Genomic DNA, 57671 nt, shown 5'->3' on the forward strand with positions numbered 1-57671 from the left:
GAAACCACAGGCTCAATAGAGTTTCCAAGTATTTTCATCAGGTGAAAAAATGAAAAGAAAATCGATACTCTCGCGCCAGGCGCAGGAAAGCCTCATCCAGAAGATGTTTCTGGGTGTGGGCATGGTGTCCCTGGGGATTTTGGCCCTCATCATGATATTTTTGTTCATGGAAGGGCTTCCGATTTTCAAAACCGTGTCGGTAAAAGATTTCCTGTTCGGAAAATTCTGGTATCCCACAAGCGACCCGCCCGATTTCGGCATTCTTTCCATGATCGTGGGCTCCGGCGTGGTGACCCTGCTGTCCTCGCTCATGGCAGTGCCGCTGGGGGTCATGACCGCCATCTACCTTGCGGAAATCGCCGGGCCGAAAACGCGGGAAATCGTAAAACCCGTGGTTGAACTTCTGGCCGCCCTTCCCTCGGTGGTCATCGGCTTTTTCGGCATGGTGATCTTCGCGCCATTTTTGCAGGAGACCTTCGACGCGCCAACGGGCTTGAACCTCTTCAACGCGGCCCTCATGCTGGCCTTCATGGCGGTTCCCACCATAACGAGCCTTTCCGAAGACGCAATTTTCCGGGTTCCCCAAGATTTGAAGGAGGCATCCCTGGCCCTTGGTGCGACCCACTGGGAGACCCTCTACCGGGTGACCATTCCGTCCTCTCTTTCGGGCGTGTCAACGGCGGTGATCCTGGGAATGAGCCGGGCAATGGGCGAAACAATGGTGGTTCTCATGGTGGCGGGCGGCGCGGCCATGATTCCCACATCCATCTTCTCTCCGGTCAGGCCCATGCCCTCAACCATTGCGGCGGAAATGGCCGAGGCGGCTTTCCGGGGAATCCATTATCACAGCCTTTTCGCCATCGGCATGGTGCTTTTCGTGTTCACGCTTCTGTTCAACATAGCGGCGGACTTCATCGCCCATCGCTATAAACAGACAGGCACCGCCACCTTATAGCGACCGGATGGAAAACGAAGGAAAAGGCATGGAAGAGGCCTTAGGAATAAAAATCGCCGGGGGTGACAGGGCAATGGACCTGGTTGAACCAAGGGGCGAATCCCGTAGCGGCGGCGGAGGACCGAACCGCGCTCGCGGAAAGCTCCGGCGCAGGGCGAGCCAGGCGGCGGCGTTCACGCTCTTTCGCGGGGCGGCGGCCATGAACGCGGCGGCGCTGTTCATCCTCGTCGGATTTCTCCTCATGAGAGGGGCCAGTGCCATTTCCTGGAGCTTTCTCACCGAAGCCCCCCGCGAGGCCATGACCGCCGGCGGGATACTCCCGTGCATCGTGGGTACAATCGTGCTTTCAATAGGGGCCATGATCGTGGCCTTTCCGCTTGGAGTGGCTTCCGGCATCTACCTTTCGGAATACGCAAGGCCCGGAAAAACGCTCCGCATGGTGCGCCTTGGCATCAACAACCTGGCGGGCGTTCCTTCAGTGGTGTTCGGCCTTTTCGGGCTCGCAGTGTTCGTCACCTGGATGAAATTGGGGGTAAGCATACTTTCCGGGGCGCTCACCCTGGGCATCCTGACCCTTCCGGTCATAATCTCCTCCACCGAAGAAGCCCTTCGCTCTGTTCCGGCAACCTACCGGGAGGCCTCTCTGGCCCTTGGGGGAACCCGCTGGCAGACCACCTTCAGGGTGGTGCTTCCGGCGGCCCTTCCGGGTGTGCTCACGGGCGGAATCCTTGGGCTTGCCAGGGCCGCCGGGGAAACCGCGCCCATAATGTTCACGGCGGCGGTCTTTTACTCGCCCAGCCTGCCCCACGGACTCATGGATCAGGTGATGGCGCTTCCCTATCACATTTACGTTCTGGCCACGGCGGGAACCAACATAGAGGAAACGCGGCACCTCCAGTACGGAACGGCCCTGGTCCTCATCGCCCTGGTTTTCGGAATGAACCTTGTGGCCATTGTTTATCGCTCGTATCTGAGAAAAAAAAGGTAGCACCGGAGGAACGAGTGTCGGACCAGCAAAAAATCGCAATCAATTCCATGAGCTTTTATTACGGAGCTTCCCAGGCCCTTTTCGATATAAACCTGGATGTTGCCGAAAACCGGGTGACCGCTCTCATAGGCCCCTCCGGCTGCGGCAAGAGCACCCTTTTGCGGTGCCTTAACCGCATGAACGACCTGATACCCTCTTCCCGCGTGGAAGGCTCCATACTTCTGGACGGCGAAGACATCAACGCCCCCAAGGTAGACGTGGTGGACCTTCGCCGCCGGGTGGGGATGGTCTTTCAGAAGCCCAACCCCTTTCCCAAGACCATTTTCGAGAACACCGCCTACGGACTTAGGGTGAACGGCGAGCGCGACAAGGCGGCCATAGCAGCCCGGGTGGAGGAAAGCCTTAAACAGTCGGCCCTCTGGGACGAGGTGAAGGACCGCCTGCACCAGTCGGCCCTTGGGCTTTCGGGCGGCCAGCAGCAAAGGCTCTGCATCGCCCGCGCCCTTGCGGTGCAGCCTGAGGTTATTCTGATGGATGAGCCTGCCTCGGCCCTGGACCCCATCGCAACCCATAAAATTGAAGAACTCATCCACGAGTTGAAGACCCTCTATACTATTGTTATCGTAACGCATTCCATGCAGCAGGCGGCGCGGGTTTCAGACACCACGGCCTTCCTTTACATGGGGCGGCTCATAGAGGTGGGGGCGACGCAGCTTCTGTTCACCCGCCCCAAGGAGAAGAAGACCGAAGATTACATTACCGGCCGTTTTGGATAACTGAAAACGCGATCTGCTGTGTTGCGCGTCGTCTCATGCTCGGTCACGTACAAAAGCGTACGCTCCCTCGCCTGAGACTCGCGCGCCTTGCAGCTCATCGTTTTCAGCAATCCAAAATCGCAGTAGTAAACGAGGGATGCACTATTTGAAGGTCTTGCATTTCATCGTTTTCTGACGGCCTGTCCCGTGGTTTGATTTAAGCGGGTAGTTAACGCAGAGACGAAAAAGATAGGCCGTAGGTTGGGTGGTTTAAGCCCAAGGGCAGGTTCACCCAACATCCTTAAATTTTTGGGTGATTTTTAAAAAGGACCACACCATGATCGGACATCTGGAGCGGGAACTGGAAAAACTGAAAAAACAAATCCTCGCACTGGGCGCTCTGGCCGAGAGCAGGGTTGAAGCGGCGGTGAAGGCCGTGGAGGATTTGGACGAAAAGGCCGCCGAGTGGATAATAACTGCCGATCACGAGGTGGACGAAAAGGAGGTGGAGGTGGAGGAGGAGTGCTTAAAGCTCCTTGCCCTCTACCAGCCCGTGGCGGTTGACCTGCGTTTCATCGCGGTGGTGATAAAGATCAACAACGATCTTGAGCGCATAGCCGACGAGGCCGTCAACATGGCCCGCAGGGTTAAGGACATAAGGCGGCTTCCGTCGCCTCCGGCCAACGGGCGCACCACGGCCTTCGACGTGCGCGAAATGGGCGAAAAGACCCTGGTTATGCTGAAAAAAAGCCTGGACGCCCTGGTTCATCTCGATACCGACCTCGCCTACATGGTGCTTTTCCGGGACGACGAGGTGGACGACCTGTATAAAAAGGCCTCGACCGCCCTTCAGGACGCCATAAGCCGGGACCCCGAACAGGTTGGCCTGTGGCTGAACCTTCTGTTCGCGGCCCGCCACCTGGAACGCATAGGCGACCACGCCACCAACATAGCCGAGGAGGTCATCTACCTCGTCCAGGGCCAGACCGTGCGCCACATGGACGTGAAGAGCCTGAAGGGCGTCAAGTAGTTTCATTTGAAAATATGGCTCTGAACTATTCTCAGCTTTTTAATGCAGGCAAAACGAAACCAGAAAAGCCCCGCACTACGTCATTCCGGCGTAGGCCGGAATCCAGTTTTTGTCCTTTGCAGGCTTTTTCTGGACCCCGGCTTCCGCCGGGGTGACGATCCTTGAAACGCTTCGACTTTTCTATAAATGCCCGGCGACTAAGCTGAAAATAGTATAGAGGCACATCTGAAAATGGGTTCGGATAAAAGGGGGAGGCCGGGTCAACCGGTTTCCCCCTTTTGCCGTTTTGGGGTGTTGACCGCAAAAGCGAAAAACCTGTAGGATGGCGGCGGATAAGGCCGGTTTTGTTCAACTTCATTAAAGCGGGTTAACGTGAATATCAACGTATGCTTAAAAATGGTCAGGGATGCCGACGGAAAGCCCGTAATGGACGCCTCCGGCTCCTACGCCCTGGAAGAAGCGCTAAGGCTAAAGGATTGCCTGGGGGCGCACGTAACGGCCTTCTGCCTTGGGCCTGACGAGGCCGGTCCGGTTCTTGTGCGGGCGCTGGCAATGGGGGCGGATGAGGCCCGGCATATCGTGTGCAGAGGCCCGGAGCAGCCTTCGGGCCTTGTTCTCGCAAGCGCCCTGGCGAACGCCCTCCGCATGGAATCCGAAGATAGCAGGGCCTTTGACCTGATTCTGTGCGGGGCGGCCTCCGAGGACAACGGAAGCGGCCGCACCGGCCCCATGCTGGCGGGCATCCTCGATCTGCCGCTGGCGGGCTGCGCTGTTGAACTGGCCCCCTGCCCCGAAAAGGGCGTGGTTACGGTCACCCGCGAGATCGAGTCCGGGCGGAGGCTCGCTCTTGAAATAAGGCTCCCTGCCGTGCTCACCATCCAGACAACCACGCGCCAGCCCCGGTATCCGAGCCTTTCCAACCTTCTTCGGGCCAACCGGGCGACCGTTCCGGCCATTGATTTAAGCCGCCTGCCGGAAGTGCGCCCCACCGAAACCCTTTTGTCGGAAGAAGCCCCTTGCGCGGTTTCACGGGTGGAGATGCTTTCCGGGACCACGGCGGAGAAAGCGGCCCTGCTTTTCAAGATGCTTGCCGACAGGGGGATGATGTGAAAGAGTCTGCGAAAGCGGAATTTCTGATTGTTGCGGCGGCGGGCGCAAAGGGCCTGGAAGAAAGCGCCAAGGACGCCGTGGGCCTGGCCCTGGCCCTGGGGGCGAGGCCCGAAAACGCGATTTTCCTGGTGGCGGGCGAGGAGCCGGACAAGGCGGCGGAAACGGCGTCCGCAAGGTTCGGCCTGCCGGTGCTGGCTTTGAGCGGCGCGGGCCTTGTTCAGGCTCTCTGCGATGTGTTCACGGCGGCCATCGCTTCCGTGGCCTTGCGCGTAAAACCTCGGTTCATACTTTTGTCCCACACCATAAGCAACATGGACGCTGCCCCGCTTCTTTCGATCAAACTGGCAGCAGCATGCATAACCGGCGTAACAAGCGTGGAAGAGGGCGCATCCGGCCCGGTTTTCGTGCGGCCCACGGCAAGCGGAAAGCTACTTCAGCGAATCTCGGTCAACTCCTCCTGCGCCGTGCTAACAGCCCTTCCGGGCGGTTTTCCGGTTCCCGAAGCCCCGCCTTTTGCGCCCGGTGAAATCACCACCGAAAATGTTGAAATCACCGATTCCGGGATGCGGCTTCTTGAAGAACTCGCCCCGGCCCTGGCGGACATGGGCCTTTCGGTGGCGGACGTTGTGGTGGCGGCTGGCCGTGGGATCGGCTGCCCGGAAAATTTAGAGCTGATCGAGCGCCTTGCCGCCCTCTTTCCCCGCTCGGCTGTGGCGGGAAGCCGCCCGGTGTGCGACGCGGGATGGCTTCCGGCAAACCGCCAGGTGGGGGTTACGGGGGCCACGGTGTCGCCCAAACTCTACATCGCCTGCGGGATTTCCGGGGTTTTCCAGCACGTGGCGGGCATGTCCGGGTCGAACCTGATAGTGGCCATAAACAAGGACCCCTGCGCGCCCATATTCTCCGTGGCACACATAGGTGTTGCCGAAGACCTTGCGGCCTTCATACCGGCCTTTCTGGAAGAGGTGGAAAAGGTCCGCCCGGCCTCCTGAAACAGGGGACCGGACGCTTTCACTCACCTGCCCCTGACGGGGGGCTTTTTTCCGCCGCGCATGGCCGACACCGCTTTTTCCAGGGCGTCCCGAAGGGTTCCGGCGTATTCCGGGGCAAGGCGGATCGCGCCCGTTGAAAGAGCCATGCGGTAGGTTTTGAAGGAGCTTCTGTTGAAGGCGTCCAGATTTTCCTCAAGGGCCTTTTTATACACGTTTTCGGTGAGATAGGCGGTCTCAACCGCGAGCACGGCGAATTCGCCGCCGCTAAGCCTCGCAACAACGCTCTGGCCGCCGAAGGTTTTGCGCAAAATGTCGCTTACGGCCACCAGGGCCATGGAGCCTTCCACGTGGCCGTACTGCTCGTTTATGCGGGCCAGTTCCGAAAGGCTCACTGTGAAGACCAGGTTGGCCAGCCTGCGTTTTTTGGCGGCCTCGATCATCTCAGAGGCCAGGGCGAAGAAGCCGCGTTCGTTGGGAAGCCCGGTAAGCTCGTCTGTTACGGCCATTTCCTTCAATTTGCCCAGTTCCACCGAGCAGGTTTCCTTTTCCTGCTTCACCGCGCTTAGGGTGAGGAAGCTTTCCTTGTAGCCCTGGAGCGCCGCGAAAAGCTCGGAGTCGCCCGGCTCGCGGCGGATGACCAGGAGTTTGGTTCGCGGAAGCCTTACTGCGGTGGCCAGGAAATAATGCACCACCCCTGTTGGCTCGATCTTGGTCCACCAGCCGCTTTTGAGCACCACCGGAAAGCCGCTTTCCGCCGCCCACACCCCTGCCGCCTCGTCGATGAAGGCTTCCAGGAAGGGCGACATCTGCCAGGCGTTGAAGGCCGTCTTTTCAAGGGAGCATTCCGGGCAGAAGCCGGTGAACCAATCGGGCGCTGCCCCCACCGGATGGAAGGTCCCCTCCGGCCCCATCGCCAGCACCACCATGCCCAAGGCCCCGAAAAGACTGGATGTTTGCGATTCTTTCATTTGTCCTCACGGCAGCAAAGCCTCTAATACATCATGTTAATTGCCCCCCGCTTTTCAGCGGAAAATAAATGAGCAGATATAGCGGAAACAGGCTGCTGCAGGTAGTCCAACAAGTACAATTTCAACGAGCTGCAGCCTTGGACGAGGATTTTTGACTTTCATCCAAGCAGCTATGCCTAACGACGCCCCTATGCCCGACAATATTCCGGCGAAAAAAAAGCTGATTTGCATTTCAGCCATGTATGGGAGTCCGCTTCGCACTCCAGCAGTCATCATTATGCTATACCGCCAATAGAAATAAAAGGCCGGAATAATATAAGCGGCAAGGCCGAAAACGATGGAAAGCAGGCGAAGCCGTTTCAAATTCCCGTCCCTTTATTTTCTTCCCATTGCCTGCAAGATGGCACCTCTTGTGCTTCGCACCCCGGCAACCAGTTGCCGGGGCCACCCACGAATATGCCCTCTGCGGGCGGGACGCCCGCGCTCCCAGGGTGACGGCACCATGGCCTTCCCGTATTCTCTTTTTCTTTAACTCTCCTTAACCCGTAAGGCTGGGCCAGGAGGGCTGAGGGCGATGAAATGCAAGGAAGGCGAGCGAGCGTACGCTTTTGTACGTGACCGAGCCGGGAGGCGATGCCTGACGCCGCAGCTCGCGCTCTCAGCCCTCCTGGTCCTGGAGGATGAGTTCGACGAGGGTCATAAAGGCCCTTGTGACGCCCACGCCCGTTTTCGCGCTGGTCCTTATTATGCTCCATCCGCTTTTTTCGAGTTCGGCAAGCTCCTTGCGCTCCACGGCCCATTGAAGGGTGAGGTCGGTCTTGGACACGGCGCAGACAAAGGGCTTGGGGCCGATGGCCCGGTCAAGGGCGTCCTTGGTCATTCTGGCGGATTGCAGGGATTCGGCCCTGGTGCAGTCCACCACCAGGATTGCGCCGTCCAGGTTTTTGGCCTTGTCCGGGGTGAATCCGTGGACAGGGTCCGGGCCGGAGAAATCCCAGAGGGTGAGCGCAAGGCTTTTGCCCTCGAAGTTCACGGGCTTTTTTTCCACCATCACGCCCACGGTGGGCAGGTATTCGCCGGAAAAGAGGTTTTCGGTGTAGCGCCTTAGGATGCTGGTCTTGCCCGCGCCCACGTCGCCGAAGATGCCTATGTTTTTTCGGATCGCGGAAGGGATAACCGGGGCCTTTGTGATGAGCCGGGATTTTACGGTGACGGCGGTTTCCGGGCCGGGGGCGGCAAGAGGGCGCGAGTCGGATTCCGGTTCCGGCTCATCGAATTCCGGGCCGATTTTGGAAAGGGAGTCAGCGCCCATAACGTCGCGCAGGAGGGCCTCCTCGGAGGGGATCACGTCTCCGAAAAGCTCTTTCATGTAGCGGGCGAGCCCCCTTGACGAGGGCCGGAAGGCGAGTTCCCAGATTACGTCCTCAATGTCGGCCAGCATCAGTCCGCAGGAGTCGTAGCGAAGGGACATGTCGCGGGCCAGGGCGGTTTTCACCACAAGGCCGAGCTTGGGGTGAAGGCCGGGCACAAGGTCGGACAGGGGGGTGAACTGCGCGTTCCGGGCCTTTTCCAGGATTTCCATGGTTTCGCCCGAATAGAGCCTTTGGCCCGAAAGAAGCTCGTAGAGGATGGCGCCCACGGCGAAGATGTCGGAGCGGTGGTCCACTGCGGCCCCGTAGGCCTGCTCCGGCGACATGTAGGCCAGCTTGCCTTTTATGACGCCGTACTGGGTGGTGTTCACCTGGCTTTTGGCCTTGGCCACGCCGAAATCGATAACCTTCACCTGGCCGTTGTAGGTGATAAAGATGTTCTGGGGGCTGATGTCTCGGTGCACCACACCAAGGGGAGCGCCGGAAAAGTCGGATAGCTCGTGGGCGTATTCCAGGCCGATCAGGACCTGGGAAATCACGAAGAGGACGTTGACGAGGCTCATGGGCAGGGAAATTTCGGAGGCCCGGTCGGTTGCAAGGCGCAGGTTTTTTCCGAAAAGGTACTCCATTGCTATGAAGTAGTCATCGCCCATGCGCCCGAAATCGTAGGTGCGCACTATGTTGTCGTGCTGGAGAAAGGCCGCCAGGCGCGCTTCGGAGATGAAGGCTTCGATGAGGTTTTTTTCGCCCACAAGGTGAGGCAGGATTTTCTTGATGGCGATGATTTTCTCGAAGCCCTCGTCGCCGGTCATCTTGGCCCGGAAAAGCTCGGCCATGCCGCCCACGCCGATGGGGTCCAGGAGAAGGTATTTTCCGAAATTCTTGGGAGTGACGCCGGGCATGGCTCGACCTTTTGGGTGTGGCCCCGAATGGGGAGGCGTGAAAGAATATAATTTTTCTTGGATAGCTTATGGCATATCCGGGCGTCTTGTGCAAGAATGGAGGCATGCCTGAAAAATGCGACCCAAGCTCACCCGTCACCGTAACGGTGGCCGTCTGCACAAGAAACCGAGCCCGAAGTCTGAAAAGGGCCTTGGAATCGGTGCTGAATCAGGCTGCGGACGCGCCGGGGCTGGAAATCCTGGTGGTGGACAACGGGGATGACGGTGAAACCGGCAGGGTGGCGAAATCCCTGGGAGCTCGCGCGGAAGGACTGCGCCTTGTGCGTGAGCCGGAACCCGGGCTTTCGGCGGCCAGGAACCGGGCGTGGCGGGAGGCTTCGGGGCGATGGATCGTTTACATCGACGACGACGCGGAGCTTGTTCCGGGCTATCTCGCGGCCCTTTCGCGCCTTCTGGCCGAGGAGGGAGACCGGGCCGGAGCCGTTGGCGGGCCGATTGCGGTGGGATGGGAAAACAACGCGCCCGGCTGGTACGAGAAGGGCCTGGCCCCCTGGCTGAACAGCCTGAACTTAGGGCCGGCGCGGCGGCGCATCCGCTGGCCCGAAACCCTTTACGGGACCAACATGGCCTTTGACGCAAATGTATTGAAAAGCCTGGGAGGATTCAGGGGCGACCTTGGCCGCAAGGGCGCGGGGCTTATGGACGCCGAGGAGACGGAGCTTTTCATCCGCATGGAAAAGCTTGAGGACCGCCCGGTGATCTATGACCCGGCGCTCAAAGTCATCCACTTCATGACTGAAGAAAGGCTTTCCCCGGGCTTTTTCATCAAAAAGGCCCGCTGGCACGGAAAGAGCCTTGCGGCCCTGGAAAGGCTTCATCCCGATAAAATACGGGGGCTTGGAAACGCGCTATGGGTGCTGGCGTCCTCTTGTTTCCGCGCTGTTACAGGAAGGGGCCGGGGGCCCCTCACCGAGCGGGTTTTAAGGGCGTCCGCCGCAGGGTATCTTTATGGGAGGTTTTTGCGCTGATCCTATGAAAGCCCCATCTCCCTCTCCAGGCGTTCTATTTCCATTTCCGCGATTTTCCGGTCCTGGTCGCTTGTGGAAGGATCGCTCCTTCTTTTGCGGAGGGAGGCCAGAAGCATCTCCGCGCGGTAGTCGGAGCAGGTGTAGCGGGGGGCGTCGCCGGGTTTTGAGGCCTCGTCGTTTTTCGTCGTGTAAGCCATCCTTAAAATCGAATCCTTTCCGTTTCATATCCTTTTCATAAAGAAGATTCCGTTATGGAATCAGCCTGTTGTATCCGGTTTCCGGGTCGTGTTTCACCTTCATGGTCGTTCCGATCAGCTCGGTTTTCTCCCACGAATCAAGGTCAACGTCAGCTCTTTCCGCGCGGGCGAAGGCCCTTCTTCCATCCTTTAGCCTCCCAAGGGCGGTGGCGTGTTCGGCCTCGCCGGTCCTGTCGTGGAGCACCACCAGGGATTCCACCAGAAGATCGCCCTCGGCCTTTTCCACGGCGTCTGGAAGGGCCGAATCGTCGATCATGCCCTGGGCGCAGGCGTTGTCGGGGGCGGTCCAGCCGTCTTTTAGGGGTTCTCCGCCGTAGATTCCAACGGCCCAGCGGGTGTTGTACCAGCCAAGTGAGGTGACAAGGGCGAGGCTTTTCCGGTCGGCCCTTATGCGCTCCGTGGCCTCGGCCACCGCGTGCAGGCTGTAGTTGTTGCCGGGGCCGCCGAAATAGGGGAGGCCGCCTGTGAGGCTTATGGGCCTTGGGTCATCGGGGGACACCCCAAGCTCCAGCATGGCCGCTTCCACGGCCCAGGGAAAGCAGGAGTAGAAATCGAAATGGGCGATGTCGCCGATTCCGCATCCCGCGCCGGAAAAGGCCAGTTTGGCGGCTGCGTCCAGGGCCGGGGCGTCGTGGAGAAGGGGCCTTTTGCTTACCATGCGCACGTTTTGGAGGGCCGCGCCGGAAAGGGGATAGACCAGCCGGTCGGAGGAAATCCCAAGGGAGCGGGCGGTTTCATCGCTCATTAAAAGCACCGCAGCAGCCTGATCCACGAAGATGTTGGCGTTCATGCGAAGGGTGTAGGGGTGGCCCACCATGCGGTTTTTAGGGCCGGGGATGGAAATTTCACCGGCGGAAAGGGCGGCGCGGCTCCACGAGTACGGGTTTTGCGCGGCGATTTCCGAGAGCCTTTCGCAGATGCCGCCCATGTATCTGCGGTGGGTTTCGTGATCGTGGCCAAGGTGCGCCCGCATGGCGTTTTCGAAAAACGCGTAGGCGTAGGAGGGCGCGAAGATGCCGTTTCGCATCTCGTAGTCCGTGAAGGCGGGCGGCTCCGGGTCGAAGGGGTTTTCCTCCTTTTCCGGCCAGCCGAGATCCGCGCCCGAACGCTGAATCTGGCGCTCGGAAAAGGCCGCTTCCGCGCCGCAGATAAGAACCGCCCTCATCCTGCCTTCCCGAATGGCCGTGGCCGCCTTGAAAAGAAGGCCCTGGGGGGTGGTGCCGCCGATGGGCGCGTAGATGGTTTCCACCGGGGCCACCGAAAGCCTCCGGGCGAGGTCGCCGCACGGGTTCCTGTAGCCGTGGCTCATGGTGCGGACCATGAAAATTCCGTCGCACACGCTTTTCGCGTTCGGCCCGGCATCGTCAAAGGCCGCCAGGGAAACCGCAGCCATGAGGCTTAGGGGGTCTTTGGGATCGACGGTATCCGGCCCCTGTATGAGCTGGGCCGCGCCCGCGATGGCGGGAATTATAGATGAAGGCACTGGGGGAACCTCGCGGTTTTATGTTCCGGATTCTGACAGCCCGTGGGGACACAACAATTTTACAGGCTGATGAAAAACGATGAGCCGCAAGGCGCGCAACACAGCGGATCGCGTTTTAGGGCAGCCTGTCATTCCGCCACCTTGTAGCCCGCGTCGGCAAGGGCTTTCCGGGCCTCGGCGCTCCCCGCCGTTTCAAGCCGGAACACCCTTTTCGGCGAATCCGGTTTGGCGTCGGGAAGCCCTATGCTTATGATGTTGCCGCCCGCCCCGGTTATGATGGCGCAGGCGCGGCTCACCGCGTCGGGGCCGGGCCCGGTTTCAACAAGAAGGCGCACGCTCTGGGTGAGAAGGCCCATCATCTCGATGAAGGCCCCAAGTATGTCGATGACGGTGATGACGCCCGCCAGCCGCCCGTTGTCGTCAACAACCGGCATTCCGCCGATTTTTTTCTTGTGGATGAGCCGGGCCGCGTCCTCCACGTCGTCGTTCACGTGGGCGGTGAAGGGGTTTGAAATCATGAGGTCCTTCAAGTCGACGTCCGCAACCAGGCTCGGCAGGAAGCCCTGCTTGAGGTCCGCCAGGGTCAGGAAGCCCACCAGGCGGTTTTCCCGGTCCACCACCGGAAGATGCCTTATCGCGTTGTCCTTCATTATAGCGATGGCGTCGGCTATGGATGCGTTGCGGCGAATGCTTACGGGGTCGCTTGTCATTATCGATTTGACGCGCATTTCATTGCCTCCTTTGGAATTTGACCGGCCATACGCCCCCTTTTACACCGGCGCGAAAAAAAAGAAAAGGCCGGACGGGCCATAAGCCACATCCGGCTTTTTCATGCGCGGAAAGTTTTACGCTGTTCGCTGCGATCAGCTCCAGACGCCTACTTGGCCTTTTTTTTCGGGGGAGGCGGGGTGGAGCCGATCTGGCCCGGCATGTCGGATTTCCTGTAGCCTGCGGGCGGCTCGAAGAGCTTGGGGCTCTGGGTTCCCACCTTTATCTTGCGAAGGATGGTGGATGTGCCGTCGCTGGTCACGGTCTTGATGGGGGCTCCCAGGTCCTCGGCTATCCACACGGTGGAGACGATATCCCTTTTCATCTGGGCCATGAATTTTTTCATCTGGGCGGCCTGGGGCCCCGGCATGGACTCCACCGCCTTCATCTGGTCGGCGATTTCCTTGCCCATGACATCGTCCATTTTAATGGTGAACTGCCACTTGGTGCAGGCCCATCCGTCCACCCTTTCGGTTCCCAGCTTCTTTTTGCCCACCGACTTGTCGAAGTCCTTCAGCATTGCCGGAAGCTCGTTCGGGTCCATGGGCATCACGGTGTAGGTTTTGGAGAGGTGGTCCACCACGTAGACGAGTTTCTTGTCCAGGCGTACGATGGTGGTGTTGTTCCCCTCGTCCCAGCGGGACATGGTCTTGGCCATGAAGACCTTGGCGATCTGGGTTCTGGGCACCATGGAGGTGTCCATGCCGGGCATGACGCCGGGGTTTTTCGTGGGATCAGTGGTTATGACCTCCTCCGCCGAAAATTCCTTTTTGAGCATGTTGGGGCCGAAGGCGAAGACCACTGACGGAATCAAAAGCAGGGCCGCCACAAGGTAAAAAACCGACTTTTGCTTCATGGAAAAAGATCTCCAGTCTTATTGAGCGTTGAAAAGAATGAGTATTGATTCCCGGTTTTATCCGGTCACGAAAACAACCCGCCCGCCAGGGCCGGTCATGAAAAATCAGCACCCGACCAAGGCCGGACACGAAAATTCGCCACCCCGCGAGGGCGATTGAGAACGATGAGCTGCAAGGAAGGCGAGCGGCGCGGGAAGGAATAGTACTTTTCGTACATTCCGACCCGCGCCGTGACGCCTGACACAGCAGATCGCGTTCTCAGACGCCCGCCGCTATTTCTTCTTCCAGGAGCCGGAGGGGTCCTGAATATACCACCCCGCCGGGGCCTTTCCCTGCCATTCCTTGGCGAAAACGTCGTTAACCTTCCCGGCCTGGGCGGGGTCGATGCCGAGCGCTCCGGCGACTTCCTGGTAGAGCTTGGTGCGGGCCTGGTTGTCGCCGTCGATGAGGCGTTTCAGTTCCCCTACCTCCTTGAGGCCCAGGCCTTCGGGGCCCTTAAAGACCAGGAGCCCGTCTTTGCCTATTCCCACCCGGCCCGCGTCGTAATGGGCGGCGAGCTTGGCGTGGTTGGCGGTTATCTGGTCTTTAAGCGCGCGGATGTTGGCGTTGGAAACCGTGGTGGCGTCGTCTGCCCAGGCGCTCTTGGGGGAGATGATGTCAAGAAGGGCGACTACCGCGCGTTTTCCGAGCGATGACGAGGGCTTGGGGGCCTCTGCCGCAGGCTGGGCATCCTTGGCCGGTGTTCCGGCGGCCTTGGTTCCGTAAACCTCGTCGACGATTTCCTCTGCGGCCTTCTGGACCTTGGCCGCCGGAAAATAGATGTTCACCGTCACACAGGCCGCTATGAAGCCCACGGCCATGCTTAAGGCCAGAAATTTGTTCCATTGGGACATGACACATCCTCCTTGAAGTTGGCGCTGATTTTTTTCGGAAACAGCCTATAGTCCGGGCGACACACGGACAGGCGCTTATTCTGCTCCCATCCTGACTTCCGGCCCTTTCCCGTCCCCCCTGACCCGCTGGATTCTCTCCAGCATGTCGGAGAAGCTGATCTTGTTTTCCAGGTTCCTGTTTATCACGTTTATGCCGCGTATCAAAGGTCTTTTGACGAGATATTCCACACCGCCCTCCCGCACCAGGCCCCTCACCGAGAAGGTGTCGTTCCGCAAGGTGCAGGAAAAACCCATGGCCTCGTAGGGGAAGGCCTCGAACACCTTTGTCATGAGGCTGACCCCCATGCCGGTGAGGCCGGAGCCGGACGACACCACCGCGATGGAGTTCACGGCCTCCAGGGTCACCTTCTGGGGCACCCCCTTTTTGCGCACCGACCGCACCGCAAGGTCGAAGGCAACCGGCTGGCCCTGGGCTATGGCCACTTTTGACGCGGTAATGTCCACGTTGCCTAAAATGAGGCCCGCGCCGAGAGCGGTGGTGAAGGGCTTCAAGTCAACTCCGGTTATGTTTACGTCCGCCCCTATGGTGCGGCCCATGCCGAGCGGGTCGGCCACCGAAAGGCCGCTCACCGCGAGCTTTCCGCCGAAGAAGGTGCCGGAAAGACCGCCGCCGATGGCGACCTTCTTGCCGGTGGCGACTATGGGGGCGAGGGTTCCGCCGATTTTTCCCGAAAGGGCCATGCCGGAGGGCAGCTTGGACATGTCAAGCTCGCTCAAAACCGCCGACAGCCGGGCCGAAAAGCCGGACGAAAGGGGCTCCATCACCCTTATGCCCGAAAGGACGATGTCAGAGCCGAAAACCGGCACCCTTATGTCCTCCTTCACCCAGAACCGGTTTTTCATGAGGGCCACGGAAAGATCGTAAGGCCCGGCGTTCACCGGCCCCGCCGTGAGCTTTTTGACGGTCAGCCTGCCCCAGTCGGGCATGGCCTCCGGCTGCTTCGGCCCTTCCGCCCCGAAGCGGTAGGAAAGGGGAAGATCGAGGACAAGCCCGGAAATATTCGCCCCCTTTTCCTGGGAAAGGCCCATGTCCCGCACCGAAAGGCTGCCCGAAACGTCGGTTATCCCGCTTTTGCGGGTGACGGAAAGGGCCATCGCAAGGCCGCCGGAAATCGCCGTTCCGGCCATGTCGGGCCTTGCGGCGGCAAGGGTGTCTTTTATGAAGGCGGTCCAGATGCCGGTCAGGTCCGCCCGGTCAAGGTTCACCCTGCCGGAAAAATCAAGGTCTTTTCCGGCTTTTGAAAGATCGCCCGTAACTTTAAGAAGCCCCAGGTTGCCCACGCCGCCCTTGAAATCAAGGCCCTTTATGCCCTTTGCGCCAACGGGCCGCCCGTACGCCTTGGCGCTTACGGGGAGCTTGGCGAAATCCATGTAAAGGGTCTTATAGAGAAACTCCCCCTTTTTCGCGGCCAGGGAAAGGGTGACCGGCGGGTTTTCGCCAAGGGATGTTTTGGCGTCAAGGGCGACCGTTATGGACTGGCCCATGACGGATCCGTCCGGAGAGGAGAGGGAGAGGTCGGAAAGGGCCGAATCGAGCCTTATAACTCCGTTTTTGGCGATGTCGCCCGAAATTCCCACGGCTCCGGTCAACGCCCAGTCCCTGACGGGAAAATCGGTGAAGGCCGGGGCCAGGGCTGCGAGTTTTTCAAGGGTAAGGCCCTTTGCGGAAAATTTTCCCGATGGTTTTCCGTCAAGGATTTCCAGATGTCCGGAAATTTCCCCGAGGCTGCCGGATTCAAGATGGAGATTCCGGGCTGTCAGGTTTTTGCCGGAAATTGCGAGGTCTCCGCCCGCGCTGGCCCTGCCTATGTCCACTTCCTTGCCTTTAAGCCAGAGGCCCCCCTTGGGGAGGACCAGGGAAAAGCCCCTTAGTGACGTAGAAAGAAGGGTTCCCGAAACCGGGATGGAGAGCGCGAGCCCCCTTGCCTTAACCTGCCCCCTGTCCACATCGGCGGTGGCCGTTACAAGGCCGGAAACCAGGGCCTTGGCGGAGGCCGGGCCCTTTATGTCCATCCTGGCCCGTCCCCTGGCCGACAGGCCGGGGAGCGCGGCGGAAAAATCCGTGGCGGAAAGGGCGAGGGCGAGCCTTTCGCGGCCCGCCGCGCCGGAAAAGGCCAGGGACGCAGCAGCCTTAAGGGCTTGATTGGCGGGTTTCGCGGGCTCCGCCCGGTCAAGGGCGGCGGAAAGGTTCCCGGAGACCGCCCAGGGGCCTTTGAAGGGGCCGGAAGCCAAGGCCCTGCCTGAAATTTTTCCCGAAAAATCTTTCATGACTCCCGTCAGCTCCGAAAGGACGATTCCGGCGGAAAAATTCCGCCCCGTAACTGTCCCTATGACGGATGCGCGGGCCTTTCCGTCTACATTGGGGAAATTTTTTCCGGTTCCGGCCCCTGGTCCCGGTTTCACCGAGGCGTCAATGGCGGCCTTCACGCTGTAAGGGCCAGCCGCAGGCCCTGAAGCCGCAAGGGTTCCGGCCCCGGTGAGAAAAAGCCCCCTGTGGGCGGCTGAAAGACCGGAGAGGTCGGCGCTCAAGTCGAATTTTTGGGCCGTGGTGCGGACTTTCACGCTTGCCCTGGCCGAAACCGGGGGGAGGTCGTCCGGCCCTCCCCGGCCCTTGGCCGGTGCAAGCGAAAGGGCGAGGTCGCCGTTGACGGAAAGGGGCTTTTTGCCGGATCGCGCCGCAGTCAGCCTTCCCGAAAGGCTTGCCGAAAGTCCGCGAAAAACGGCGTCTGCGGCATCGATGTCGGCCCCGGCCTCCAGTATTCCGCCCCCGGCCCTGCCGTCGGCGGAAAATCTCATCATGCCGGACGCGCCCGCCGGTCCGCTTGAAGTGCGCACGGCCAGAGCCCGGACAGCCCCGCCGGATTTCCATTCAAAGGGGCCTCCATACGGCCCTTTGGCCGAGGCGGACAGGCCGACGGTCTCCATGGCGCTCCCCTTGTGGAGAATCCGCGCAGATGCGGGCGAGACGCTTATCTCAAATCCTTCGCGCCCGGCCTTTCCGGCAAGGGTGAGGGAAGCGGCCCCGGAAACCGGGGCGGGCTTCGGGGCCTTGGGGTCCGGGGCAAAGGCGGCCTTCAGGTTTCCCTTAAACGAGAAGGGGCCTTTCAGGGGGCCAACCGCCGCGACCCTTGCGGAAAGGCCGGAAACGTCGAAACCCGTCATCCTGCCCGAAACCCGCATGGGATCGAGCGAAACCGCAGCCTTTCCCTTTTCCAGAGTGGCCGTGACCGAAAAGGAGCCCCTGGGCTCGAAGGGCCGGGCGGAAGCCGGGATCAGGGGGCCGAGGCCCGCAACAAGGTGCGCAAGGTCCGATACCGTGATCTTTGCTTTTGCCGAAAGGTCGGAGGTTTTCGAGCCTTTCGCCTCGCCTTCCAGGCTTGCAAGGCTCCCCAGCGCGAGGCTTTTTACCGCCACCGACGGAGCGCTTCTGAAAGGATAGACCCCCTTTGCGGCAAGCCTTATGGGTAGCCCCTTCCAGCCCGCCTTCTCCGAGACGCTGATGTCCGCCGACGGAACCTTTGCCGCAAGGGATGAAACCGTCAATCCGTCCCTGTCCAGGGAAAAATCCGCCAGGGCCGTCACCTTTCCCGAAAATCGCGGGTGGGAGACGGCCATTTCGGGGGCTTCCATCTTCCCGGAGAGCAAGGGCGTCCTGTTGAGAGTACCGGAAATTCTGACCGGGCCGGACGCTTTTTCCGTGGGGCTGGCTCCCTGCCAGGAGCAGAGGGCGCTTGCCGAAAGGGTGCGGGTGTCGTTCGCGCCTGGGGCGATTGTTGCGGAAAGCTCCTTCACGGCGGCCCTTCCCTTGCCGACTGGAAGGCTTATGTCGCAGTCACTGATTCTTGCTTCCGAAATATCGAAGATTTTTTGAAGCCCTGAAATATCGGGGGGCGCGGGGCGCTTTTCCTCTTTTTTGGGCGACGGCCTTATTTCGGCCCTAAGCCCGCGCACTTCCACCAGCCTTATGAGGGGCTCGCCCCGCCTTTTGGCTGAAAAATCCGGGTAAACCGCGCCGTGGTCGAGTTTGGCGGTGATGGTGGGGAGGATTATTTCGAGGTTTTCCACCCGCGCCAGCATGGGCCAGATGGATAGCTCGACGTCGCCCGCAGTGGCGGTTCCGCCCGCCGCCGCCACGGCCTTTTGGGCCAGGGGCCACAGGATTTGGGGGCGGTAAAGGATGATCCCAATGGCTATGGCCAGAAAAACACCGGCAATTCCTGCGGCGAAAACGCCCCACAGGGCGGCGCGCCTCACGATCCGCCTGGTTTTTCCGGGCTTGTCCGGCTCCATGGAAAATCTTTCCCGCTCATTCAGGATAGTGGCTCTATATTATTTTCAGCTTAGTCGCTGTACATTTATAGAAAAGCCGAAGCGGTCAAGGCTCGTCGCCCCGGCGAAAGCCGGGGTCCAGAAAAAGACTGCAAAGAGCAAAAACTGGATTCCGGCCTACGCCGGAATGACGGAGTGCGGGGCTTTTCCGGTTCCGATTAGCCTGTATTAAAAAGCTGAGAATAGTTCATAGCCACATTCAGGATTCAGACGATGTCCGTGTCCCCGAAGCTTACCCGCCAGCCGTCCGCGCTTGTGAGGGATTCAGGCTCATCCGGGGAGAATCTTCCGGCAAGCTCGAAGGTCTTGGGCGAGATTTTTTTCGGGGCCGGAAAAAAGCCCAGGCGTCTGGCCCTTCGGTAGTCAGCGGGCGCGAAAAGGGCCGTTATGGCCGTGGCGTGAGCCTTGGCCGCCATTTTGCGCAAAAGCCCAAGAAGGCCGGGGGTGAGAATGTTCAAGGGGAAGGCGTCCACAATGGCCAGAATGGGTATTCCCTTTATCCTTATGGGCCTCAAGACCAGAAACCCCCTGGTTTCGCCCTGTTCCGCAATCGAAAAGGCACTGTAGCCGAAATCGGGAAAGGACGGGTAGCGCCAGGAAAGGTAGCGGCTGTCCCGAACCAGGGCCACGCCCTTTTCCGGGCGGTGCCTGGCCCAGAGATCGTCGAAACAGGGGCCGAAGGAGCTTTGGGGGAAAAGGGCCAGGTCCCTGCCGTTCTCGCGGAACCCGGCTCCGGGCGGGAAAAGGGCTCCTGCGGGATTCGCGGGGGTCACCCAGGGAGGAAGCGAGGCTATGTGCTTCCACCCAAGGTTTTTCACGAAGCCCGGCATGGAGGCCCGGTTGGGGAAGCCGAAGACCCCCCTGATCCCGGCCTGTTCCTCCATGTCCCGGTAAACCGCCCCGGCCAGGAGCGAAAAAAGGCCCCGGCGCTGGAAGGCCGGGTGGGTCATGGTGTCGCAGGAAAAGGCAAGGGTGCGCTCCGTCCCGTCCACGGAGACGCGCATTGGGATCACGGCGTACTGGGCCACGACGCGCCCCCGGCACTCGGCAAGCCTTATGAAGGGCGCTCCGGCCGGGTTGTCCTTGAACTGCCAGCGCCAGGTGGACATCAGAAGACGCACCGGGTCGAGGTTTCCGAAGGCCGCCCTGCGAAGGGCCAGGATTCCGTGTTCATCGCCTTCGTGGTATGGCCGGTTGCACCAGGAATTCGTCATGGCGCGCTCCTCAGAGCTTTTTTATGGTCGGAAAGCCAGGTTAACGCGTAACTGGGCCGCAGGTAAAAGCGCCTGTAGGCCCGGTGGAGCATTTTTTTAAGGGGCGCAAGCTCGTGGCTTGTATGATTATACGACGGATAAAGGCCCGGTGGGAAGTCCTCGGGGCCGACCCCCAGTTTTTCCGCAAGTTCGGTTCCGGGAAAGGGCACTATGAGGTGAAAGCTGGCGTAGGTGGGGTTCATGGCGATGGCCAGATCAATGGTCTCCTCCATCTGGGCCAGGGTTTCCCCCGGAAAGCCGAAGTTCATGAAAACCGCCGTGCGGATTCCGTTTTTCCGGCACAGGGCCACGGCGGAAAGGGCCTTTTGGACGGTGATGCCCTTTCTGGTGGCGGCCAGAATCTCCGGGTTTCCGGCCTCGACGCCAAAATGAATAAGGCTGCAACCGGCCTTTTTCATGAGAGCCGCAAGCTCGTCGTCGATGTCGTTCACCCTGGTCTGGCAGCACCAGTTGATTTTAAGGCCCCGCTCCAGGATTCCCCGGCAGATTTCCTCGGTGCGCTCCCGGTTGAGGCAGAACTCCAGGTCCATGAAATAAAAATTCTTCACGCGGTGCATTTTTGCGCAAAATTCGATCTCGTCCAGGAACCGTGCGGCACTTTTCACCCGCACCTTGCGCCCGTACATGCCCAGATAGCAGAAGGTGCACCGCCCGGGGCAGCCCCGCGATGATTCCAGTATGGTGAAGGGTTTCCCCATGACGGGAAAATAATGGTAGCGTTCCATGGGAAGAAGATGAAAGGCGGGCGTGGCCAGCCCGTCCAGGTCGGCCATGTAGGGACGGACGGGAGGCCTGTGGAATTTTCCGTTTTCGAGAAAGGCGGTCCCGGCGATTTCCCGGAGCCTGTCAAATCCTTCGGAAAGAGCGTCTTTCCTGCATATTTCCACTATGGTTTCTTCGGGCTCGCCCAGGATCGCCGCTCTCGCCCCGGTTTCGCGCAGGAGGGTTTCGGGCCGCTCGGTGACGTGGCCGCCCAGGATGAAGAGCTTTTCCGGCGGAATGACACGGGCGGTTTCAAGGAAAAAATCTATGGATATGCTGGGGCACTGCCAGCGGTCGTAGGGGGTGGAGGTCAAAAAAACCAGACCCGCGCCTTCGGCCCTTTTCCGTATCTCATCGAGGGGCAGTCCTTCGGCGTTGTTGTCCAGCACCCGGACCGGAAAGCCCTCCCGGAGAAGCATTCCCGCAGCCGTGGCAAGGCAGAGCGGCGGCCACACCCTTCGGAACTGGCGCTGCTTCTGGCGCGCCATGCCAGTCCAATGGGGGTTTATCAGGAGTATTGACGGCTTTTCCGAAGGATTCATGGGATTTTCCCGCAAGCCTGGATAATGGCGAAACCCTTGCATGGGCCGCACTTGACAGAGCCCTTATGATTAATTACTGTCAACGGGTGTTTTCGTAAAGGAAATTCATTAAGGACGCCCTTTACGAGTTTTATTGGCCGCCGTTAATAAGAGCGCCGGACAGCAATCAACACCCAAAGACCCAAGGAGAAGCGCCATGAAAACAGCGGCGGACGTAGCAATCATGCTTTCCGACATTTACGAGACCGCGTTCGGCGGCAAGGAGCGGGGCCGGTTCCGCATTTCACGCAACAATCTCAAAATCCTCGCCGACCGCAAGGTGATAAAGCAGTCCTTCGTGGACGAGCTGAAAGAGGAAGCCTGGGAGTACGAGCTCGTTGTGGTGGATCTTGAGGACGGCTTCGTGGTCATAGACGTCAATCTTCTGGATTCCTACCGTTTCGCGCCCAAGAACGTCGTGAAGGAAATCGTCGAGGAGTTCGACGAGGAATACGGCGACGAGGAGGAGTACGAGGAAGACGAAGACGATGAAGATGACGACTACGATGACGACGATGACGAGGAAGATGACGACGAAGAGGGCGATGACGAGGAAGACGAGGATGAAGACGAAGGGGACGACGACGAACCCGCCAAGCAGTGATTTTTCCTGACAAGCCGGTCAGTTATGGCCTTAAAAGCCCGGACGCCGTTTTTGCCCGCATGGGGCGGTCACGGCCTCCGGGCTTCCTGTTTTTCAGGCTTCCTGATCCGCCGGTATGCTTTCAGTGAAGGGGTCGAGAGCCTTTTGCCTGACATAGGCCAGGGCGAAGAATTCCGGGCAGAAGCCAAGGTAAAGCGATGGCCGGGCCAGGGCCGCGTACCATGTTCCGCAGTTGAAGCACTCCGCAAGCATCCCGGAAAGAGGCCCGTAGAGCCGCTCGCTGTCCGTTCCCTCCACCCCCATGATTACGGGTTCGTCCCCCACCGCCGATTGCACGTGCTTCACCAGGTCCAGCACCATCCGGCCCTTTTTTGCCTGGATATCCTTGAAAGGCCCCAAGACCCCGTTTTTGTCGAAGGCGAAAAACGCGGCCTTGGACGTAAGGGCCCCAAGGCCGCGCGGGCGGTAAGCCTCGGCCAGGAGTTTCGTGCTCTTCACCCCCATTACGTAGCCCACCTCCTTCTTTAGCGTAACGGCAAGGGCGATGAGGCGGTAAAGGGGAAGGCCGGTTTTGGCGGCGCGGGCCAGGGCGGTCACCGTGAGAGTCAGGCCCATGCCCCAGGTTCCCGAATCCAGGATCACGGCCTTTGCCCCGTGGGAGGCCCGGAAATCCCCGTGAACCGCAAGGGCCGTCCCGTGGATGGGGGAAAGGGCCGGGCTCGAGTGGATGAAAAGTATCTTCCGGTTTTCCTTCACAAGGCGCATGTATACAAGGGCGTAATCGTGGTAGGCCGGGCTTTCCCAGGTCATGGAGTGGTAGAGTTCCCGGCGCTTGTAGAAGTTTTCCATGGTCGCGTCCGCCCCTTCCAAGAAGCGCCGGGCGTTTAAGGTCAGGGTGAATGGAATCACCTCTATGCCCAGTGTTTCCGCCACTTCGGTTGGAATGTTGGCCCCGCTGTCGGTGACGATTTTCACGGTTTCCATGAGCGATTCCTAATCCGGCGCGCGGGTGATTGTTTCGCCCGTGGTGATGTCCACCAGCCGATTCACGTGTGTCACCGAGATTTCCCCGTCCCTGCCCGTCCCGGTCATGGCGGCCCCAAGAAGGGTCTCCACCGCGTCCTCCACATCTTCGTCAGCAACGAAAAAGCGCACCAGGAGCATCCTCACCGAATCGTGGCTCACCCCAGCGCCCCTGTAGGTGGCCGAGGCGTCCCCACGGTTTTCCTTGTAGTCGGTGGCTTCAAGTATGGTGAGGGCGCGGATGCCTGATTTTCCCAGGTGGTCCTTTACATCCTCCAGTTTCTGCGGCCTGATTACGGCCTCTATCTTGATCATGGTCTTTCTCCTTTTCCGGGTCGGTCCCGGCTCATTAAAAAGCAAGTAGCGTGCCGCATCGTGTCATAAAACTCATCATACCGGATTTATTGATTTTTTATGGCTGATTCGGACGCGGGTGGTCGTAAGTCATCCAACAAAAATGTAGCAAATAAATTTAAAATACCAAATTTGTAATTTTATCCGAAGAAAGTTTTTTCGGAAGCGCGGGCCTCCCGCCCGCCACCCACGTTTCCAACGTCCTTCACGTAAAACTTACATATGCGCTTGCCCCGCAGAAGGCCGATTTCCTGTTGCGTCATTTTTTTTCCGATAGTATGAAATAAAACTTTATGGCGAGACCACGGAAACCCTCAGGCGGCAGGCGCAGGTTATGGGCGAGAAATTGAACGACAATATGGCGACCCTGGAGGAAATGCGCAGGGACGCCCACGTTGGAGGCGGGGCGGCCCTTGTGGAAGCCCAGCACGGGAAGGGGAAGCTTTCGGCCAGGGAGCGGATAAGGCTTTTGCTGGACGAGGGCTCCTTCGAGGAAATCGACATGCTCAAAAAGGGGCGCGGCGAAAGCGCCCTTGGGAAGGACAAGTCCTATCCGGGCGACGGCGTGGTGACGGGCCACGGCACCGTTGACGGCCGCGAGGTCTTCATCTTCAGCCAGGACTTCACCGTAATAGGCGGCTCCCTTGGCGAGGCCCATTCCCAGAAGATAGCCAAGGTCATGGACCTTGCGGTCCGGGTGGGTGCCCCCATAATCGGCATGAACGATTCGGGCGGGGCGCGCATCCAGGAGGGCGTGGACGCCCTTGCGGCCTACGGCGAAATCTTCCACAGGAACGTGGAGGCAAGCGGCGTGGTGCCCCAGATAAGCTGCATAATGGGGCCCTGCGCGGGCGGAGCGGTCTACAGCCCATCCATGACGGACTTCACCTTCATGGTGGAAAACACATCCTACATGTTCGTCACCGGCCCCAACGTGGTGAAAACCATCATCCACAAGGACATAACGAGCGAGGAGCTTGGCGGCGCGACGGTCCACGGGCAGGAATCGGGCGTGGCCCATTTCGTTGTGGGAAACGACATCCTCTGCTTGAGGGGCGTGAGAAGGCTCATCAACTACCTTCCCTCCAACAACCGCCAGAAGGCCCCCATCCTGGACCTCCAGGATCCGCCCGACCGCTACGACCCGGCCCTGGATTACCTCGTCCCGGCCAACCCGAACCAGACCTACGACATGAACGTCCTTATTACCAGCATTCTGGACGCCGCCGAGTTTCTGGAGGTCCACGCGGGTTTCGCCCGGAACATCATCTGCGGCTTCGGAAGGCTTGGCGGCCAGACCATTGGCCTTGTGGCCAACCAGCCTGCGGTTCTTGCCGGGGTTCTGGACAGCGACGCATCTTGTAAGGCGGCCCGTTTCGTGCGCTTCTGCGACGCCTTCAACATACCGCTCATCTGCCTCGTGGACGTTCCGGGCTTCATGCCGGGGCCGGAGCAGGAGCACGGCGGCATAATCCGCCACGGGGCCAAGCTCCTCTACGCCTTTATCGAGGCCACGGTGCCCCGCATAACGGTCATCGTGCGCAAGGCTTACGGCGGGGCCTACATCGTGATGAACTCCAAGCACATCCACGGCGACATCAACTACGCCTGGCCCTCCGCCGAGATAGCGGTCATGGGTTCAAGGGGCGCGGCGGAGGTCATCCACCGGAAGGAAATCGAAAAAAGCGTTCAGCCGGACGAGGTTCTGGCCTTCCGCATGGAGGAATACCGCAAGACCTTCATGAACCCCTTCCTGGCCGCGCGCCGGGGCTACATTGACGACGTGATCTTTCCCCGTGACACGCGCCACAGGCTCATCCGCTCCCTTCAGTTCCTGGAGGGGAAGAAGGTGGACAGGGCTTCCCGCAAGCACGGCAACATACCCCTGTGAGGTGAGCGGTGTTTTCCAAGATACTGATCGCAAATCGCGGCGAAATAGCCGTTCGCATCATCAAGACCTGCCGGAGGCTGGGCATAGGCGCGGTTGCAGTCTATTCCGAGGCCGACAGCCGGAGCCTCCACGTGGAGGAGGCCGACGAGACGGTCTTCATCGGGAAGGCCCAGGCCTCCCAGTCCTACCTCGACATGGAAAAGATCATAAACGCCGCCATCCTCACCCATTGCGAGGCGGTGCATCCGGGTTACGGCTTTTTATCGGAAAACCCGGCCTTCTGCCGCAAGGTGGTGGAGGCGGGGCTGACCTTCATAGGCCCCTCTGCGGAAGCAATAGCGGTCATGGGCGACAAGATCGCCGCCAAGAGGCTGGCCGTGGCCGCCGGGATGCCCGTGATAAGGGGTTGCGACGAGGCCCTGTGCGACCTTGACAAGGCCCTTTCCGAGGCGGAGGCCATCGGCTACCCGGTCATCATAAAGCCTGCTGCGGGCGGCGGCGGCAAGGGCATGAGGGTGGTTTTCGCGCCGGACGAAATGGCCTCCTGCCTGTCCTCATCCCAGGCCGAAGCCCGTAAGGCCTTCGGCGACGACCGTGTCTTTCTGGAGCATTTCGTCACAAGGCCCCGGCACATAGAGGTCCAGGTCCTGGCCGACTGCATGGGAAACACCGTCTACATGCCGGAAAGGGAATGCTCGGTCCAGCGCAGGCACCAGAAGATCATAGAGGAATCCCCCTCCTTCGCCGTGGACTCCACCCTGCGGGCGCAGATGGGCGAATGCGCGGTGGCCCTGGCCAAAGAGGCCCGCTACGAAAACGCCGGGACGGTGGAGTATATCCTCGATTCTTCGGGCAAATTCTTTTTTCTGGAAATGAACACCAGGCTTCAGGTGGAGCATCCCGTAACCGAGATGGTGACCGGCCTTGATCTCGTTGAGCAGCAGATAAGGATAGCGGCGGGCCAGCGCCTCACCCTGAAACAGCAGGACATCCCCTGCCGGGGCTGGTCCATCGAGGCCCGCATATGCTCGGAAGACCCGGAAAGGCACTTCATGCCCTCAAGCGGCATGATAACCCGCTACGCGGAGCCATGGGGCAGGGACGTCCGGGTGGATACCGGGGTCAGGGCCGGAAGCCGGGTGGGGGTTTTCTACGATTCCATGCTGGCCAAGGTCATCTGTAGAGGCAATACGCGCAAGGACGCCCTGAAAAACCTCACCAACGCCTTAAACGGCTACCACATAGAAGGCTTCGCCACCAACGCGGCCTATGTCAACGCCATCATAAACCACCCTGTCTTTATGAAGGGCGATCTCACCACGAGCTTCATCTCCGAATGTATGGAAGACCCTTCCTGCCGCCCCGCCGTGGAGCAGGAAATTCTGAACTACATGGCCCTGGCCTCGGTGATCACCTTCCACAACAGGCAGGCCATGGTGCGCATGTCCCTAAAGCCCATGCAGACCCACGTGGGCGCGGTGCACAAGACGGAAAAGCAGGTTCTCTACATGGTGCGCGACTCGGAGGGCGCGTCATACACCGTGAAGCTCTCGCCGGAAACCGTGGCCCTCAGAACCTGGACCGTGGGCGTGAACGACCGCCAGTACAAGGTGGTGACCCCTGAGTTCGAGTTTTTCCGGAGGAGGCTCCGGCTCACCATAGACACCGAGGTGAGGCGTTTCCTTATCCGGGCCGTGGACAACTTCTACTGGATATCCTATTCGGGAGTCTCCCGCGATTTCGAGATTTACAGCCCCCGCGAGTGGGAGCTTCTGCACTACATGCCGGAGCCTTCCGCCGAAAAGGACGCGAACGTCCTTTCAAGCCCCATGCCGGGGCTCATCGTGGACGTATTGGTGAAGCCCGGCGACCGGGTGTTCCGGGGCCAGGACCTCGTTGTGATGGAATCCATGAAAATGGAGTCCGGCGTGCCCTCCCCCCGCGACGCAGAGGTTGAATCCGTCATGGTGAAGCCCGGCCAGGCGGTGGAGACCGGCGACGTATTGGTGAGGTTCGCGTAAAATTTGCTTCCGGGCCGGGAAGGGGGAGGCCATGAGGTATCCCCCTGTCAGGGAGCCTGAGCGCCTTCCCCCTTTCCCCCAAGCCCCTTCAGGAAATTCAGGGTTTTTACTATGCAGCCGTAATACCGCCACTGCCTTGCGGGCCAATCGTCATGAGCCTGGCCCTTCAATATTCCTTCAAGTTCCCCTAAACGGGCCATGACACCCTCTTTCGAGACCCTTGGCGGAGGCGGGTCCATGATCCACCACATTCCTTTGACTCGCCTCAAGGTGAGGGTGACAATATCCCTTTCCAGGAAATCTTTTTCAAGCGTCCGGCACCTGGACTCGTCCGTTACGGAAGGCCCAAGCCTTGCAAGCCTTTTGTAGACCACGGTTGCGGTCCCCTTGCTCCCGCTTATGCTTATGTCGGCAATGCGGTATGACTCCACAATGGTTACGGGATCGGATTCCCATGAATAATTGAAACCGATGTCATACGGATCGTTAGCAATCTCCCTCTTTGCGGCCTTGGGTGTGTATTTTACGATATTTATCCTGTAAGAGCCCACGCCCGTAAACTGCATCTCGCAAAAATCCGTCACAAGTTCATTGGGATCGGCCCTGCCCTTGTCCCCAACCCAGGAATCGCCATTGATCACGGTTGCCGGTTCCGGCCCGGCAGGGCTTTTGTCCTCTGGATGGAGCGGTACGACGGGATAGGCAAAAAATATGATGAATGCAAAAACGACACACACCTGTAATGCCATATGCCCAAGATTGTTTTTCATGAGGCCTCCCTGCCGGCAATTTTTCGTTTCAGTATTTTACGGCGAAACCGGAACCTGGTACCGCAGCCATGTCACAGGCCCCTTTGATTTCACCCATGAACGTATGCTCTCTGGACCATACTTGGTTTTGGGATTATGGGCCGTCCACGCTCTTTCATATTCCGCAACATGACCTTTTCCCTTATTGACTCTTTCAACACCAAGAGCAGGATCATATATCAAAACATGCCCCGGCCACTGGCCGATGTCGCCGGCCTGGGGCTTCTCGCCGGGTTTGAGTTTCCTTAGATATTTGCTCTTGGGAAAATCGTAAGAGCTCAGACGCTCAAGCGGAAAACCCGCATCGCCGTAAATGGCCCAGGTGGAGCCTGAGCAGTCCGCGCCCTTTTTGCATTTCGCGCCGGGTGAGACATATGGGGTGCCTACCCAGTTTGCCGCTTCGGCTGTGATTTTTTTTCCCTCAACGGGCGTGATGTCCCTAAAGACCGTTCGCCCCTTGACCGTCGGCTGCGCCGCAACCGCCTTTGGCTTTACGTGGGCGGCAGGGGCTTTTGGGGCCTGCACTCCGGCCCCGGGAGCCGTCGCGCCCTTGGCCACGGCCGGTTTGGAGGTCGGCTCGGCCATTTTTGGCAAAACGGCCTTCTGGGGCGGGCTGCCCGGCCCTGCCACAACCGAAGGCGGCTTTACGGCAGGCTGCGCCGAAGGCTTGACAGACGCTCGATCAGGCCATGCCAAAGGCATTGCGTCCTTGTAGGCCAAGGGAAGAGCTTCGTTGTTTCCTTCAAACAGGGCCGGGTTGTCGCGCCCCATCTTTCCGATTCAGTAACCAGTATACAATGGTTCGCGGCTTTGTGAAACCCTTTCCACTATGCCCGGAACGATTTTTTCCATCTGCGGGAGGTTTTTTTCGATGACCGTAAAGGCGTCATCCCCCACCATGTGCGCGAGCCTGTTGACGGTGCGCCTGCCTGCGGGAACCGGGGGCTCCGCTCTTTCACCTCGCAGGATTTTGTCCCGGAACGAACTGAATTCGGGAGGGGAAAGGTTGGAAACGCGGTTGCCCATCTCGGCCCGGTTCATTATTTTATCGGCGGTTTTTATGAGTTCGTCGAGGAAATTTTCCTTGGGGCCGTGGTTTTTGACATCTTTGGGTTTCATTAACGCCTCCGAATTTTTGCCGTCCTGGTTTTCCCGAAAGGAGCGAAAGGCTCGGACGCTCCCTGATTCCTCCCCATATTTTTTTGCGGGCCTTTATCTTTATGACCGGCCTTGAGTCCCTTTTTGGAAATTTGAAGCCGGGAATTTTCCGCAGACCCCCAAAGCGGCGCAGCCAGGGTGATTCGTTTCATACCCCGGCGGAACGGGCGGCGGCTTTTTCGACTCTTCTGTGACGGGAATTACACTCGGATTGAAATTCCGTTCATTGACGAATGGATGTTCCGGTCTTATTTTTATAAATGTGGCAAACAGAAAATCAAAAATTCAAGGAGGTCTGAAATGTCCAAAAGAATGATTCGCGGAATCGTTGCCCTTGTGGTCCTCGCCTTTCTCGCCGTCGGTTGCGCAAGCGGGGGCAAGTACGAAAAAACAGGCAAGGGCGCGGCTGTCGGAGCCGGAACCGGAGCGGTTCTCGGGGCCATCATCGGCTCCACCCAGGGGGAAATGGGCAAGGGCGCAGTGATCGGGGCGGCGGCAGGGGCGGCGGTGGGAACGGCCGTGGGGTACAACATGGACAAACAGGCCAAGGAGCTGGCCCAGATACCCAACACCCAGGTAGAGCAGACCGCGCCTGACAGGATTGTCGTGACCATGAAGGATTCCATCCTGTTCGCAACGAACTCCTCCACCCTGGTCCCTGCTTCACAGGCCACCTTGAAGCAGATCGCCGAAGTAATGGTGAAGTACCCGGACACCAGCATGATCGTGAAGGGCCACACCGACTCGGTGGGCTCCGACGACTACAACCTGAAGCTCTCCGAGTCGAGGGCGGGCGTGGTGAAGAACTTCCTCATCGGCGAGGGCGTGGTGGCGGGCCGCATCACCTCCATAGGCTACGGCGAGAGCGTGCCGGTTGCCGACAACAACACCGAGGCCGGGCGGGCGTCCAACCGCAGGGTGGAGATAGAGGTGAAGCCCTCTCCCGCCCAGGGCTGATCACCGTTTTGACGTGAAACAACGAAGGCCCGCCGACCGGTTTCATGCCGGAAGGCGGGCTTTTTTTGTTGCGCGCCCCAACCATTCTCCGTGATATGTCAGTCTTTGGGCTTGTATTCACGCCCGATCACCGGGTATTATTCATCTTTCAGAATTTATGCAGGCTGTCGGGGGCTGTTTTTTTGGGCGGGTTGATGGGTTCATTGAACTATTGAAAGACATCGCCGTGAAAATATCCGAAAAAGCGGGCACTGCCGCCCATTACGTGGAAAAGTACCTGTTTTCCCTATATTTTGCCATAATGGCGGCCAGGGGCCTTTACACGATCTATAAAAACGGGTGGTGGCATTCGGTGATCGGTTGGTGGGGAAGGGACTGGACAAGGGTATGGGTGGCCGGTTACAGCCTGTCCTCAGAGATGCTCCTGGTGATTTTCAACATTATGGTGGGGGTTTTCCTGATAAGGGCCGGAAAGCCCCAAAGGGGCCCGGAGAACCTGAAGGAGCTCATCATCCCCTTTGCCGCGACTTTTTTTTACGTGGCCTACAGCGGGCTTCCGGCCATTTTCCCGGCCTTCGCCCTCAATAACCCCATTCCGGCCTCGGCCCGCTGGCAGGTGATGATTTTGGCCTGCGTCCTGGTACTTTGCGGGCTTTTCCTCAATATTTTCAGCCTTTATCACTTGCGCAAAAGTTTCGCCGTTTTCGTGCAGGTGAAGGAAATCGTGTTTTCCGGGCCTTACGCGTACATACGGCACCCCATGTACACCAGCCACCTCTTAATGGCGGCGGGGCTGGTGCTCTCCCGCTTCTCCCCGGCGCTTTTCGCCGTGTTCCTCATCCACGCAGGTCTTCTGGCTTACCGCGCCCGGCTGGAGGAGGCCGCCCTGGCGGCCCATGACCCGAAATACGCCGAGCATATTAAGCGCACGGGCTTCCTCATTCCAATGTAGCCGCCCGTCTAAAAACGCGAATCGCTGTGTCAGGCTTCAAAGCCAATTCCGTCACGTACATTTAGTACGCGTGACTCTTGGCTTTTCGCCAACCTTAGCGCTTCATCGCCCAAGTTCAAATTGATATCCAGGCTTCCCATCCAAAGGAAGAAGGTCACCCCCCCAACAGGGCCGAAAGCTCGCGGTCCTTTTCATTCCACAGGTCGTTCAGCCACACCTGGAAGCTCTCCCGGAAGGCTTCGTCGTTGAAATAATCCCCCGTCATCCGCCCGTTCACCGGGATTGTGGAAACCTTCACCCGTATCAGGTCAACCCTGCCGCACATGAAATCCCAGAAGCTCTTTTTGCCGTGCGGGTAAGCTATGGTGACGTTGACCAGGGCGTCCAGGTGCTCGCCCATTGCGCCCAGCACGAAGGCCACCCCGCCCGCCTTGGGCCGCAGAAGGCCCGCGTGGGGGGATTCCTGCCTCCTGTGCTTTTCCGGGGTGAAGCGGGTGCCTTCCACGAAATTCATGATGGAAACGGGGATTTTTTTGAACTTCATGCAGGCCTTGCGGGTGGTTTCCAGGTCTTTCCCTGCAAGGTGCGGATTTTTCTTCAAAAAAGAGGCCGAATAGCGCTTCATGAAGGGAAAATCCAGGGCCCACCACGCAAAACCCAGAAGCGGGACCCAGATCAGCTCCTTTTTGAGGAAAAACTTCAGGAAGGGAATCTTTTTGTAGAAGATGGTCTGCAGGACCAGGATGTCCGTCCATGACTGGTGGTTCGAGACCACCAGGTACCAGCGGTTGTTTTCAAGGCCGGAAAGGCCCTCCACGTCCCAGGTCACGCGGTTCACGAGGCGCGTGGACAGGGCGTTTATGCCCACCCATCTTTCCGCCAGCCATTTCAGGACCACCGTGCAAAGGTCCCGCCACCCGGTGACCGGAATTATCATCTTCAAAAACGAGACGATGAGTATGGCCAGAAAACACCACAGGGTGTTGAAAAAATAGAGCAGCACCAGGATGCAGCCCCTAAGGGTTGCTGGAAGAAATTGAAGCATGTGGAAAGACCCTTTCCGATGGTGTCACCATAAAAGACGGTCGCAGGCTGGCTGCAGTGGACGCCCTGCGCCGGGTTTCGCGTTCTCGCGCTTGGTTAAAGGGCCTGATTACCAGAATTAGCCGTGTTGGGGAGCGGGGAAAGGGGCTTTTACAATTGTTTTACAGGCGAACGCTTGAAACGGAACAGGGGCTTTCCGGGGACCTTCACCATATTCTTTTTACGCCGTAACTATCGAACATGTTGTCCTTGCCCACTATGGCGATGTCGTCCGCCAGCGCCTGGGCAATAATCAGGCGATCAAACGGGTCGCGGTGATAAAATGGCAGGATTGCCACTCGTGCACAGTGGGCCATTGAAATCGGCAACAGTGAAAAATCGTTGGCGGTCAACTGTTCTTCCCAGAAATCCTTAAAAGGGACCGGCAGGGCGTATTTTCCCAAGCTAATCTTGATGGCCGTTTCCCAAAAGCTTGCGGGACTTATAAACACAGGCCCGTCCGTGGAGATGACAGTTTCTTTTGCATTGGCGCTCAATCTGGGATCATCGAGAATAAACCACAGGAGAGTATGCGTATCAAGCAACAGATTCATTACATGTAATCCTTGAAATCGTCCAGGTGTCCGGCATCTTCCGAGACCACCCGGAGAATCCCCTTGGCGCTGCCCGGACTACGTTTTTCCCTGGCCGGGTCGGCCTCTTTCGGCAAATAGACAAGCAGCCGGGCGTGCTTGCCAAAGGCGTGATGAAATTCCTCCGGGAGGCAAATGACGCCGTTTTGGCCTATGTGTGTTTCAATTTCTATGGGCTGCATGGATGCCTCCTGGCTTGGCGAGGAATAATTTCCTTCGGCTTTCCTCATAATCAGTATTTATCACGTCCCGATGTATTCTTCAATCGTAAAGCCCCTGCCGGAAAGCATTGGAAATTGGGGCGGCGCGGATCGGAGCCGGAATCAATCCTCCTTCTTAACCCTTATGGTGACCATCACAACCGGGGCCTTGCCGCCGGAAAAGCGAAGGTCCGCCGGAACCTGCAAGGCCGGTTCGAGAACGGTGGTCGTGCTGATGCGGGAAAGATCGATGGGCGCGGTGGCGATCTTGGACCGCTTTTTCCCCTTTTTGGGGGCCAGCACCGTGACCTCGGCGGGCATGGCCCTGGCCGATACCAGCCGGTAGCCCCTGGGCAGCTTGCCGGTAAGGTCCACGTCCACCGGAACCTTGGTGGGCCGCAAGCGAAAGGCCGAAAGGGTGAGCGAGCCCGGCTTTATGTTTTCGATGGAAAGGCTCGTGGGTATTTTCATCAGGCTTTTTGACAGCACCAGCTTCTGCTCGCCCTCGCGTATGTCCGCCAAGTCCATGGAAATTTTGAGGTCCGAGGAATCAAGGAGCGCGAAGGCCTGGCGGGGCCCGGAAAGATAGACCTGGGCCTCGGTGGACGAGGAGGACTCGATCACCCAGTCGGAGGCCAGGTTCCTGTATTCGATGGGGAAAACGAATTCACGGCTGACCACGTCCCTCTGGAGCCCGAACACCAGCCACAGGACCATCGCAAGGGCAAGGGCTGCGGCCTTTTCCCGGAAACGCTCCTGGAACCAGCCGGTGAGCCTCTTGCGCTTTTTCCTGGGAACCAGGTCGGCGCAGTAGCTTTCCAGGATGTCGGCCAGTTGGTTTGGGTCATCCAATCGCTCAATGCTTCCGTCACGGGCGATGGATATGCACCCGCGCTCCTCGGAAACCACCACGCACAGGGCGTCGCAGACCTCCGAAAGGCCCAGGGCGGCGGTGTGCCTAAGGCCCATCAGGCCGAAGTCCCTGGCGCGGGAGGAAAGGGGGAGCTGGCAGGCGAAGCGGCTTATGCGGCCCCTGTCGATTATGACGGCCCCGTCGTGGCCCACCGAGTGCGGGTCGAAGATGCTTTCGAGTATCGCCTCGCTTACTTCCCCCGAAAGGGGTGCCCCGCCGGACAAATGCCTTCCTATGGGGTCCCGGCCCTGGATCACCAGAAGCGCACCGATGCGCCGCCCGGCGAGCCTTGCCGCAGTCTGGCAGATGGCCTGGATGGACGAGTCTGCGCCCTGGTTTTCCCTTATGTCGGAAAAGCCCTTCCAGGTGGCTATGCGCTCGAAGAAGCGGCGTATCTCCTCCTGGAAGATCACCACCATCGCCACCACCAGAACGGTGAAAAAACCCTGGAGCACCAGGGCCGTGAGGTACATCTGAAAGGACCGGCTTAAAAGATAGATGATCCCCATGAGCGCTATGCCCATGAGCACGAAGCGGCTGGTGGTGACTGAAAACCACATCCAGATGGCGTAGATGAGAACCGCGATGAACAGGATATCGAACAGGTCCGCCACCCTGAAACTCTGAAACACGCTTGCCACAAGCTCTAACATGTTTTTTTCCGCGTCTGCCGGTTAGCAGGCTGTCGAAAAACGCGATCCGCTGTGTTGTGCATCAAAGCCAATTCCGTCACGTACTTTTAGTACGCTTGACTCATTGGCTTTTCGCACGCCTTGCGGCTCATCGTTTTTCATCAGCCTGCATGACTGGTGTCTTTCAACAGGTTGTTAGGTTCGGGTCCGATAAGTCCCGGAAAAGACGATACCAGATTTTTCCCCGCGAAAAAAGCTCCGTCCGACAAATTTCGTCTTGATGAATGGCAGTGTCAATACTCGATCTTTGACATGGTGGTACCAAATATTATTTTTGTCGGGCCAAGTGGGTCATTTGGAACCAAAACGGGGCAAAGTGGGCGGCACTGGGCGCAAATGAACCACTTTGGGTAATAATGTGCCTGTTCGCACATGTGTAATCTTATCTGTTCGGCCTATAAATGCCAGACAAACTTATAAGCCCGGACGACGGGGGCGAATTTTGCGGTTAAAGTTGAGCCAGAAAATGATTCCGGTTCCTTTCCCAACCATTCGACCTCACTTTTTCCGGTATTTGAAGCAGGCAAGTCCGCCACGGGGCGGAACCGGAACAACCTCTTTGGGATGAACGGCGATGAAACGCGATGAAACAGAATCCTTTGAGCCGGTCATCCTGAAAAACGGGCTCTTGGTCCAGCGCCGGAAGGGGGCGGGAATGGTACAGGAATATGCTCTTTTGGCCGGGCTTTGCGGGATGGGCGTCATGGTGGGGGCCGGGGCCTCATTCACGGGCTTGGGCGGCGGCTTCCTGATGGTCCCGCTCCTTCTGGCCCTGGGCTACTCGCCCCAGGAGGCCGTGGGCACAAGTTTCGTGGCCATTCTGATGATAGCCTGCTCGGCCCTCATGGCCCATTCCAGGGGGGGCGAGGCCGGGATCGACTTCCGGGCGGGCATTCTCCTGGGCCTTGGCGGAATAATAGGCGCACAGTTCGGGGCGCGTTTTCTGGGCGAGGTTTCGGCCTTAAGCTTCAAGAAAATCTTCGCCTGCGTTCTTTTCGCCATTGCAATCTGGATGTTGGGAAAGAAATGACGCCCCTTTAGCCGGAATGGCGGCATGGAAAACCGCTCCGCTCAGGGACGGATCGGGCGTTTCGGCCTCAAAATTTTTACTTATGTAAAATTTTATCAACCTTTGGAGGATGGCCATGAAGAAAGTGCTCATGTCAAGCTCGATGGGACCCTACCAGACAGGTTGGGGCGAGGATATAAACGACCTGTTTGCGGCCCGTCTCACCCGCAACCAGGGGGCCTTCACCCTGAGGAGCTATTTTCCGTCCTTCGCCCTTTTCCTGATAGCGGAAAACATCGACGCCGACACCACAATCCTGGAATGGCCCACCGAAAAGGTTCTGCGCCGGGAGCTTAAGAAGGGATACGATTATTTCGCAATCCAGGTGAAATCCGTCTATCTGGTTCCCATCGCCAAGATGGTTAAAATCGCAAAGGAAGTCGCACCCAAGACCAAGATCGTGCTTGGCGGCTACGGCGTGAACCACGTTTTCAACGTCTACCCCCGGGATACCGGCGGGGCGTCGGCATATTTAAAGGAAAACGCAGATTTCGTGTGCTTCGAGGAGGGCGTGGGCTTTTTCCGCAAGCTTCTGGGCCAGGACGCCAACGCCCCCATAAGCCAGGTGCGCCAGCCGGTTTTCGAGTCCAGCCTTCGGGGCGCGGAATATTTTCTGCGGCTCCCCTTGAGTTCAACCCTGGTGGCCCTTGGTTGCCCCAACGCCTGCGAGTTCTGCAACACCTCGCATTTTTTCAAGTTCAAGAAAATCACGGCCTGCCCGCCGGAAGAGGCCTGCGCGTCCTTAAAAACCGCCACCGCCAGAATGAAGGGGATGCCCGCCCTTTTCAACATGATCTGGGACGAGGATTTCCTCATAGACCGCGACTACGTGCTTCGCTTAGGCGAGCTTCTCCAGAAGGAGAATCTCATCGGCAAGGTGAACATGTTCTGCTTCGGCAGCATAAGGTCCATCTCCCAATACACCGTGGAGGAGCTGGCCAGATGCGGCGTAGGGGTGATCTGGATAGGAGTCGAGTCCAAGTTTTCCGACCAGATAACCGAAAGCCACAACTTTACCAAACGCATAGGCCGGGACGTGAAGGAGGTCTTCGACGAACTCCACAAGTACGGAATTTTGATCATTGGGTCCAACATCATCGGCCTTGATTTCCACAATCACGAAAACATCATAGAGGACCTGGACTTTTTCGTCTCCTTGAAGCCCGACCTGTATCAGGTGTCTCCCCTTCGGCCCTGCCCCGGCACCATGCTTTACGAAAGGCTCACCGAGGACGGGCGCATCCACGAGAACTTCGGGGCCGAGGACACCATGCTCTGGAGCGACAACGGCCTCATCCACCCCACCTTCAAGTACGGCGAAATCCAGAAGTACTTCGACCTCGCCCACAAGAAGCTCATGGAAAACAACGGGCCCACGGTCCTTTCCGTAATGGACGTGATGCTTCAGGGTTACGAGACCATGCGCCACTCGAAAGACCCCTTTCTCCAGGCCAGGGCCGAGCGTTGCCACTATTTCTGCAAGAAGCTCGTGGGCGGGGTGGTTTACGCCTCCAGGGAACTTGCCCCAAGCGCCAAGGTGCGCGAGCGCGCGATTGACGTGGAAGAACGCTATCACCGCCTTATCGGCGGCTACACCCTTCCGGAAAAGGCCATACAGAGGATCGTTTACCAGGTCTTGAAGCCCCAGGAAAACCGCCAGCCCGAGGAAAACCCGGCCCCGGATTACAGCATCACCCGTTACAAGGGCCTTGGGGCCGAACCAAAGGTGGTGGAAAGGCAGCACCCCGTGCGCGACGCCATGGTAAGGGTCTCGGCGGGCGTGCTCCGCAAGGTGCTGGACCTTGAATACAAGAACGTCTTCCCCATAAAACTTAAAGACATCGACGACTTTCCGGTTGAGTTCAAAAGCATGGAAGTCGAGGGCAACCGCATGAGCTACGTGGACGAGGGAGAGGGCGAGGTCCTCCTCATGCTCCACGGCAACCCAACCTGGAGCTTTCTCTACCGCCACTTCATAAAGGACCTCAAAAAAGATTATCGCTGCATAGCCCCGGACCACCTGGGCTACGGCCTTTCGGACAAGCCCGCAGGCGCTGATTACTCCATGGAGGCCCACATCCGCCGCCTTGGAATTTTCGTGGAAAAACTGGGACTTGAGAAAGTTACCCTCATCTGCCAGGACTGGGGCGGCATAATCGGCCTTTCATACGCGGCCCGGAACAAGGAAAAATTTTCGCGCCTCATTCCCATGAACACCACCGGGTTCCTCCCCCGCTCGCCCCTGGAGTTCGCACGCTGCCTGGGGGCCTGGGCCTTCCCGTACCTGTGGAGCTACAAGATTCCGGTGCTGGGCAAGAAAATGGCAATGGACTGGAACGTGTTCCTGGAAGCCGGAATGCGCCTTGGCACCTACAACACCGCCAAAATGATGCACAAAAAGGCCATGCTTGGCTACAAATACCCCTTCCAGCGCGTCGAGGACCGGCTCGCCATAATGAAATCCGTGCGCCAGGTGCCCATGGGGCCGTACACCGGGGCCTGGGGGCTTTTGCGTGACACCGAAAAGAAGCTCGAGGGCTGGGACGTGCGCACCCGCGTCATCTGGGGCATGAAGGACCCCGTGTTCGTGCCCTGGTTCATCGAAAAGTTCGAGGAGCTTCTGCCCAACCATGCCCCAAGCCTCAAGATTCCCACAGCCGGGCATTTTCTCCAGGACGACGAGCCGGACATCATCATCAGGGGAATACGCGAGCTTCTGGCCGAGGAGCGCCTTTTGCCCAAGGCCGCCCTGGCCGAGGCCAGGGCCGGAAAAAAGAAGCGCAACGGCAAGCCGGTTTTTTCAACGGCCCCGGCTGCGGTTTGAGAGTATGATGTTACAGTTTCAATTTTCAATGCGATCAGGGCAGGGAGGGCGCGTTACGCCAAATCCTCCCTCCGCCCGGATAATGGTCGCATAGCAGCCAGTTGAAAAAGGCTGGATACGAAGCCTGGATAAAAACGATGAAGTGCAAGGAGTGCGAAAAGCCAATGAGTAAGCGTACTGAAAGTACGTGACGGAATTGGCTTTGAAGCACGACAAAGCAATTCGCGTTTTTAGACAGGCTGATAGGGATAAAGAGAGGTTGCCATGACCCACACATACCCATTTTCGGCCTTCGTGGGCCAGGAGATGATGCTTACCGGGCTTCTCCTTAACGCCATCAACCCCCTTATCGGCGGAATGCTGATAAGGGGCGAGAAGGGCACCGGGAAAAGCACGGTGGTCCGGGCCCTTGGCCTCCTTCTGCCGGAAATCGACGTGGCCGCCGACTGCCCGTTCAGTTGCGACCCGCACTCCACCGACAAGCTCTGCCCGTCCTGCCGGGAAAAGTCCCTGGCCGGTCCCATTCCCATTCAGCAGCGGCGCACCAAGGTTGTGGAGCTTCCCATAAACGCCACCGAGGATCGCGTGGCCGGGGCGCTGGACATGGAGCACGCCCTCAAAACCGGCCAGAAGCGCTTCGAGCCGGGCCTTCTTGCCGCCGCCAACCGGGGCATCCTCTATGTTGACGAGGTGAACCTTCTGGATGATCACATCGTGGACATACTTTTAGACAGCGCCGCAATGGGCGTCAACGTAATGGAACGCGAGGGAGTGAGCTTCACCCATCCGGCCCGGTTCATACTTGTGGGCACCATGAACCCGGAGGAGGGCGACCTTCGGCCCCAACTCCTGGACCGCTTCGGGCTCTGCGTTTCGGTGAAGGGCATAGAGGATTTGGCGCACCGGGACGAGCTTTTGCGCCGCTTCGAGGCCTTCGAGGCCGACCCGGTGCGTTTCCGCGCCCGCTGGGAAAAGGACGAGATGGCGCTCAAAAAGCGCATCGCAAACGCACGGAAGCTCCTGCCCAAGGTCAAATGCGGCGACGACATAGTTCGGGCCATCACCGATCTTTGCGTGCGCATGGGGGTTGACGGCCACCGGGCGGACCTCGTCATCTTAAAGACCTCCAAGACCCACGCGGCCTTTTGCGGAAGGCGCATGGTGAACATGGACGACGTGGCCAAAGCCGCCAAGTTCGCCCTTTATCACCGCATGAGAAGGCTTCCGTTCGACGAGATTCCGGCTGACATGAATATGGTGGATTCCCTTCTTGCCGGAAACGACTCCCTGTGCCGGAACAAAAAAAAACTTCTGACTCCTGACCCAAACGCGGAAACCGCCGAGCGCAAATACAAGCAGAACCCGCCGGACAAATCCCCCCCCACGGGTGAGGTGAAGCTGAAACCCGGAGCCTACGACAACGCGGGCGAGGTCTACGACCCCACACAATCGGCTGATCCGGGGGCGTCCGAGAAGAAGGCCAGGATACGGACCGACCCAAGGCGCGAAAAGGGGCGCTTGCAGGCCTCCCGCACCAACTGCAAGAGGGGCCGGTACGTCCGGGCCACCACCTGGCAGGACAGCAGCGACATAGCCCTTGATGCAACGCTTCGGGCCGCCGCCCCCTTCATCCGCAGAAGGCCGCCCGGCCCCAACTGCGTGCCCATTCTTCCCGAAGACTACCGCAGCAAAATCCGCACCCACAAGACCGGCAGGCTCTTCGTCTTCGTGGTGGACGCTTCCGGGTCCATGGGCACGAAGCTCATGAGCCAGGCCAAGGCCGCCATCCTCCGGCTCCTGGACCGCGCCTACAAGGACAGGAGCGCGGCGGCCCTGGTGGCCTTCAAGGCCCGTGGTGCGGAGCTTTTGCTTCCGCCAACCAAGAGCGTGGTGCTTGCGGAGCGCAAGCTGAAGGAGCTGCCCACCGGCGGGGCCACGCCCTTGGCCTCCGGCATGGCGCTTGGCCGCAAGGTGGCGGAAAAGTCCCTTCGGGGCGCGGGAGCCTTGTGGCCATCACTGGTATTGGTTACGGACGGCAAGGCCAACGTGGGCATGAATCGCCGGGGAGCGCTTCCCGGAGCGCCCGCCCTGGCCTTTCACGAGGAGGTCTTTTCGCTGGCCCGTTCCATCAAAAAGGACAGGCGCATCAACTCCCTGGTTCTGGACACCGAGGAAAAGCATCCGGGCGTGATGGACATGGCGCGAGAAATCGCCGACCACATGGGCGCGCGCTACGTGTGCCTGGAGCATCTCAGGCCCGAATCCATCATAAACGCCCTTCCCCAATAACCCGCACCTCCCCTCAAGGGTTATCGGGTCAGGAGGACGCCTTCCGTAAAGGGGCGTCCTCTTTTTTTTCGTCCGCTTCCCCGGCGCGCCCATCAATAGTTTTCTTGACAGAAATCCGCCGGATGTATCAGGTAAGGGTTGACTGAAATTTATCAGGAACAGCCCGATCCCCCCGATAAACGACGGAGGCCCCATGAAGCGCAGGATTTTTGCGAAGGAGCATGACCTTTTCAGGAAATCCTTTTATAACTATCTGAAAGACAAAGTGATCCCCAATTACCAGGACTGGGAGGACGCAAGGCTCGTCCCAAGGGAGGCCTGGCTGGCCGCAGGCCGGGAAGGCTTCCTCTGTCCGGCGGTGGGCGAGGAGTACGGCGGGCCCGGCGGGGACTTCCTCTACTCCGCCATAATCACCGAGGAGATAAGCAAAGCCGGGCTCCAGGGGCTTTTCTGGTGGCTTCACTCGGACATCGTGGCCCCCTACATAGAAAAGTTCGCTTCGGCGGACTTGAAGCAAAAATGGCTGCCCCGCTGCGTCACCGGCGAAACCATACTCGCAGTGGCCATGACCGAGCCGGAGGCGGGAAGCGACCTCGCCAGGCTTTCCACCAGCGCGGTGCGGGAGGGCGACAACTACGTGGTGAACGGAAGCAAGATGTTCATATCGAACGGCCAGCTCGCCGACCTCTTCGTGGTGGCCGTGCGCACCGCCGAGACCAAAAGGCCCAGCGACGGCGTGAGCCTTTTACTGATAGAGTCGGACCGCAAAGGCTTCAAGCGCGGCAGGGCCCTCGAAAAGATCGGCCTCCACGCCCAGGACACCTCCGAAATCTTTTTCGACAACGTGAAGGTCCCGGTGGAAAACCTCCTGGGAAACGAGGGCGAGGGCTTCAAGTACCTGATGCAAAAGCTCCAGCAGGAAAGGCTCCTGGTGGCCATAAGCGCTGTCGGCGCGGCCACCGGGGCCTTCGCACTCACCGTGGACTACGTCAAAAAGCGCAGGGCCTTCGGCCAGACAATAGGCCAGTTTCAGAACACCCGGTTCGTGATGGCCGGGCTTGCAACGGAAATACAGGTGGCTCAATCCTTCATAGACGACCTCATCCCCCGGCACATGGCGGGCGATGACGTCACCACCGAGGTGGGCATGGCGAAACTCTTCGCCTCCGAAATGCAGTTCAAAGTGGCCGACAACTGCCTCCAGTTCTTCGGCGGCTACGGTTACATGAAGGAGTTTCCCATCTCCCGGCACTTCGTGGACGCCCGCGTCCAGCGCATTTACGGCGGGGCCAACGAGATCATGAAGGAGCTTATCGCACGCAAATTAAGGATGTAATAAGACCGTATAAAAACGCGAACTGCTGTGTCAGGCATCAAAGCCAATTCCGCCACGTACCTTTGGTACGCTTGCTCATTGGCTTTTCGCCTTCCTTGCATTTCATCGTTTTTCTCCGGTCTTCGTGTCCGGCCTTTTTTGACGGACTGTAAAGGCTCTCATCATGAACAGGCTGCAACACCGGTTTAGGGGGGCGAGATGAAAGGGAAAGCGTATGAATTGCTGGAAAATCATAAGCTCGTCCTGGATGCCTTCGGCTTCTGGCCGTCATTTCACGACGCGGAAGTGTGTTGGCTGAGACTCGACAGAATGAAGGAAGGCGTGGGTGTTCATGGCGGCCCGGCCCTCGAGTTTGAACTTCATTTCTGGGAAACCACCGGAGAAGTGGATGAGGACGGATATTTTAGGCTCGTAAATCACAATCTGGTTCATTTCAGGTTTGAGGATGTCCGCGCCGTGGAACTTCTGGGCTTTAACCATCAGAACGCGATCTTTGAACTGAAAATCTCGGCGGAGCCTCAAAATGAAGAGGGAGTGACGCCTCTTAAAGTGGTTTTTGAGTCCTGCTACGGCTTGGGCGGGGAATTCAAGGCCTGTCGGGGAAGGGTCATGGCTGTCACTCCCTGCAATGAAAATGGAAATGATATCGGCAAAACCGCAGCGCCTCGCACTCCTTTGCCCCGGAGGCTGGTGGCCAGGCCATGCGGCGATCCGACGGAGAAATGAGATTCCCCTTTAAAGGCTGCGCTTTTCTTTTATCCTTGAGCCTTTCCCGTAACACGGGTTAAGATGGCGAAAACGGGAAAGGGCTGCGGCCATGGGGGTCTCAAGAAAAAAAAAGGGGGCAGGGGAGGAGCGCCCCTGGCGGGAGGGCTTCCGCTGGTGCGAGAAGCAGGGCCGGTACGTGGCCGTGAAGGTCTGCGAAAACCAGGCCAGGCGCGAAAAGCGCTGCCGGCTGTGCTATGGCGCTTATCTGCAGATTCCGCTCCCCTTTCCCGGAATAAAGGCGAATTAGCCCGTGGACACCATGACGCAGGGCCTTTTGGGGGCCGTGGCCGCCGCCTCGCTTGCGAAAAAGGGCGAAACGGCAAGGGCCGTGGTGGCGGGAGGCGTGGCCGGAGCCCTGGCGGACAGCGACGTTTTCTGGGCCGGGCTCGATCCTGGGGTGACCGGGCTTCTGCTCCACAGGCATTTCACCCACGCCCTGGCCTTCATCCCTTTAGGCGCGCTCGCGGCGCTCATCCTTTCAAAAATTTTCGTGCGAAGGCTCGCTTTCAAGCGGCTTTTTCTCTTTTGCCTCGCCGCCTACGCAACCCACGCCATACTCGACTGCTGCACAAGCTACGGCACCCCGTATTTCATGCCTTTTACCGACAGGCGCATAGCCTGGGACTTCGTATCCATAATCGACCCCCTGGTCTCCGGGCCGCTTTTTCTGCTGATGGCGGGCGCGTTTTTCCTGGACCGGCGAAGGCTGGCCGCCGCCGGTCTCGTCTGGTGCGTCCTCTACATCGGCGTTCTGGGGGTTTCCGCCCATCACCTCGCCATGACCGAGGCCCGCGCAAGGGCCTCCGCCCGTGGGGACAGGGTGGAGCGCATCCGGGTCCTTCCCTCCCTGGGAAACCTCCTCCTGTGGCGGAGCATCTGCGAGACGGGCGGGGAAATCCAGATAGACGCCGTGCGCCTCACCTTTTCCGGCCCCAACCGCTTTTATCCCGGCCCGCGCGTAAAGGGCTTCGATCCGGCCCGCGACCTTCCGAACATTCCCAAGGACTCGCCCCTGGCCCGCGACCTTTTGCGGTTCGATCACTTTGCGGACGGCTGGCTGGCCCGCGACCCCCAAGACCCCGATTTTGTGGCGGACATGCGCTACGCGGCGATCCCCAACTCATCCGAGGCCCTGTGGGGAGTAAGGCTCGGCCCGCCCGGCGCGACCCCTGTCGTGGAGCACCGCCGCGACATCAGAAAGCGGCTTTTTTCGGAATTCTGGGACATGCTTTGGGGAGGGTGATGAGGGTAAATCATAACGTATCGCATTTTTATTGTTGTGAAAAAGCACTTGGCGCATAGAGATCTTTATGTGCCTGATCAATAAGCCTTACAAAGGGCATGTCTTTTAAAAGGCCATATTTTTCAATTAATGATTTAAAATTGATATTGCTGTGTGTGCTAAGTGCATAGTAAAATAATAATAATAGTTCTGGGCCGGTTAACTGTTCTATTATAAAATTAATATAAAAGTATTTATTTTTATTGTTTTTTGGGCATTCTATATCAATAAAATACATAATATTATATAAAGTTTTATAATAATAATTTATATTATATTTTGGATTTTCAAAAAGATGAATTAAAGCCTTATTGATTTTGTGTAAAAGCTCATTTGCTTTTTGTTCTTTTAATAACCTATCAAATTCATTAGATGCCTCATTAAACACATATGTTCCTCTCCTTATTTGGCCTCCAGCCACCATTTCAATTGATTGCAAAATTTCGTGATATAATTTTATCATTTGAAAACAAGTATTTTCAAATTTTTGAATATCCAATAAAGCATTATGTTTTTCAAGTTGTTCTTTTTGGCCTTTTAGTTCATCTCTTGTTGACTTCAATTCCTCTCTTTGTAACTTCAATTCCTCATTTTGAAGAATAATTGCAACTATTATACCAGCAAAAGCCAAACCAGAAAAAAGAGCATTCATACCATTAAAGATATCGTTAAATGTTATCCTTTGCCGCCTATTATAGAAAAAGTTATCTATAATTATTGGAGAAAATAACCAAAAAATAAATACAGCTATAAATATTGCTAAAATAAATATAACTTTGATACTTTTTTTTGATGACGTTTTTTCAATTATTTCCATGTAAGATTACTTCCTTCCATTAATATAGCTGGGAGTAAGGTTTAGTTCCATAAGTTTTAAAAACAACCAAGCGAAATAGAGAGGAAACATCCGTCACCCCGGCGAAGGCCGGGGTCCAGGAAAATGTTGCAAACGGCAAAAGACTGGATTCCGGCTTTCGCCGGAATGACGAAATTCGGACGATAGCCGTCCTGGAAGATGGAATCACATGACTCGCATGTAGCATAGCATTGTCAGCCGATATAGCGCAACAATGTGGTTTCGCTCAATATCTTGTGAAATATAAAGTGTTTTGGAAGGGGATAGGGAGGGGGCGCGGGGGAGGGAAAGGGGAGAACCTTTTATTCATAAAAGGTTCTCCCCTTTCCCTCCCCCGCAAGTCTTTCAAGCCCTGATCTTACTTGGCCTTGGCTCCGAAGACCTCAGGCGGTTTTTCGGTGCTTCCGGTGGCGTTGGGGTAGTCTTTGAACGGGACTTTTTCGGCCTTGGTGTTGGTGGCAATCATGCGCTTCGCCTCGGCCATGAAGCTGTTATAGCGTTTCTTGCACTCGTAGAAGCCGTGCCACCAGGAGTAGTCCGGGGCCATCATGGCCGCGCCCATTCTGGAGCGGCGTCCCTCGTGGTGCCACAGCTCGTAGAACTCCACCTCAAGGGCCTCGTCGAAGAACCTGGTCTTGTCCAGAAGGCCCTTTTTATAGAGGAGTTCCTTCATTTCATTGGCCGGGGCGTAGTAGACCGAGTCGTATTCAGCCACCACCGCGTCCAGCTTGGCGTAGTGGCCGTCGGTCCAAGCCTGGCCGTGGCATTGCAGGCAGACGGCCTTCATCTTGCTTCTTTCGGCCTGCCAGTTCGTCTTGGCCGGGAAGGCGGCGAATTCTTCGGGTCGCACGGTCTTGGGGGCCTGTAGCTCCCAGGAGAGGCGCTCGGTTACGTCGTGGGTGGTGATGACCTCGCCCGATCCGCTCATGTGGCAGGCGGCGCAGGTGGGGGCGCGGTAGTCAACTCCGGGCGACCAGGTTCCGGGCGCGGCCTCCCAGTTGTACTTGTCGCCGAAGGAGGACGTTATGTCGCCGTGCTTGGATTCCGTGTAGATTTCTATCTGGGGATGGTCGGGGCCAAGATGGCACTGGCCGCAGGCTTCGGGTTTTCTGGCCTCCATCACGGAAAACCTGTGGCGGGTGTGGCAGCTTGTGCAGGAGCCAAGGCTTCCGTCCATGTTGACGCGGCCCACGCCCACGTTGGGCCATGTTTTGGGGTCCATCTTGCCGTTTTGGGCCTTTAGGACCGTTCCGTGGCAGTGCAGGCACCCGGCTTCACGCTCGGTGTCGGAGTTCATGCCGTCCTGGAGCCACTTGTCGATCTTCCAGATGATCTCGGTGGTGTTGGCGTGCTTGCTCCGCCCGTACTGGATCACTTCATCGGGGTGGCAGCGGCTGCAGTCCTTGGGGGTCACCACCGCCGACACCGGGGTCTTGTATTCGGGCATGGCCCAGGTGGAGTCGTTTCTGCGGTACTGCTTGTCGTGTTCGGCTGAAACGTCGGGGTCCGTGGACTCGGCCTGGTGGCAGTCCAGGCAGGTGACGTTGGCCGAGGCGTGGCGGCTTGCGGCCCAGTCGGCGAATACGCCCGGCATCTCCTTTTTGTGGCACTGGATGCAGGCCTGGGCCTGGACCGACATGGACCGCTCGATGCGGAACTCCTTGGCCCTGGCCGCGTTGGGGGCCGAAATCACGCCCTGGGGCTCGGCAAATGCGAATATGGCCACGAAGATGAGGGCCGTTACGGCCAGAAGGGCGATTTTCCTCCTGGGCATGGCCGCGCCGGGCCGGACGGTTTTTTCTGATTCAGGATTTCGATTCATTTCGACTCCTTGCCTTTTACCGGGCTGTATCCCGGCGCTCTGTACGGGCCTTCGTGAACCCTGTATCGAATACGGTCGCTTTTTACGTGAACAAGGTTATAATGGCAGTCCACGCACTTTTTCTCGTAGCCTTTGCGGGGATAGAGCACCGACCGGTGGGCCAGGAGGGCCCCACGCTTGTCGGGAATGCCCAAAAGGTTCCTGTGGCATTTCTGGCACTGGGCGTTTTTGAAGGAGGCGTAGGCGTGCCTGCGATTTTCGGCCCGGTCGTAGGGCTTGCCGGATATATGGGCGAAAACGTCCTTTGCGCCGTGCAGGGTCTTCATGAAGAAAAAATTCATGGTGTCCTGGGGCGCGGGCAGGTGGCAGTCCATGCAGTCGGCCACTATCCCGTGGGTGTTGTTGACGTGGGTGGATTTTTTCCAGTCCTCCCAGGCCGGAACGATCTCGTGGCAGCTTGAGCAGAAACCGGGCGTGGACGTGCGAACCATTGTGTAGTATGCTAATGAAAAGACGGGGAAGCCGAGAACGAGACCGGCGAAAAGCGCAAGCGCCAAGAGGGCGTTTCGTTTCATGGTGTCTCCGTAAGTGCGGAAACGGCTGGTTTTGCAAGACTTAAAAAACCAATAGAAAATTAACAACTGCCTTGTCAAGAATACTTTTTTACGGTCCCCGGTTCCTTGAAGGGCCATGTTTGAAGAACGGAGAATGAAATTGGACGTAAGCGACGGAAAATGGGGCGAAATCATACTGGAATGCTGTGAAAGCCTGGGTGTTGCGGCAAAAGAGGAGCACCTGGCGATTTTCAGGATTCACGCGGCGCTTTTGCTGGAATGGGCCGGAAAAATGAATTTAACAGCCGCCACGGACCCCGAACAGATAGCCAAAAGGCACTTTGCCGACAGCCTGGCCCTTTTGCCGCACCTTCCCAAAAAAGCAAAAACCCTGGTGGACATCGGAAGCGGGGCCGGCTTTCCGGGGCTTCCCGTAAAGGTAGTCCGGCCCGATCTTATTGTCACCCTGGTGGATTCAGCCCGAAAAAAGGTGAGCTTCCAGAAGGCCGCCATAAGGGCCGCCGGGCTTTCCGGGATTGAGGCCATAGAAGACCGGGCCGAGAACCTGGCCAAGTCCGGGCGGAAGTTCGACGTGGTGTGCGCAAGGGCCGTCTCGGAGTTGAGCCTTCTGTGGGGCCTGGCCGAGCCCCTGCTTTCCCAGGGCGGGGTGCTCCTGGCCCTCAAAGGCAAAAACGCCAGGGCCGAGGCCGACGCCCTTTGCAACAAAACCGGCTTCAGATGCGTGCTTTTTCCCTACGTTCTTCCGGGAACCAATGTTTTGCGCCACGTGGTGATGGTGGAGGGGGATTAGGGAGATTATCCGCAACTTGTCCTTACGAAAAGGATGAATTCACGCAAAATAGTCCTTTTCGGAAGGACGCTTTTGATCAGGCCGGGCTTTTCATGAAGGCCGCCCGGCCCGTATTTTCGATCAATCCTTCAAAAGCTCGGCAAGCCTGTTCGCAGTCTCTTCGGAAAGCCCCCCCTTTTTCACAGCCAAAGGCACGGTGTGCGCCCCCAGGCGTTTGTAGAGGGGCAGAAGCTCCGGGGTCAGGGCCTCGATTTCCGCAAGATGGCGCTCCACGGTGGAGACGTCCCCTCGCGCTATGGGGCCTGTGAGGGCCATTGGGATGCCCTTTTCCCGGATGTTGGAGAGCGTCCCCTGGATCAAGGGGTAAAGCCCCTGAAGGGACTGCTCCGGCGTGATTTCAGCGGCCTCGTTGAAGGTGAAGGCCATGTGAAGGAGCGTGACGAGATAGTTGGAGGCCGTGACCGCCGCCGCGTGATACAGGGCCTTGGCCTTGGGGTTCACCCTGGCGTGATGCGCTCCCAGGTCAGCCGCCACCTGCCGGGCCGGAACCAGGGCCTCCGGGTCCCCCTCCACGGTCACCAGTATCCCGGAAAACAGGTTAACCCCCGGCCTTGCCCCGGCGAAGCTCTGCATTGGGTGGAGCGAGCCCGCGAAGGCCCCTTTTTTCCGCGCGCTGTCAAGAATTTCGGATGATAGCGCGCCGCTGGAGTGGAGGACCACCGAGCCCGGCGTGAAGCCTCCGTTTTCCGCGATGGCCCGGCACACCGGCTCCACCGCATCGTCCGGGGTGGTGAGGAATATCAGGTCGGCCTTTTGGGTGATCTCCCAGGGCCTTGTGGAGAAGGCCTCGGTTTCAAGCTCTTGGGCCACCCTTTGGGCCGATGAAAGGCTTTTGCTGGCAACCCCGGCCACGGGGTAGCCGGCCTGGAACAGGAGCCTTCCCAGGGCCATCCCAAGGGTGCCGCAGCCCACGATGGCGAAAGAGGGTTTTCCCATTGCTGCGTCCTCCGGTTGAGAAATCACTTTTTAAGGCCGTGAATAATTTTATACAGGGCAAGGCATTCCTGGGAGCGCGGGCGTCCCGCCCGCTATTTACGGCAAAAGCGGGCGGGACGCCCGCGCTCCCAGGAAAGAAGTTCCTTTTGCCGCTTTCGCTCAACCTGAAAATTGTTAAGAGTCGCGTTACTTCTTGAAGGTATGCTCCGGTCCCGGAAATCCGCCTTTTTCCACTTCCTCGCGGTAGAGGGCCAGGGCCTCGCGGGCGGACTTTGCAAGCTCGGCGTAGCGCTTGGCGAACTTGGGAACATGGCCCTCGTTCAGGCCCAGAAGATCGTGCAGAACCAGAATCTGGCCGTCGCAGTCGATTCCCGCCCCTATTCCTATGGTGGGTATGGGGATGGACTCGGTGATCTTTTTGCTGATGGGAGCCGGGATGCCCTCCAGGACCACCGAGAAGGCCCCGGCCTCGCAGACCCTGCGGGCGTCGTCCAGGAGCCTCTCCTCCTCCCGCTGGACCTTGTAGCCTCCCATTGCATGCACGCTCTGGGGGGTGAGCCCTATGTGGGCCTGGACCGGGATTCCGGCGTCGCGTATTGCCCTTATGGTGTCGCAAACCGCCGCCCCGCCCTCCAGCTTCACTGCCGCCGCCCCGGCCTCCTTGAGGAAGCGCCCGGCGTTCCGAACGGCCTCTTCGCGGCTCGCCTGATAGCTCATGAAGGGCATGTCGCCCACCACCAGCGCCCTCTTTGCGGCCTTGGACACGATCTGCGTGTGATAGATCATCTGGTCCATCGTAACGGGCAGGGTGGATGTCTCCCCCTGCACCACCATGCCAACGGAATCCCCCACCAGTATCAGGTCGATGCCGCTTTCGTCCGCCATGCGGGCAAAGGGGAAATCATAGGCCGTGATGCAGCTTATTTTGGCCCCGCTCTTTTTTTTGTCCGCCAGAACGGTAATGGTGACCTTTTCCGCTTCCATTTTCCGCCTCCTTGTAATTGCCCAATAGAGTCAAAAAGGCTTCCCGCCCGGACATAACCGCCAAAACGCCTGTTTTACAGCCGGGGGATGCAAATCACCTATCCATATTTTTTCCCGGATGACAAGCAGTCTTTGAACGACGCCCGTTTTGGGCCAACTTTGGTTATTGTTCATTCCACCAACCCCTGATAGTGTTACAGGGCATCTCATACCTGATAAAAATTATCAATAGCGCCAATTTAAAGGGCTTCCCAATAATCCATGCAACGCGCATACAAGGATGTGACATCATTTTTACTGTAATATTTCACAAATATTATGTCAAAATTGATGTTATCAGACTTTTAGCTAGTATTAAAAACCAGAAAAATTACAGCCCACCTGATGAAAGATTGACAACTGGAATTAAGTCGGGTATTTTTACTGTCATTAGGTGTGCTTATTTGTAACTGTGCGCCTGAAAAATATGATATGCTGTACACGACGGCGGCGCAAAATCATCACGGCGTTCGAAATGACCCTCATCCTGCGGTGGGCCGTATTTAGAGAGCCCCGGCATGTGGTGGGGCACAGGGCCTTCAGGATTTCTTGGGGCGGGGGATATTCAGCCCTTGATTCCTGGCGCGCTATCATGTATCGGTTTTGACCTGCTTTATGCAAACGTCTGGGGAAAAGCCTGAAAGGAGCAGTGTCCTTGGGGCTTAACGGGGGTTCTCCATGACGGCCGTCCCCGAATACCGTTGCACCTGTGCCCGGCGCTTTGGCCGGAAAAGCGTAAAAAGGAGTGATTTCATCATGCCCAGAAGATCTGCCTTGGAAATGTCGAAAAAGTCAGGGGAATTTTCAGGAGACGAGGCGTCCTTGCGCAAGAACGCCGATCTGGCGAAGGTCAACCAGCGCCTGGAGCAGGACCTTTCGCGCTGCAGGCAGACCGAAGAGGCCCTCCGGTCCACCGAGGACAAGCTCACCAAGAGCTTCATGGCCTTTCCCGACCCCGCCATTCTCTTCGCCCTGGACGGCGGACGCCTTCTCATGGCCAACAACGCTTTTTTCCGCGCAATGGGCAAGGAGCCGGAAGACCTTCTGGGAAAGGGCCTTGCCGACATCGCCCTCTGGAAAAACAACGAAGAGCGCAAACATGCCCTGGACGGTCTCAAGCGCGAAAAAAAGGTGAAAAACCTCGAATTCACGGCCCCCTTCAGGGGCGAGGACCGGGCCTTCCTCTTTTCCGGCGAGGTCATCCATCTCCACGGCGAGCCCCACGTGGTGGCCACCATAAAGGAAGTGGCCGAGGTGCGCCGGGCGGTCAACACCCTTGCAGACAAAGAGGTCGAGCTTGAAGTGAAGGTGCGCCAACTCCAGGAGGTCAACGAGGCCCTAAGGCAGATTCTGGCCCAGAACAAGGAGGACGGCAAGAAGTTCGAGCAGCGCATAGTGGCCAACGTGGAAGACCTGGTCCTGCCGTACGTCAGGCGTCTCAAGGGCACTTCGCTCGACGTCGATCAGAAGGTCTACGTGAACGTCATAGAGTCGAACCTCTCCGAACTCGTCGCCCCCTTCATGCGCCAGATCGGCAACAAGCACGCCAACCTCACCCCCCGCGAGATCGAGGTGGCCAACATGGTGCGCATGGGCGCGTCCTCAAAGGAAATCTCCAAGCTCCTTGACATCAGCAAGCGCGCCGTGGAGTTCCACCGGGACAGCCTTCGCAAGAAGCTGAACCTGAAGAAGAGCAAGCGCAACCTGCGGGCTTATCTGGCTTCGATAGGATAGGCTGTCCACAAACGCGAACTGCTGTGTCAAACTTCACAGGGCGGGGCGGAATGTACGAAAAGTACTATTCCTTCCCGCCCTGTTCGTTTTCCTTGCATTTCATCGTTTGGGTCAGCCTAATACGGGGCGGCATTTGACTGAGTGCAACAGTTTGGAATTTTTGGATTTGTGGCTTGCGACCGGCTGATTCGGGGACGAAGGAAAAAATAGGACGCGGGATGAACGGCAAGGCTCTCCGGTCATCCCGCGTTTTTGTTTTGCACTTCGCAGGAATTGACCTTGGCAGGCATTTGATGTAACTTGAACCACACGATGCAGGCCATGTTTTCGGTTGAAAAAGGGCGGGTTGCGGGCGGTTGATGAAATGAGACAGGCGGCTTTTGTCACCGGGATTTCGGTGATGGAGTGGCCGAGTTTTGCGCGCCATTTGTAGCAGGCCAAGAGCAGGATCGTGATCATTGCTATCCAGATTTGCGTCAGAACCGCGTTTTTGCTGGTTCCGAGAAAACTTTTGATCTTGAGGTTCTGCTTGATCCACTTGGAGAAAAGCTCCGCCTGCCAGCGTTGTTTGTAAATGTCCGCCATGGTTTTGGCGCAAAGGCGGAAAATATTGGTAAGAAAAACATAGTGTTTGCCGGTCTTCGGGTCCCTGTAGCCCACCCGGCGGCAGGCAAAGCGTGCGCGCGATTTCGATATCGCTTGTTTTGGCGTCGGTGACATCTAAGAAGGCCGGGATAAGGCCGTCACCCGCGAGGTGCTCTTCGCCTGCCGGGTAATGGGCATAAGGGTGCTGGATCACCTGGTGATCGGAGCCAACCGCTACTTTTCCTTCTCCGAGGACGGCGAGATTTTCAGGCTGGACACGGAATTCGACAAGGCCGCAGTCCCCAGGGGCATATGAAGCAGTTTTGGAGAGCAACAAAAGATGGATGAAATTAAATATGAAATTATAACTGCGTATTTATTTATTTTTGGATCAATTTTTATTATAACATTAGGTTTTTATCTACTCACTATGAATAGTTTGGATATTATATCTTACCATGATAAGTCAGAAAAATTCCAACATATCAAAGTTTATGACATACAAGTTGTTGAAAAATATTATATTCCAAATACATCATCTAATTATGAATATATATTTATTACAAGATATAAAAATAAGAATATCGCATTGCTTTCAAACAAAACTTTTAAGTCGAAAATGCTTATAAAGCGTACTGAAAATTTAGACGGCATGGCCGCTCAATTATTGAATGAATTTTCAGGGTCCAATAAACATGATAATATTGAGTCGTATGAGTATATTAATAATATTATTTTATATTTTATTTTTAAATATTTAATGAGTACTTTTATAATTTTGTTTGGCGGTTTATTTGCAATCACTGGTCGTGCAGTTATAAAAAAATATAGTTATTATATTCTTTAACTACATTGCAATTTTTTAAGGCGAAAAGACTACGCCTATTCGTGGAATTCGATAAAGCGGCAGTCCCCAGGGGCGCATGAAACTTACGTTGTCTTATCGGCTAAAATCAAAGCCCTCGTCGCCGTATGACTTGGCGACGAGGGCTTTAAGTTTAAGTGGTTAACGATCTTTCACTACGAACCGCCAAGCTTTAAGGCCGTAATGGGCCGCAATCATAAGCTTGCCGGTGTGCGGGTTCCTGTACTTGGCGACATAAATCACCTTAAAGCCAGGTTTACACTCATGCTTTAACATACATAGGCACCTCCTTTCTGTTGGAGGCCCTGCTTGACAAAACCGCAAAAAGTGTTTTATTCTTTTTGCGCTGTTGGTTTTGTGATCCCCGGGCGCTCCATCGTTTTGGGGGACCAAAGGGTCTTCAGGTGCCAGCCTGGAGACCCTTTCTTTATTTTTGAAGTTTATTGTTTTTTTTATAAATTTTAAAGTTAAAAGTATAATTAAGGGCGGTAGATTTGGAGATAAGTGAGTTAACTATTTGAAATTACTCTTATTTTCATGTCATATTCTGTCAGTGGGTTATCACATTTTTAAGTTGCCTCTGGTCTAATTTTGTCCCCCCCCCCATAGTAATGGGGGTGTTGAAAGTAACCATACCAACATTTAGATTTTTGTCAAGTTTGTGAAATTAAATGACATTAATCAGCGAATTATTTTCTTAAAAACACAACAAAACAACCTGTTACGCTTAAACTCCGTGCGTTCACACACATTTGGTGGAGTATCTCACGCTAAGTTCAAATGATATTTTTTGTAACTTTTGAAATATTTGCTATAGCGGTTATTGTAAAACCTCCCGAAATTGCAAATTTAGCGTAGGTTGGGTGGTTCTGCGCGAAGCGCAAGTTCACCCAACCTACGCGAGGTTTTGCAATTACCTCTATAATAAAAAAATTTTTTACCGCGTCAGTCTTCTGTACAACCCCACCAGCTTTTCAGGCAGATCGGTTACATCGGAAATGAGGGTGTGGCCGACTTCGCCGTAGATTTCATCCAGGCGGGCGGCGTCGGAGAGGTTCACCGTAACGGCGTGGACGGCGATGTTTTTGGCTTTCGCCTCCCTTATGGACCTCCGGGTGTCGGCTATGGCGTAATTTCCTTTGTATTCCAGGTCGTTGGGAAATCCATCCGATAAGATTATGAGTAGCTTCACCCGGTTCTGGCGGGCCGCAAGCATGGCCGAAGCGTGGCGCACAGCCGCGCCCATGCGGGTGTTGCGGGAAGGCGTAAGATTCGACAAACGGCCCTTCACGTCATCCGTCACGCCCTCGCCGAAATCCTTCACCGTAAGATAATCCACCCTAAGCCGCCCGGCCCCGGAAAAGGCCGCAAGGCTGAACTCGTCGCCCACGGAGGTGAGGGCCTCGCAGAAAAGCACCAGGGCCTCTTTTTCCACGTCCAGCACGGTCTGAAATCCGCCCGGAACCACGTTCCCGGTTGAGCGGGAAACGTCGGCCAAGAGGAGCACCGACACCTCGCGGAGCTTCCGCACCCTTCGTGTGTAGATTCGCTCCCTTGGAACCCGCCCGGCCCTTCGCTCCACCACGTGCTCCACAACCGAGGTGAGGGAAAGATCATCGCCGTCCGGCACCCTTCGCAGAAGAACAAGGCCCTGTGGCTTCAACATCTCGAAATTCTTGCGTATTCCGGTTAGAAGCCCGCTGCGTTTGACCAAAACGTCCGAATAAAGGGACACATCGCCTGCCGCAGGGCTTAGGGCCGCCACCCGGCAGTGATCCGGCAGAAGGTCGGCCAAATCCTCGTCCCACTCAGGATAGCGGAAGACGGCGGCCCCGTCCGGCGCATCATCGCATGTTGCGCTGGGCCTGTCGTCAAGGCCAAGCTCTTTGGCTGCGGCGTCGCAGGCGGCGGGGTCGGGAACCAGCTTTGCCAGCTCCTCTTTAGAGAGATTTCCGCCGTTTTCGCCAAGAAGGGCGGCGAGCTTTTTCCGGTAGACGTCAATGCCCAACTCCGCCAGCTTTTGGCGCAGAAGCTCCGCCTTGCGGCAGTTTTCCGTCCAGGCCAGCCGGGGATAAACGGCCCGCCCGAAGGGAACCGCAAGGGCGGGCGCGTCTTCTTCCGGGCTTATCGCCAAAAACTTCTCCCAATCGGGATAAAGACGGGCCGCCAGAAGGGCCGAATCCTCCACCGAAAAGGATTCCCGTCGGCAGGCATCGCCAAACATGGCTATGGAGCGTGAAAGGGGATCATCTTCCGCTGAAAATTCCGGCGCATCCCCCAAGGCCAGAACCCGGTAGAGCCGGTCCAGGGCCGTGGGGGGCCTGTCCGAAACGGCCCCTGCGTATTTGCGCAAAAGCTCGAAGGAGGTCTTTTCCATGCCCGGATAGCGGCGAAGGAGCAAAAACCGGATACGGGCGTGCTCGAAAATAGTAAAAAGGCCCCTGATAAGGAGGGGATTGGCAAAAACCGCGAAAAACCGGTCAAGGTCGGGCTCGGTGGCAAGCCCAGTGCGGATTTCAAGGCCGATTCCCGCGTTTTTGGCGTAAAAATTATAAATTCCGGCATCGAAATCGTAAGTCTCAAACTCAATCAGGCCCGCCTCAACCCTCGCCAAGGCCTTGTAGAGCGAGAGATTTTCCAATGGATTTGGCCCTATGTCCATTTCCTCCATGAAAAAAAGGCCGCTTCCGTCGTTTGTTACGCTCACTTCCCGTGGCAACGCCGACAAATCCCCGGCGGAAAGCGCCGACAGCCCCTTTACAGGAACCACCCGGCCAAGCCGGGCGCGCAAATACCGGGCCAAATCCTGCCGCGCCCGCGAAAGGGGAACCGACGTGGAAAGGCTCGCCGCCAGATTTCTTGCGTCAAAGGTTTCCAGGGCGAAAAATTTGAGGCCCGCTTCCGCGTTTCGCCCGTAGAGGTCAAGCGCCTCAGTCACGAAACGGTCAAGGCCATCCGGGCCAAGTATGGAAAGGCCCCTTGTGAGGCCGTCGGCAAAGGCCGGGGGAATTTTGGCCGAGGCCTGCGCAGCCTTCTCCCATGATGAAAACTGAAAGGCCCTTCTTCGGGGCAGGAGATTTTTCGCGGCGTATGGAAGAATCTGGGTGAGTTCGAGTGTTTGATGATAAGTGAGGGTGCGCCCGAAGGCTGTTGAAAGAAGGCGGCAAAAGGCGGATGCCGCCTTTAAGTCACCGTCTTCCATCAGAAAAACAAGGCCCTCCACGGGCCGGGCCAGGGCGTGGGCCCCCTGGCGGTTCATGGCGATGACCGCCCTGATGAAAAGGGACAGAAGGCGAAAATCCCCGGCGGCAAGAATGAACGAGGCCCCGGAGGCCACGGCGGCTGCCAGGGTGGAGCCTTTTTTGGCGAAGCCCCGGACCAGCCTGACGTAGAGGAAAAACGCCCGATCCGGTTCCGAAAGAGCCAGCCTTGCAAGCCCTTCGGTGTAAAGCCTGCCGAAACGGCGCTCGGAAAGAAGAGCACTAGCAGCCTCTTCGGCGATAAGGGCCAGCCGGTCTTCGGGAACGGTCCGCCCGGAAAGCATGGCGCAGGCGGCGCGGAAGACCTCCAGGTCAATCTGCCTTAACGGTTCAAGTGGGGCAAATTCGGAAGGGCCGTCCTGCATCAGAAAACGTCGTCTATAAGATCGTTCATGGTGGCGATGAGCCCGGCCTCGTCGGAAAGCGGCCCGGCAACCGCCGCCCGGCAGGCGGCCCTGGCCGACACCCCGCCCGCCATGAGCTTCGCCGCGTGGATCAGAAGCCGGGTGCTGGCCCCTTCCGCAAGGCCGGAATCGCGCATGGAGCGGATTTTGCCCCCAAGCGCCACAAGTTTTTCCGCCGTCTCAGGAGCAATGCCGCCCTCGTGGGCCACTATCACCGTTTCCTTGTCAGGGGCTGGATACGAAAAATTGATGGCGGCGAATCTCTGGCGGGTGCTTGGTTTCAGGTCCTTCATCACCGACTGGTAGCCGGGGTTGTAGCTGATGACCAGCAGAAAATCCGGGTGGGCCGGGACAGCCTCGCCCTTTTTTTCGATGAAAAGGGTGCGCCGGTCGTCGGCGAGCGGGTGGAGCACCACCGTGGTGTCCTTGCGGGCCTCCACTATCTCGTCCAGGTAGCAGATTGCCCCACAGCGAACGGCGCGGGAAAGGGGGCCGTCGGACCACACAGTCTCGTCGTTTATAAGGAGATAGCGACCAAGGAGGTCGGAGGCGAAAAGGTCCTCGTGGCAGGCGACGGTGAT

General features: G+C 57.7%; 49 protein-coding genes and 1 pseudogene (1 of these 50 cut by a window edge). 22 read left to right on the forward strand and 28 right to left on the reverse strand.

Annotated features, from left to right (window positions below; all coding sequences use genetic code 11):
• Positions 1 to 49 precede the first annotated feature (49 nt).
• From pstC to HZB23_15125, 5 genes are all read left to right on the forward strand, one after another.
• A complete protein-coding gene (gene pstC, locus HZB23_15105) occupies positions 50 to 955 on the forward strand; it encodes a phosphate ABC transporter permease subunit PstC (protein MBI5845986.1) in 906 nt (301 codons plus the stop codon).
• 663 nt (positions 956 to 1618) lie between these two features.
• Complete coding sequence (locus HZB23_15110; GenBank protein MBI5845987.1) at positions 1619 to 2719, forward strand: phosphate ABC transporter ATP-binding protein; 1101 nt, start codon at positions 1619 to 1621, stop codon at positions 2717 to 2719.
• 316 nt (positions 2720 to 3035) lie between these two features.
• Positions 3036 to 3728 carry a phosphate signaling complex protein PhoU gene (phoU, locus tag HZB23_15115; GenBank protein MBI5845988.1) on the forward strand — a complete coding sequence of 231 codons (693 nt, stop codon included), beginning with the start codon at positions 3036 to 3038 and terminating at the stop codon, positions 3726 to 3728.
• 372 nt (positions 3729 to 4100) lie between these two features.
• A complete protein-coding gene (locus HZB23_15120; GenBank protein MBI5845989.1) occupies positions 4101 to 4838 on the forward strand; it encodes a hypothetical protein in 738 nt (245 codons plus the stop codon).
• Positions 4835 to 5830, forward strand: a complete 996-nt coding sequence (locus HZB23_15125; protein ID MBI5845990.1) for an electron transfer flavoprotein subunit alpha/FixB family protein — start codon at positions 4835 to 4837, stop codon at positions 5828 to 5830. Before HZB23_15120 ends, HZB23_15125 begins: the two co-directional genes overlap by 4 nt.
• Positions 5831 to 5853: 23 nt before the next feature.
• On the opposite strand, the gene HZB23_15130 is transcribed toward HZB23_15125, so the two are convergent.
• The 3 genes from HZB23_15130 to HZB23_15140 all read right to left on the reverse strand — a co-directional run bounded on the left by HZB23_15130 (position 5854) and on the right by HZB23_15140 (position 9070).
• Positions 5854 to 6798, reverse strand: coding sequence for a GGDEF domain-containing protein (locus tag HZB23_15130; protein MBI5845991.1), 945 nt, complete (start codon positions 6796 to 6798; stop codon positions 5854 to 5856).
• A 54-nt stretch (positions 6799 to 6852) separates the two neighbouring features.
• Positions 6853 to 7161, reverse strand: coding sequence for a hypothetical protein (locus HZB23_15135; GenBank protein MBI5845992.1), 309 nt, complete (start codon positions 7159 to 7161; stop codon positions 6853 to 6855).
• Between the two features lie 295 nt (positions 7162 to 7456).
• Complete coding sequence (locus tag HZB23_15140) at positions 7457 to 9070, reverse strand: protein kinase (GenBank protein MBI5845993.1); 1614 nt, start codon at positions 9068 to 9070, stop codon at positions 7457 to 7459.
• Between the two features lie 104 nt (positions 9071 to 9174).
• Here HZB23_15140 and HZB23_15145 point away from each other — a divergent pair, with 104 nt between their 5' ends.
• Complete coding sequence (locus tag HZB23_15145; GenBank protein ID MBI5845994.1) at positions 9175 to 10098, forward strand: glycosyltransferase family 2 protein; 924 nt, start codon at positions 9175 to 9177, stop codon at positions 10096 to 10098.
• A gap of 2 nt (positions 10099 to 10100) precedes the next feature.
• Here HZB23_15145 and HZB23_15150 read toward each other — a convergent pair whose 3' ends face one another.
• The 8 genes from HZB23_15150 to HZB23_15185 all read right to left on the reverse strand — a co-directional run bounded on the left by HZB23_15150 (position 10101) and on the right by HZB23_15185 (position 21323).
• Positions 10101 to 10295 (reverse strand): hypothetical protein, encoded by a 195-nt coding sequence (locus HZB23_15150; protein MBI5845995.1) that lies wholly within the window; start codon positions 10293 to 10295, stop codon positions 10101 to 10103.
• Between the two features lie 52 nt (positions 10296 to 10347).
• A complete protein-coding gene (locus HZB23_15155; protein ID MBI5845996.1) occupies positions 10348 to 11838 on the reverse strand; it encodes a hypothetical protein in 1491 nt (496 codons plus the stop codon).
• 128 nt (positions 11839 to 11966) lie between these two features.
• Positions 11967 to 12566, reverse strand: a complete 600-nt coding sequence (locus HZB23_15160) for a CBS domain-containing protein (GenBank protein ID MBI5845997.1) — start codon at positions 12564 to 12566, stop codon at positions 11967 to 11969.
• A 149-nt stretch (positions 12567 to 12715) separates the two neighbouring features.
• A complete protein-coding gene (locus HZB23_15165; protein ID MBI5845998.1) occupies positions 12716 to 13462 on the reverse strand; it encodes a DUF4412 domain-containing protein in 747 nt (248 codons plus the stop codon).
• A 273-nt stretch (positions 13463 to 13735) separates the two neighbouring features.
• On the reverse strand, positions 13736 to 14356 hold the full coding sequence (locus HZB23_15170; protein ID MBI5845999.1) for a DUF1318 domain-containing protein: 621 nt from the start codon (positions 14354 to 14356) through the stop codon (positions 13736 to 13738).
• A gap of 75 nt (positions 14357 to 14431) precedes the next feature.
• Entirely contained in the window at positions 14432 to 18706 is a 4275-nt protein-coding gene (locus HZB23_15175) for a hypothetical protein (protein MBI5846000.1), read from the reverse strand.
• A 245-nt stretch (positions 18707 to 18951) separates the two neighbouring features.
• Positions 18952 to 19959, reverse strand: coding sequence for a GNAT family N-acetyltransferase (locus tag HZB23_15180; GenBank protein MBI5846001.1), 1008 nt, complete (start codon positions 19957 to 19959; stop codon positions 18952 to 18954).
• Positions 19956 to 21323, reverse strand: coding sequence for a radical SAM protein (locus HZB23_15185; protein ID MBI5846002.1), 1368 nt, complete (start codon positions 21321 to 21323; stop codon positions 19956 to 19958). Before HZB23_15185 ends, HZB23_15180 begins: the two co-directional genes overlap by 4 nt.
• Positions 21324 to 21519: 196 nt before the next feature.
• Here HZB23_15185 and HZB23_15190 point away from each other — a divergent pair, with 196 nt between their 5' ends.
• Positions 21520 to 21966: a hypothetical protein gene (locus tag HZB23_15190; protein MBI5846003.1), complete on the forward strand. Its 447-nt coding sequence runs from the start codon at positions 21520 to 21522 to the stop codon at positions 21964 to 21966.
• Between the two features lie 93 nt (positions 21967 to 22059).
• Here the strand turns inward: HZB23_15190 and HZB23_15195 are convergent, their stop codons facing one another.
• Together HZB23_15195 and HZB23_15200 are read right to left on the reverse strand one after the other, a co-directional pair.
• Entirely contained in the window at positions 22060 to 22950 is an 891-nt protein-coding gene (locus HZB23_15195) for a DegV family protein (GenBank protein ID MBI5846004.1), read from the reverse strand.
• A 9-nt stretch (positions 22951 to 22959) separates the two neighbouring features.
• Positions 22960 to 23304: a P-II family nitrogen regulator gene (locus tag HZB23_15200; GenBank protein MBI5846005.1), complete on the reverse strand. Its 345-nt coding sequence runs from the start codon at positions 23302 to 23304 to the stop codon at positions 22960 to 22962.
• Positions 23305 to 23677: 373 nt separating this feature from the next.
• Between HZB23_15200 and HZB23_15205 the strand changes: the two genes are divergently transcribed.
• Positions 23678 to 25234: an acyl-CoA carboxylase subunit beta gene (locus tag HZB23_15205; GenBank protein ID MBI5846006.1), complete on the forward strand. Its 1557-nt coding sequence runs from the start codon at positions 23678 to 23680 to the stop codon at positions 25232 to 25234.
• A gap of 8 nt (positions 25235 to 25242) precedes the next feature.
• Positions 25243 to 27255, forward strand: a complete 2013-nt coding sequence (locus HZB23_15210) for an acetyl-CoA carboxylase biotin carboxylase subunit (protein MBI5846007.1) — start codon at positions 25243 to 25245, stop codon at positions 27253 to 27255.
• Positions 27256 to 27302: 47 nt separating this feature from the next.
• On the opposite strand, the gene HZB23_15215 is transcribed toward HZB23_15210, so the two are convergent.
• The 3 genes from HZB23_15215 to HZB23_15225 all read right to left on the reverse strand — a co-directional run bounded on the left by HZB23_15215 (position 27303) and on the right by HZB23_15225 (position 29183).
• Positions 27303 to 27896 carry a hypothetical protein gene (locus tag HZB23_15215; protein ID MBI5846008.1) on the reverse strand — a complete coding sequence of 198 codons (594 nt, stop codon included), beginning with the start codon at positions 27894 to 27896 and terminating at the stop codon, positions 27303 to 27305.
• Between the two features lie 165 nt (positions 27897 to 28061).
• A complete protein-coding gene (locus tag HZB23_15220) occupies positions 28062 to 28649 on the reverse strand; it encodes a C40 family peptidase (protein ID MBI5846009.1) in 588 nt (195 codons plus the stop codon).
• Positions 28650 to 28844: 195 nt separating this feature from the next.
• A complete protein-coding gene (locus tag HZB23_15225) occupies positions 28845 to 29183 on the reverse strand; it encodes a hypothetical protein (GenBank protein MBI5846010.1) in 339 nt (112 codons plus the stop codon).
• A gap of 339 nt (positions 29184 to 29522) precedes the next feature.
• Here HZB23_15225 and HZB23_15230 point away from each other — a divergent pair, with 339 nt between their 5' ends.
• Positions 29523 to 30179, forward strand: coding sequence for an OmpA family protein (locus HZB23_15230; protein MBI5846011.1), 657 nt, complete (start codon positions 29523 to 29525; stop codon positions 30177 to 30179).
• A gap of 226 nt (positions 30180 to 30405) precedes the next feature.
• Positions 30406 to 31131, forward strand: a complete 726-nt coding sequence (locus tag HZB23_15235) for a hypothetical protein (protein ID MBI5846012.1) — start codon at positions 30406 to 30408, stop codon at positions 31129 to 31131.
• Between the two features lie 154 nt (positions 31132 to 31285).
• Here the strand turns inward: HZB23_15235 and HZB23_15240 are convergent, their stop codons facing one another.
• The 4 genes from HZB23_15240 to HZB23_15255 all read right to left on the reverse strand — a co-directional run bounded on the left by HZB23_15240 (position 31286) and on the right by HZB23_15255 (position 34573).
• The gene (locus HZB23_15240) at positions 31286 to 32176 is read right to left on the reverse strand and encodes an acyltransferase (protein ID MBI5846013.1); all 891 of its coding nucleotides are present in this window, start codon (positions 32174 to 32176) and stop codon (positions 31286 to 31288) included.
• A gap of 205 nt (positions 32177 to 32381) precedes the next feature.
• Positions 32382 to 32768 (reverse strand): type II toxin-antitoxin system VapC family toxin, encoded by a 387-nt coding sequence (locus HZB23_15245; GenBank protein MBI5846014.1) that lies wholly within the window; start codon positions 32766 to 32768, stop codon positions 32382 to 32384.
• On the reverse strand, positions 32768 to 32989 hold the full coding sequence (locus HZB23_15250; protein MBI5846015.1) for a hypothetical protein: 222 nt from the start codon (positions 32987 to 32989) through the stop codon (positions 32768 to 32770). The genes HZB23_15245 and HZB23_15250 overlap by 1 nt, the downstream gene beginning before the upstream one ends.
• Positions 32990 to 33130: 141 nt before the next feature.
• Entirely contained in the window at positions 33131 to 34573 is a 1443-nt protein-coding gene (locus tag HZB23_15255; GenBank protein MBI5846016.1) for a DNA integrity scanning protein DisA nucleotide-binding domain protein, read from the reverse strand.
• 694 nt (positions 34574 to 35267) lie between these two features.
• On the opposite strand from HZB23_15255, the gene HZB23_15260 reads away from it, so the two are divergent.
• The 7 genes from HZB23_15260 to HZB23_15290 all read left to right on the forward strand — a co-directional run bounded on the left by HZB23_15260 (position 35268) and on the right by HZB23_15290 (position 44141).
• Positions 35268 to 35642 (forward strand): sulfite exporter TauE/SafE family protein, encoded by a 375-nt coding sequence (locus tag HZB23_15260; protein ID MBI5846017.1) that lies wholly within the window; start codon positions 35268 to 35270, stop codon positions 35640 to 35642.
• A 115-nt stretch (positions 35643 to 35757) separates the two neighbouring features.
• Positions 35758 to 38505, forward strand: a complete 2748-nt coding sequence (locus HZB23_15265; protein MBI5846018.1) for an alpha/beta fold hydrolase — start codon at positions 35758 to 35760, stop codon at positions 38503 to 38505.
• 264 nt (positions 38506 to 38769) lie between these two features.
• Positions 38770 to 40794 carry a magnesium chelatase subunit D family protein gene (locus HZB23_15270; protein ID MBI5846019.1) on the forward strand — a complete coding sequence of 675 codons (2025 nt, stop codon included), beginning with the start codon at positions 38770 to 38772 and terminating at the stop codon, positions 40792 to 40794.
• A gap of 193 nt (positions 40795 to 40987) precedes the next feature.
• Entirely contained in the window at positions 40988 to 42130 is a 1143-nt protein-coding gene (locus HZB23_15275; protein ID MBI5846020.1) for an acyl-CoA dehydrogenase family protein, read from the forward strand.
• 198 nt (positions 42131 to 42328) lie between these two features.
• A complete protein-coding gene (locus tag HZB23_15280; protein MBI5846021.1) occupies positions 42329 to 42856 on the forward strand; it encodes a hypothetical protein in 528 nt (175 codons plus the stop codon).
• 91 nt (positions 42857 to 42947) lie between these two features.
• Positions 42948 to 43145 (forward strand): hypothetical protein, encoded by a 198-nt coding sequence (locus HZB23_15285; GenBank protein ID MBI5846022.1) that lies wholly within the window; start codon positions 42948 to 42950, stop codon positions 43143 to 43145.
• Between the two features lie 3 nt (positions 43146 to 43148).
• Complete coding sequence (locus tag HZB23_15290; protein MBI5846023.1) at positions 43149 to 44141, forward strand: metal-dependent hydrolase; 993 nt, start codon at positions 43149 to 43151, stop codon at positions 44139 to 44141.
• Between the two features lie 28 nt (positions 44142 to 44169).
• Here the strand turns inward: HZB23_15290 and HZB23_15295 are convergent, their stop codons facing one another.
• The 3 genes from HZB23_15295 to HZB23_15305 form a co-directional block, all read right to left on the reverse strand.
• Positions 44170 to 44997, reverse strand: a complete 828-nt coding sequence (locus HZB23_15295; protein ID MBI5846024.1) for a putative phage abortive infection protein — start codon at positions 44995 to 44997, stop codon at positions 44170 to 44172.
• 397 nt (positions 44998 to 45394) lie between these two features.
• Positions 45395 to 46810: a hydroxylamine oxidoreductase gene (locus HZB23_15300; GenBank protein MBI5846025.1), complete on the reverse strand. Its 1416-nt coding sequence runs from the start codon at positions 46808 to 46810 to the stop codon at positions 45395 to 45397.
• 44 nt (positions 46811 to 46854) lie between these two features.
• Positions 46855 to 47433 carry a NapC/NirT family cytochrome c gene (locus tag HZB23_15305; protein ID MBI5846026.1) on the reverse strand — a complete coding sequence of 193 codons (579 nt, stop codon included), beginning with the start codon at positions 47431 to 47433 and terminating at the stop codon, positions 46855 to 46857.
• A gap of 133 nt (positions 47434 to 47566) precedes the next feature.
• On the opposite strand from HZB23_15305, the gene rsmG reads away from it, so the two are divergent.
• On the forward strand, positions 47567 to 48223 hold the full coding sequence (rsmG, locus tag HZB23_15310; protein ID MBI5846027.1) for a 16S rRNA (guanine(527)-N(7))-methyltransferase RsmG: 657 nt from the start codon (positions 47567 to 47569) through the stop codon (positions 48221 to 48223).
• Between the two features lie 120 nt (positions 48224 to 48343).
• Here rsmG and HZB23_15315 read toward each other — a convergent pair whose 3' ends face one another.
• Entirely contained in the window at positions 48344 to 49219 is an 876-nt protein-coding gene (locus tag HZB23_15315; GenBank protein ID MBI5846028.1) for a DUF2520 domain-containing protein, read from the reverse strand.
• A 186-nt stretch (positions 49220 to 49405) separates the two neighbouring features.
• Positions 49406 to 50203: a 3-methyl-2-oxobutanoate hydroxymethyltransferase gene (gene panB / locus HZB23_15320; GenBank protein ID MBI5846029.1), complete on the reverse strand. Its 798-nt coding sequence runs from the start codon at positions 50201 to 50203 to the stop codon at positions 49406 to 49408.
• Between the two features lie 795 nt (positions 50204 to 50998).
• On the opposite strand from panB, the gene HZB23_15325 reads away from it, so the two are divergent.
• Positions 50999 to 51976 (forward strand): PAS domain S-box protein, encoded by a 978-nt coding sequence (locus HZB23_15325; GenBank protein MBI5846030.1) that lies wholly within the window; start codon positions 50999 to 51001, stop codon positions 51974 to 51976.
• A gap of 435 nt (positions 51977 to 52411) precedes the next feature.
• Here HZB23_15325 and HZB23_15330 read toward each other — a convergent pair.
• Positions 52412 to 52642 (reverse strand): annotated as a pseudogene (locus HZB23_15330) (transposase).
• 88 nt (positions 52643 to 52730) lie between these two features.
• On the opposite strand from HZB23_15330, the gene HZB23_15335 reads away from it, so the two are divergent.
• Positions 52731 to 52877: a hypothetical protein gene (locus HZB23_15335; protein MBI5846031.1), complete on the forward strand. Its 147-nt coding sequence runs from the start codon at positions 52731 to 52733 to the stop codon at positions 52875 to 52877.
• A gap of 24 nt (positions 52878 to 52901) precedes the next feature.
• Entirely contained in the window at positions 52902 to 53408 is a 507-nt protein-coding gene (locus tag HZB23_15340; GenBank protein MBI5846032.1) for a hypothetical protein, read from the forward strand.
• A gap of 955 nt (positions 53409 to 54363) precedes the next feature.
• Here HZB23_15340 and HZB23_15345 read toward each other — a convergent pair.
• The gene (locus HZB23_15345; GenBank protein ID MBI5846033.1) at positions 54364 to 57051 is read right to left on the reverse strand and encodes a VWA domain-containing protein; all 2688 of its coding nucleotides are present in this window, start codon (positions 57049 to 57051) and stop codon (positions 54364 to 54366) included.
• Positions 57051 to 57671, reverse strand: partial view of a CbbQ/NirQ/NorQ/GpvN family protein gene (locus HZB23_15350; protein MBI5846034.1) — the 3' portion only. 75 nt of this gene lie beyond the right edge of the window; the window shows 621 of its 696 coding nt (coding positions 76-696); its start codon lies beyond the right edge, outside the window; the stop codon is at positions 57051 to 57053. Before HZB23_15350 ends, HZB23_15345 begins: the two co-directional genes overlap by 1 nt.

The sequence above is a fragment of the Deltaproteobacteria bacterium genome (assembly GCA_016235345.1).
Lineage (GTDB): Bacteria > Desulfobacterota > Desulfobacteria > Desulfobacterales > Desulfatibacillaceae > JACRLG01.

Bases quoted from the DNA above. Each gene is read 5' to 3' on its own strand.
- pstC (MBI5845986.1), top strand. From the start codon at position 50: ATGAAAAGAAAATCGATACTCTCGCGCCAGGCGCAGGAAAGCCTCATC.
- phoU (MBI5845988.1), top strand. From the start codon at position 3,036: ATGATCGGACATCTGGAGCGGGAACTGGAAAAACTGAAAAAACAAATC.
- HZB23_15130 (MBI5845991.1), bottom strand. From the start codon at position 6,798: ATGAAAGAATCGCAAACATCCAGTCTTTTCGGGGCCTTGGGCATGGTG.
- HZB23_15140 (MBI5845993.1), bottom strand. From the start codon at position 9,070: ATGCCCGGCGTCACTCCCAAGAATTTCGGAAAATACCTTCTCCTGGAC.
- HZB23_15145 (MBI5845994.1), top strand. From the start codon at position 9,175: ATGCCTGAAAAATGCGACCCAAGCTCACCCGTCACCGTAACGGTGGCC.
- HZB23_15150 (MBI5845995.1), bottom strand. From the start codon at position 10,295: ATGGCTTACACGACGAAAAACGACGAGGCCTCAAAACCCGGCGACGCC.
- HZB23_15160 (MBI5845997.1), bottom strand. From the start codon at position 12,566: ATGCGCGTCAAATCGATAATGACAAGCGACCCCGTAAGCATTCGCCGC.
- HZB23_15165 (MBI5845998.1), bottom strand. From the start codon at position 13,462: ATGAAGCAAAAGTCGGTTTTTTACCTTGTGGCGGCCCTGCTTTTGATT.
- HZB23_15170 (MBI5845999.1), bottom strand. From the start codon at position 14,356: ATGTCCCAATGGAACAAATTTCTGGCCTTAAGCATGGCCGTGGGCTTC.
- HZB23_15175 (MBI5846000.1), bottom strand. From the start codon at position 18,706: ATGGAGCCGGACAAGCCCGGAAAAACCAGGCGGATCGTGAGGCGCGCC.
- HZB23_15180 (MBI5846001.1), bottom strand. From the start codon at position 19,959: ATGACGAATTCCTGGTGCAACCGGCCATACCACGAAGGCGATGAACAC.
- HZB23_15185 (MBI5846002.1), bottom strand. From the start codon at position 21,323: ATGAATCCTTCGGAAAAGCCGTCAATACTCCTGATAAACCCCCATTGG.
- HZB23_15190 (MBI5846003.1), top strand. From the start codon at position 21,520: ATGAAAACAGCGGCGGACGTAGCAATCATGCTTTCCGACATTTACGAG.
- HZB23_15195 (MBI5846004.1), bottom strand. From the start codon at position 22,950: ATGGAAACCGTGAAAATCGTCACCGACAGCGGGGCCAACATTCCAACC.
- HZB23_15200 (MBI5846005.1), bottom strand. From the start codon at position 23,304: ATGATCAAGATAGAGGCCGTAATCAGGCCGCAGAAACTGGAGGATGTA.
- HZB23_15205 (MBI5846006.1), top strand. From the start codon at position 23,678: ATGGGCGAGAAATTGAACGACAATATGGCGACCCTGGAGGAAATGCGC.
- HZB23_15220 (MBI5846009.1), bottom strand. From the start codon at position 28,649: ATGGCCGAGCCGACCTCCAAACCGGCCGTGGCCAAGGGCGCGACGGCT.
- HZB23_15225 (MBI5846010.1), bottom strand. From the start codon at position 29,183: ATGAAACCCAAAGATGTCAAAAACCACGGCCCCAAGGAAAATTTCCTC.
- HZB23_15230 (MBI5846011.1), top strand. From the start codon at position 29,523: ATGTCCAAAAGAATGATTCGCGGAATCGTTGCCCTTGTGGTCCTCGCC.
- HZB23_15240 (MBI5846013.1), bottom strand. From the start codon at position 32,176: ATGCTTCAATTTCTTCCAGCAACCCTTAGGGGCTGCATCCTGGTGCTG.
- HZB23_15245 (MBI5846014.1), bottom strand. From the start codon at position 32,768: ATGAATCTGTTGCTTGATACGCATACTCTCCTGTGGTTTATTCTCGAT.
- HZB23_15250 (MBI5846015.1), bottom strand. From the start codon at position 32,989: ATGCAGCCCATAGAAATTGAAACACACATAGGCCAAAACGGCGTCATT.
- HZB23_15255 (MBI5846016.1), bottom strand. From the start codon at position 34,573: ATGTTAGAGCTTGTGGCAAGCGTGTTTCAGAGTTTCAGGGTGGCGGAC.
- HZB23_15260 (MBI5846017.1), top strand. From the start codon at position 35,268: ATGGTACAGGAATATGCTCTTTTGGCCGGGCTTTGCGGGATGGGCGTC.
- HZB23_15265 (MBI5846018.1), top strand. From the start codon at position 35,758: ATGAAGAAAGTGCTCATGTCAAGCTCGATGGGACCCTACCAGACAGGT.
- HZB23_15270 (MBI5846019.1), top strand. From the start codon at position 38,770: ATGACCCACACATACCCATTTTCGGCCTTCGTGGGCCAGGAGATGATG.
- HZB23_15275 (MBI5846020.1), top strand. From the start codon at position 40,988: ATGAAGCGCAGGATTTTTGCGAAGGAGCATGACCTTTTCAGGAAATCC.
- HZB23_15280 (MBI5846021.1), top strand. From the start codon at position 42,329: ATGAAAGGGAAAGCGTATGAATTGCTGGAAAATCATAAGCTCGTCCTG.
- HZB23_15285 (MBI5846022.1), top strand. From the start codon at position 42,948: ATGGGGGTCTCAAGAAAAAAAAAGGGGGCAGGGGAGGAGCGCCCCTGG.
- HZB23_15295 (MBI5846024.1), bottom strand. From the start codon at position 44,997: ATGGAAATAATTGAAAAAACGTCATCAAAAAAAAGTATCAAAGTTATA.
- HZB23_15300 (MBI5846025.1), bottom strand. From the start codon at position 46,810: ATGCCCAGGAGGAAAATCGCCCTTCTGGCCGTAACGGCCCTCATCTTC.
- HZB23_15305 (MBI5846026.1), bottom strand. From the start codon at position 47,433: ATGAAACGAAACGCCCTCTTGGCGCTTGCGCTTTTCGCCGGTCTCGTT.
- rsmG (MBI5846027.1), top strand. From the start codon at position 47,567: ATGAAATTGGACGTAAGCGACGGAAAATGGGGCGAAATCATACTGGAA.
- HZB23_15315 (MBI5846028.1), bottom strand. From the start codon at position 49,219: ATGGGAAAACCCTCTTTCGCCATCGTGGGCTGCGGCACCCTTGGGATG.
- panB (MBI5846029.1), bottom strand. From the start codon at position 50,203: ATGGAAGCGGAAAAGGTCACCATTACCGTTCTGGCGGACAAAAAAAAG.
- HZB23_15325 (MBI5846030.1), top strand. From the start codon at position 50,999: ATGCCCAGAAGATCTGCCTTGGAAATGTCGAAAAAGTCAGGGGAATTT.
- HZB23_15340 (MBI5846032.1), top strand. From the start codon at position 52,902: ATGGATGAAATTAAATATGAAATTATAACTGCGTATTTATTTATTTTT.
- HZB23_15345 (MBI5846033.1), bottom strand. From the start codon at position 57,051: ATGCAGGACGGCCCTTCCGAATTTGCCCCACTTGAACCGTTAAGGCAG.